Consider the following 57,671-nt stretch of genomic DNA (forward strand, 5'->3'; position numbering starts at 1 on the left):
TTTGGGAATCCTGACCCATTTCCCGGATCTTGCGATTTTCAGAACACTCCCCTCGACTTGTTTAAGCCTCAAGGTGCTGTCGTTTAATAATTGGATCTTTGCCTTGAGGTCTTCGCTCCCAACATCATTAATCATGGATACATCGGCCTCTTTGTTGTTGATAATTTTAGCATCGCTGATGAGCCACTTTCTACCATCTAACTTGTCGCCGAGGAAACCAGGCAATTTACCAAAGATTTCCTGTCCTGGTACAGTTAGGTTGTTGTCATAGAAGTTAAACTTCAGGTAAACCTTATATTCTTCATTCTCATAATAACCTTTAAACGGCCTATTTTCTTGCGCGAAGGAATAGGAGGCTAAGGTTATGAGTCCTATTGATAATACTATTTTCTTCATCCTGTTTTGCGTATTTTCAACAAAGATAAAGTTTTAAATCAATAAAACATAGGATTTGAGTAAAATATCGCGTCATATCATTGTGATTTTGCTTTTTTTATCGTAACTTTGCAGGGTTGTACAATAAAGTTTTATGGCAAAAGGAATGTTATTTCCTGACTATATTCTAGAGTCTAGTTGGGAAGTATGTAACAAGGTTGGTGGAATATATACCGTTCTTTCTTCGAGGGCGAAGACATTACAGAATATTATAAGTGATCGGATAATATTTATTGGTCCGGATTGTTGGGATAATACGAATGTCTGCCCGTATTTCAAAGAAGACGAATCGTTATTTGCGGAATGGAAGTCCATAGCACGGCACGAAGGTATTCATGTAAGGCTTGGTCGCTGGGACATCCCTGGCCGCCCAATAGCAATCCTTGTTGATTTCAAATCTTATTTTGAACTCAAGAATGACATATATGCCAGCTTTTGGGAGAATTTCCAAGTAGACAGCCTCCATGCCTATGGCGATTATGATGAAGCGTCGATGTTCTCGTATGCCGCAGGTAAGGTTGTTGAGAGTTTCTATCATCATGTAATCGGGAAAGGCAAACTGGTGGTCTATCAGGGAAATGAGTGGATGACTGGCTTGGGTTTGCTTTATGTGAGAAAGTATGTGCCAGAAATCGGCACAATCTTTACAACTCACGCGACAAGTATCGGCAGAAGCATTGCAGGAAATAATAAGCCGCTCTATGATTATCTTTTTGCTTATAATGGTGATCAAATGGCCGGTGAATTGAATATGCAGAGCAAGCATTCCATAGAGAAACAGACCGCTAAATATGCGGATTGCTTTACTACTGTGAGCGATATTACCGCCAATGAGTGCAAGGAATTGTTAGACAAGCCTGTAGATTTTGTTCTTCCCAATGGTTTTGACAACACCTTTGTGCCGAGGGGCGCGTCGTTCGTAAAGAAGAGAAGAGTGGCCCGTAAGCGCCTTCTTGAAGTTGCAAATGCATTGACGGGATCGGATTTTGATGATGAAACACTAATCGTTTCTACCAGCGGTCGATATGAATTCCGTAATAAGGGGATTGATGTCTTTATAGAGGCCATGCACCAACTGAATAACGATTCAAGCCAGAAGAAAAATGTCGTTGCCTTTATAGAAGTGCCAGGATGGTCGGGTGTTGCCCGTCAAGACTTGGTAGAGAGGCTCAATCGTGGGTGCAGATACGATACTCCACTTAATAATCCCGTAGTTACGCATTGGCTTCATGACCCTGCGCGCGACAAGGTCCAGAACATGTTGGACTATCTTTGGATGCGCAATGACAAGGATAGCCGGGTGAAAGTGATCTTCATTCCCTGTTATCTCACCGGCAGCGACGGCATCCTGAATCTTCCATATTATGATGTGGTGTTAGGTAACGACTTGTGTGTCTATCCGTCATATTATGAGCCATGGGGATATACTCCTCTTGAATCCATTGCCTTTAAGGTGCCTTGCATCACGACCGACTTGGCAGGCTTTGGCCTTTGGGCTAATCACATCAAGGGAAGTTACAGTGAAATAGAGGATGGCGTGAAGGTCATTCATCGCACGGACTATAATTATCAGGAGGTGGCAGAGCGGATAAAGGATACGGTAATGGCTTATTCAACATTTACGGAAGAGCAGGTCAAGGCAGCTCGGGACCATGCCGACAAACTCTCCAAGAAAGCCCTTTGGAGCAAGTTTATCAAGTATTACGAGCAGGCTTACGACATGGCATTGCGAAAAGCATCAGAAAGAGAATAACGAAATAATAATACAAATTATACAAAAGAAGATGAAAATTAAGTCAGATTACTCAAACGAACCCCAATGGAAGAACTTGACAATCAAATCAAGGCTTCCTGAAGAGTTGAAGTGCTTGGACGAGTTGGCTCATAATATGTGGTGGGCTTGGAATTACGATGCCCGCAATATGTTTAAGAGCCTTGACGATAAGCTTTATGAGGAGGTGGGACATAATCCGGTTTTGCTTCTTGAGCGACTGAACTACGACCGCAAGGAGGCAATTGTAAAGAATCGTACCATCATGAAAAAGATCAACGATGTTTACAATAGATTCCGTGCCTATATGGATGTTAAGCCTGATGCCAAGCGTCCTTCGGTGGCTTACTTCAGTATGGAGTATGGCCTTAACCAGGTATTGAAGATTTATTCTGGAGGCCTGGGTATGCTGGCCGGCGACTATTTGAAGGAGGCTTCTGATAGTAATGTGGACATGTGTGCCGTAGGTTTCCTGTACCGTTTCGGTTACTTTACGCAGACTCTGAACATGGAGGGACAGCAGGTGGCTCAGTACGAGGCACAGAACTTCAACTCTCTTCCTATCGAGCGGCAGCTTGATGAGGAAGGAAACCCCGTGGTTGTGGATGTCCCCTATATGAACTATCAGGTGCATGCCTATGTATGGCGCGTGAATGTAGGCCGTATCAAGCTTTATCTGCTGGACACGGATAACGAGATGAATTCCGACTTCGACAGGCCTATCACCCATTCTCTCTATGGTGGCGACTGGGAGAACCGGCTGAAGCAGGAGATCCTGCTGGGCATTGGCGGCATCCTTACTCTTAAGAAACTGGGTATCCAGAAGGAAATCTATCATTGCAACGAGGGCCATGCCGCTCTCTGCAACTTGCAGCGTCTTTGCGACTATGTGGCCCAGGGCCTCACCTTCAATCAGGCCATGGAGCTGGTGTGCGCGTCGTCCCTCTACACCGTGCACACCCCCGTTCCTGCCGGCCACGACTACTTCGACGAACAGCTCTTCGGCAAGTATATGGGCGGATATCCCCAGATGCTGGGCATCACTTGGGATGAGTTCATCGGCATGGGACGCATGAATCCGGAAGACAAGGGCGAGAAGTTCTGCATGTCCACCTTTGCCTGCAACACCTGTCAGGAGGTGAACGGCGTAAGCAAGCTTCATGGTTGGGTATCTCAGAAGATGTTTGCCGACTATTGGAAGGGCTACTATCCCGAAGAGAACCATGTGGGCTATGTTACCAATGGCGTGCATTTCCCCTCATGGGCAGCGACAGGATGGCGTAAGCTCTACGACAAGTATTTCGATTCCTCGTTCATGGCCGACCAGAGCAATGAGGAGATTTGGCATGCCATCTACGATGTTCCGGATGCGGAAATATGGAGCACTCGTATGGCTTTGAAGAAAAAACTCATCGACTATATCCGTGAGAAGTTCACGGAGACATGGCTTCGCAATCAGGGAGACCCTGCCCGCGTGGTATCGCTTTTGGAGCGTATCAACCCCAATGCGTTGATGATCGGCTTCTGCCGCCGTTTCGCCACTTACAAGCGCGCGCATCTGCTCTTCACCGATTTGGAGCGCCTCTCCAAGATCGTGAACGACCCCGAACACCCCGTATTGTTCTTCTTCTCGGGTAAGGCACATCCTGCCGACGGTGCCGGGCAGGGGCTGATAAAGCGCATCTATGAGATAAGTCAGCGCCCGGAGTTCCTCGGCAAGATTATCTTCCTTGAGGATTACGACATGCAATTGGCACGCCGACTGGTGTCGGGAGTGGACATTTGGATGAACACTCCGACCCGTCCGCTGGAGGCGTCGGGCACATCGGGCGAGAAGGCCGAGATGAACGGTGTCGTAAACCTTTCCGTCCTCGACGGCTGGTGGGTGGAGGGCTACCGCAAGGGAGCCGGCTGGGCTCTTAAGCAGGAGCGCACCTATCAGAATCAGGAGTGGCAAGATAAGCTCGACGCAGCCACCATCTACGGTCTGCTCGAGAACGAAATCATCCCTCTTTATTATAATAAGGGCAAGAAGGCGTATAGTGAGAACTGGGTGAAAGTAATCAAGAACAGCATTGCGACCATAGCTCCTCACTATACGATGAAGCGCCAGTTGGACGACTATTACGATAAGTTCTATGTCAAGGAGGCTGCCCGTTTCAGGAAACTGAGGGAGAATGACAATCGCTTGGCTAAGGAAATCGCCTTGTGGAAGGAGACCGTTGCCGAGCGTTGGGATGCCATCCGAGTTGTGTCGAAAGACGACAAGGTTCTCACGGAGGGCGGAGAGACCGGCGTCAAGTTTAAGATACGGTATGTGATCGACGAGCAGGGGCTTGATAATGCGATAGGTCTTGAGCTGGTGATGCTGAAGCCGGAACAGGATACCAGCGACCGCAAGGTCTACAGCGTGTATCCTTTCAAGATGATAGGACATGAGGGCAATCATTACACCTTTGAGGTGGTTGTGGAACCGGATATAGCCGGGTCTTACCGGTCTTGCGTCCGTATGTACCCCAAGAATGCGAATCTGCCCCATCGTCAAGACTTCTGTTATGTGAAGTGGCTTGACTGAAAGCAGGAATGAATAAGATTGGAGAAAGGCACCGGAGTGATTCCCGGTGCCTTTCTTTGTTTCTGTGAGAGAGGGGAGCGGTGGCCGGCGCATAGCCGGAAGGCCGTTATCAGGATGACGAAATCGGCGAGATTGAAGGACAAAATCGGCGATTTCGTCCCACGATTTCGGCGATTTCGTCAGTCTTCCCGCGGCCATGTAAACAAAGGAGTGGCATCCACGATCGTTGCCGCGGATGCCACTCCCTGTATTTCAGGTTTCCGATGGCTATACCAGATACTGCGAGGAGATGCTCTCGTTGAGTACCACGCGGCGGATGGTCTCGGCAAACATGTCTTTCACGGAGAGCTGTTTCACCTTCGAGCAGCGGTTGGTGTAGGGGATGGAGTCGGTGAACACGATTTCCTCAATCGACGAGTTTTGGACGCGCTCGCTGGCCGGGCCGCTCATCACGCAGTGGGATGCGCAGGCTCTCACGCTCAATGCCCCGGCCGACATCATGATGTCGGCGGCCTTCGTAATGGTTCCCGCGGTGTCTACCATGTCGTCTACGATGATGACATTCTTGCCCTTCACCTCACCTATAATCTGCATGCTCTCCACCACATTGGCCCGGGCTCGGGTCTTGTTGCAGAGCACCAGCGGGCATCCCAGATATTTGGCATAGGTGTTGGCACGCTTGCTGCCGCCCACATCGGGCGACGCGATGACCATGTCTTTCAGTTTTAGCCCCTGAAGGTAGGGGAGGATCACCCCCGAGGCGTAAAGGTGATCGACGGGAACATTGAAGAATCCCTGAATCTGGTCGGCGTGAAGATCCATGGTGATGACGCGGTCGATGCCCGCTACGGCCAGCATGTCGGCCACGAGTTTGGCGCCGATGCTCACTCTGGGCTTGTCTTTTCGGTCTTGCCGTGCCCATCCGAAATAGGGTATCACGGCGATGATGTGGCGGGCTGAGGCGCGTTTCGCCGCGTCAATCATCAGCAGAAGCTCCATCAGGTTGTCAGAGTTGGGGAATGTGCTCTGCACCAGGAATACATCCCGGCCTCGTATGGACTCTTCATAGGAAACGGAGAATTCGCCGTCGGAAAACCTCGTAACGAGGAGATTTCCCAGTGGACAACCTAAGCTTTGGCAGATTTTCTCTGCGAGGTATCTCGTGTTCGTTCCCGAGAAAACCAAAAAGGAGTTTTGTTCACTCATGTTCTTAGCGTTTATTTTATTTGTAGAAGTGTTTTCGATTTCTTTGTCAGTTGGCAGCTTTACGCAGTTTCTCGAAGTGCTGGATGACTTCTTTAAAGTCGGTCTGGCTTTGTATGTCGAACTTGTTCCATAAGTCATCGCGGATAACGACGCCTCCGAATCCCAGTTCCTTTGCCGTGCGGACATTCTCAAGGTTTATTCCTCCGAGGGCATACACATGGCGGTCGAAGAGTCCGTCCTTGGCAGCTTCTTCCAGCTGGGGAAAGGTGAAGGTGGGCTCGCCGTCCCCGGAGTCGAAGCTCCCGAATACATTCTTGAGGAATACATATTCTGATTTCTTGCGCGTCTCCTTAAGTCTGGACAGGTCGGTGCATGTCCTGGAGACGCGCCCTTTATATCCGGCAGGGACGGGCGTGTCGGGATTGTCAAGATGAATGCCTGCCAGGTTATACTCGTTTTTCAGATAGAAATGGTCGTGAACCGTAATTTTCCGATAGTATTCTTCGGACAGAAGGGTGAGCAGTCGTTCCGAATAGAGGGGAGAGGAGCCAGGCTTGTACAAAAGCAAGTTATCCATTCCCTCATCAAAGAGCGTGGCAAGTATTTTGTCCTCTTCCACAAAGAATGTGGATTTAGTCATGATTACTAACTTCATGCTTCTTTCTGTAATTTCCTTGCAAATGTATGAAATTTATGCGAGACTTGCAATTATATCTGAAATAAAAAGTTAACTTTGCAGAAGTTTTTCACGATTATCTGGCAAAGAAGTAATGAAAGTCAATCCGAATACATTCAAGGAGCTGAGCACACCTTATTATATATTAGAGGAGGAGAGGCTTCGCGCCAATCTGGAATTAATCAGCCGGGTGGCCCGAGAGGCCGGTGTGGAGATCGTCCTGGCCTTCAAGGCCTATGCCCTTTGGCGCACATTCCCTATTTTCAGGGAGTATATCGCCGCCACCACGGCAAGCTCTCTCTACGAGGCACGGCTTGGATACGAGGAGTTTGGTTCAAGAACCCATACCTTTACGCCTGCCCTGACATCGCACGAGGCAGCCGGGATTGCCCGCTGTTCCAGCCACCTGAGCTTCAATTCGCTGACGCAGTTTGAGCGATTCAAGGATGTCGTGAGGAGGGAGAATCCGAAAATAAGCCTCGGACTGCGTGTCAACCCGGAGTATTCAGAAGTGGGAACGGAGCTTTATAACCCTTGCGCGCGCGGCACGCGGTTTGGCATCACGGCGGAAAAACTGCCAGACAGGCTGCCCGATGGCCTTGACGGCTTTCATTGTCATTGCCATTGCGAGAGCGGGGCAGATGTCTTTGAGCGCACCTTGGCGCATATCGAGGAGCGCTTTTCGCGCTGGTTTCCACAGCTCAAGTGGATTAATTTCGGTGGCGGGCACTTGATGACGCGGGGTGATTATGATGTGAACCTCCTGATAGAAACGCTGAACGACTTCCGCCGCTGCTATCCAAACCTCATGGTTATCCTTGAGCCGGGGAGCGCTTTTGGCTGGCAAACAGGCCCTTTGGTGTCGCAAGTCATGGATGTGGTGGCCGATCATGGCATCCGCACGGCCATTTTGAATGTCAGCTTTACATGCCATATGCCCGACTGCCTGGAAATGCCTTATCAGCCGGCGGTTCGCAATGCGCGTTCACTGCCCTTGTCGGCGGCGGACGGATGTGCCGTCTCCGAGCACATCTACAGGCTCGGGGGCAACTCTTGTCTTTCGGGCGATTTCATGGGCTCGTGGCAGTTCGGTCATGAATTGGAGGTCGGCGAGAATGTCATTTTTGAGGATATGCTGCACTATACGACCGTAAAAACCACTATGTTTAACGGCATAACGCATCCTTCGATCGGCCTGCTCCATTGCGACGGAGACCTGGAAACGCTGCGAGAGTTCAGCTATGAAGATTATAAAAGCCGTATGGATTAGCAGTCTCCGTAATCTTTTTTTGAAAAAAAACATAGGAAAAGTTTGCTAAGTCGGAAAAAAGCGTTACCTTTGCAACCGCATTTAGGGAAATGCGCCCTGTGAAAACAAGGGTTAAAATGCGGCAATAGCTCAGTTGGTAGAGCACGACCTTGCCAAGGTCGGGGTCGCGAGTTCGAGTCTCGTTTGCCGCTCCATATTCTGGATAAAGCCAATAGGAGAGGTTTCCTCTGCATGCCCAGGTGGCGGAATTGGTAGACGCGCACGTTTCAGGTGCGTGTGTTTCACGACGTGCAGGTTCGAGTCCTGTTCTGGGCACAAGGGCTCTTATCCAGAATGAATTTGTCGGAGAGGTGGCGGAATTGGTAGACGCGCTACTTTGAGGGGGTAGTGTCAATTGCGACGTGGGAGTTCGAGTCTCCTCCTCTTCACAAATGTTTTTTCCGTTGCGGCAATAGCTCAGTTGGTAGAGCACGACCTTGCCAAGGTCGGGGTCGCGAGTTCGAGTCTCGTTTGCCGCTCTTTCTTACATTCTTAGAGAAACATATTTCGCCAATGAATTTATATTTAAGATATTTTGATAAGGAAGCATTAGTGCATAATGTGGATGAGGCTATCGAGTTTCTCTGCGGTATTCCGGAAATCGGGATGAATGCAGAGATGGAGGCAGACATCCGCGACTATGCGGCAAGTGAGATTTTCTATCCCAAGCGTTACAAGGTGCGGCCGCGCGTATATTTTATCATTATTAAGACCACAGCCGACACCATGCTCGACTTCAAGCAGAAGAAAGCGATCCATCCCGTGATCAATTCTGCCCCTGACCGCCGTGATTCAGTCTCTTCTGTGGTGGCTCGCCTTCCGGAACAACGCCCTGGATGGTATGAAGGGATATTGGATTTTAAGCGTGTGGTAACGATTCCGGCAACAGGCAAACATGAGTATCGTGATACTCATTTTGAAGTTTGTTGCAAGGCAAACTCTGGTCAGGACTGCTACAACCGCATCGTGGAACACCTTCGCGGGCGAGTGGATAGCAGGAGCCAATTCCCCTCTGCGAGGGGCAAGAACTTCCAGTTCAGGTATCTTGGAATGTGGAAATAAGGAGGAAAGTATGAATAAAATAATGCTCATCGGCAATGTAGGTGCCGATCCGGAGGTCCGGTATTACGAGGCCGACCAGGCCGTTGCGCAGGTAAGGCTTGCCACTACGGAGCGGGGCTATACATTGCAGAACGGGACGCAGGTGCCTGATCACACCGACTGGCACAACCTCGTGATGTATCGCAGGCTAGCCAAGGTTGTTGAGAAATATGTCCATAAGGGCGACAAACTCTATGTGGAGGGCAGAATCCGCTATCGTTCATACGACGATCAGAGGGGAGTCCGTAAGTTTGTTACAGAAATCTTAGTCGACAATATGGAGATGCTCTCGCCTAAGGCAGCCGCAAACGCTACGGGTGCGAATGCTCCGGAGTCTGCCCCACAGCCGGTGCAGCCGAGACCGGGAGAGAAGTCTGACGACGAGGTTCTCCCATTCTAAAGACGATTATAGCTTTGGATATATCAACCTTGACAGAGTCCTTCTCGGATGTTTACTTGCAAGCGCCTACATTAGGTGTGGTGATAGCAGCTGTTCTGGCTGCTATACTGCTTTTTGTATCAGGATTTGCGAGCGGATCGGAAATTGCGTTTTTCAGCCTTTCCCCTACAGATTTGGCCGACCTGAACCCTGAGAAAAACCAAGGAGACAAGCGCATTCAGATGCTTCGGGACGATAGTGAGCGCACTTTGGCAACCATTCTGATTCTCAACAACTTTGTGAATGTTACCATTATCATGCTCTGTAATTACATCTTCGGGCAGCTGGTCCACTTTGGCGAAAAGGCCTATTGGCTGGAATTCTTGTGCCTCACGGTGCTCCTGACATTTCTCTTGCTTCTCTTCGGAGAGATCATGCCGAAGGTCTACAGCCGTCAGAACCCCTTGAAATTCTGTCGGATGAGCGTGAATGGCGTCATGATGTTCCGCAAGGTTTTCTGGCCTTTGGAGACCGTTCTCATACGGAGTGGGATGCTGGCGGAAAAGGTTATGCAGAAGGAGAACCATGTCTTGAGTGTCGACGATCTGGAGCAAGCCCTTGAATTGACCGATAAGGAGGACATCAAGGACGAACAGAGCATGCTCAAGGGAATCATCCGTTTCGGCGACGAGACCGCCAAGGAAGTGATGACGAGCCGTCAGGACATCGTGGATATAGATATTCGGAGTTCGTTTGCCGAGGTCTTGAAGTGCATCGTTGACAACAACTATAGCCGTATTCCAGTATATCAGGACAGCGAGGACAATATTCGCGGCATCCTTTACATCAAGGATCTGCTCCCTCATCTGTCAAAGGCTTCCAACTTCAGGTGGCAAAGTCTGATTCGTCCTCCTTACTTCGTGCCCGAAACAAAGAAGATAGACGACCTGCTCAGAGAGTTCCAGGAGAACAAGGTTCATATCGCCATCGTGGTCGACGAGTTTGGAGGAACGAGCGGTCTGGTAACCCTTGAGGATATTCTCGAGGAGATAGTGGGCGAGATTAACGATGAGTATGACGAGGAAGAAAAGACCTATTCCAAGCTCAATTATAATACTTATATCTTTGAGGGGAAGACTCTTCTGAGTGATTTCTGTAAGATTCTGAATGTAAGCGATGAAGAATTCTCGGAAGTAGAGGGAGATGCCGACACCCTGGCAGGCCTGCTCCTTGAGCTCAAGGGCGATTTCCCGACCCTTCAGGAGCGTATAGACTATAAGAACTACACCTTTGAAGTCATGGAGATAGAGGAGCGCCGGATTAGCAAGGTGAAGATCGTCGTGCACAATCCGGCCTATCATACACCTGCCTAATGCCACTCATCAGTATTGAGAATCTTGAGGAAGATGTGCGGCTCGGCCTTTGGAAGATGGAGGAAACGCCAGAGGAGATGCTGCTGCGGGACGCCTCGCTGAAGGCTGTCTGCGACACGGCGTCTTCCTGCCATTCAGAAGTCAGGAAGACGGAGCGCCTTTGCATCCACGAGCTTCTTTATCAGATGACGGGGCTGAAGGGCACGGTGATAGACCATGATCCCTCTTCCAAGCCCTTGCTGAGGGGTTTTAATCTCAGCATCAGCCATACACGGGGTTATGCGGCACTCATTCTTTCGCCGCGCAGAAATGTCGCCGTCGACATCGAGTATATGAGCGAAAGGGTAAACCGGATTGCGGGGAAGTTCATCCGCGACGACGAGATTGCTCCCGACACGGTGTCCCGCCTGGTAAACTGGAGCGCCAAGGAAACCATCTACAAGCTCTTCTCGGACGAAGACTTGCGGTATTTTGAAATGAGGATTCTGCCTTTTCTCCCTGAAAATCACGGCACCCTGCTGGTGGAAGACCTGAAGATAGCGAAACAGGAGAGGGTCTTCTATCGGATAAACGAGGAGTATGTCTTGAGTTACTCTTACCAGCCTTTGGAATAGGATATCGTGATGAAGTTTTCTGATGATGGGCTCCCGCAGCGTGATCGGTATCCTCTTCGTCGACAAAATCGCCGAAATCGTGGGACGAAATCGCCGATTTTGTCCTTCAATATCGCCGAGATTGTCCCTCGTTAGGCCGTCTATTACAAAGTAAGTAAAAACCAATGAGAATGAAACGAGTCGTTTACCATACATTCTGCCTCTTTCTTTTGGCAGCCCCCCTGCAAGCCCGGAGAGACTCTGTGGTCGTCGTTCACGCCCATGAGCAGAAGGTTTTTCAAAGGCAGGTGCCAGCTGGCAACTATAGCGGAATCACTCATTTGGAAGGAAACGAATATGCCGTGGTCAACGATAAGTCGGCAACTGACGGCTTCAATGTCTTTGCGATAGACATAGATTCCATTACCGGCGAGATCCTGAATGTGCAAGACAGGGGATTCAGGAGTGCTGAGGCCGCCAACAGGGATGGTGAGGGGATCGCCTATCTGCCGTCGACAAAGACGATTCTGATCAGCGGCGAAGCCGACGGGAAGATTCTTGAATATGGGCTGGATGGGCACCGGACAATTCGTGAGGCTGCCGTTCCTGAAATCTTCAGCAAGATGAGGAGCAATTTAGGCTTTGAGGCCTTGACCTATTCGGCAGCTACCCGTCTGGTTTGGACTTGCAACGAGTCTACGCTCCAAGGCGACGGAGAGGCGTCATCCCCGACAAACGGAGTCGCCAATGTGGTCAGGCTCCAGTGTTTCGACGAGGCTTTGCGGCCTCTTCGGCAGTATGCCTACCGGATGGACGCCCCTATGGCTTCGGCTTCGGCGGAACTTTACGCCATGGGGGTGCCGGAATTGGTGGCACTGGAGGATGGTTCTTTGCTGGTTTTGGAACGGGAATTCTATGTTCCCTCGTCAAAACTGGGAGCCTTCGTGAACTGCAGGCTTTATCAGGCATGGCCTTCTGTTGAGATTGATAAGGAGAAACCCATCGGCGAGGAAACGGTTTTCGCGGACAAGAATCTTGTCTATGAGTGGAAGACAAGCCTGGGCCTTTTCAGTCATGAGATTGCGAATTATGAGGGAATGTGCCTGGGGCCGCTCTTGCGGGATGGCTCCCGAGCCCTGATTCTGGTGTCGGACTCGCAGAATCAATACGGCGGAGTGCTGAAAGACTGGTTTAAGACGATTGTGCTCAGGTGAGAAATCTGACATAGGCGCGGTCATCAAAAGAGACATTGCCTTTCATAAGCCCCTTTGTTGCCTTGAAGGAATTGATGCACAACGGGTCATTCTTTAGCTGTTCATGTAATAGTTTTTCGCTTTCGTCCAGTGTGCTCGCGAGTAGGGGATAGCCGTCGCTGGCCAGTACGACTTCCCTTCCTGCCCGGAGTATTTTTACCTTGTCTGTGGGAATCTCGAAACCGTCTATGACAGCATAGCTTATGTTCTGTTCGTTACAAGAGGCCTTCAAGGCGGGAAGTATATATTCTCTTCCTTTGTCAATAACCTGAAAATCAATCAGTTTTCTTTTCTTTCTCAAGTCCTTGTTGATGTATTCCGAGCGCTTGCTTGCCAGGATTTCTTCTGCCGGTTTCCTGTTCGTGTAGAGCTTTCCGTCAATTAGGCATTGGCAGTCTCCTATCATCCAGATTTCCTTTCGGTAGCGGCTATAGATGATGGCGCTTGCCGTCAGCCTTTCTGTAGGATATTTTTCAAGCCTTTTCAAATCAACTTTTTTCTCCCTATAGATATTCAGAATAGATTCAGAAGCCTTTTTGCAAAAATCTTTACAGCTGATTTTGGCATCTGTTTTTTGGATGAGGTCGGCCACTAAGAGCATGGCATAACGCCCGTTATGCATATCCGGAAGAATCTGGACGGGGCTTTTGCTGGTGCTCCCGTCTATCACCGCAATGAAGTCGTTGCTGCTTGCGATTCCGTCTTCGCATGTCTCCTGACTGTGCTTTCCTATGATCAGCTGTTCTATGATTTGCATGATGGAAGTTTGGGTTATAGCTCTTGGTTCTCTTTTTCTCCGACTCCTTCCTCACTGGATGGGGCGCCGGCGTGCTCCCGACGGTCTTGGAATCGTATCTTGCCCTGCTTCTGTCTTCTTCTCTCGAAGGCATCCCTCGCGGCTGTACAGGACATTGCCTTCCTCAGAGAAGCCTCCGGCGATTTCGTTTTCTTTGCTTGGAGAGACGGTTTGGGGAACATTCCGGGATGTCCTTGATGTCTTTTCCTGCCTACGGTTTCTTGCGAAGTTGGAGTATGGGGTTCTCGCCCATGCCGTAGACGACGAGGTCTGCGCCCGAATCACGCAAGATGCATTTCGGGATTACATCAAGTCGGTCTTACTCTCTGAGCCCACATTCTTTCCTGGTTCTCGGAAGAAAATCAGTCAGTTTGTATTCTCTCAAGTTCCCATATCCTTAGTCTTCAGTTCCTTTTTCCGGTATTTTGCCGCTCTGTTTCTGCTTCCAGTCAATGTAGAGCAATACCAGTTGGTGAAGTCCGAAGGCCTTCATATTGCTGTTGTAGATTATATCGAGGCACAGGTCGAGGAGCTCTTTGTCTTTTCCGGCTTCTGATTCGAGCATGGAGCGGACATTGAATTTCAGCTTGTCGAGTACGGTCTCGTCGATAAAACCATTGCTATCCACGAGATTTTTCAGCAGAGCATACTTGTGGAGGGTACTGAGGTGCTGTTCTGATACCTCTATACTTCTGGTGCCTGATTGGTTTGCTTGAATTTTATACATAGTCCTCAATTTTATGTTATTTCATTAGAAAGTTCATGATTCCTTGCATGATCAGTTCCCTTTGGCTCTTAGACTTGATACATTCAAAGGGAAATCCCATCACGAAAGTCCGGCTTTTGTCGCCCTCACAGGCAACTGCCGCGGAATTGCCATCAGCATATTGCATGGCACAATAGGATGTCCCGACCGGGTTTAAGATTTCCGGATGAGCGGCCGAGTAATGGTATTTATTGAATTCCCGATAGATGTCGAAGCTTGTACCCAGGCCTTTTACGGAAGGCTCTGTCGTCAGACTGTCGCTGGCTGTATATTTCACATTCAAGACGCTACCGAGAAATCCCTGCTCGCCTGCGGTCTGCATGTCGGATCCTATATAGGAACCGCTTACGAGCAGGTTGCCGCCGGCAGCCGTATAAGCGCGCAGTGCGCTCTGTATTTGCGTGGGAAAGGTCTTGTAGCTCACGAGTGCCGTGGGGGAATATTTCTCCAATCCTAATATCAAGTCAACACATGGATATTGCCGCATGCTGACTTTTCCGCTTTCTACAGCTTTGCTGGAGCAGCTCGCAATGTTGTATTTCTTTCCGCTGGCGATGGCCTCTGTGTGCGAAACTACATAGTTGAAGTCGTTCCCGGCAATAAAGTGTCCGGCCAGTTCGTTGCCTCCGTAGCCCAATCCTCCCGGCCCTTCAATCCCCATCTTGCTTTTCTTGAAGTCGGTCTGGCGGCCGTTCCATCCGGCTGTCAGTCCGTATGAAACCCCGAGGTCGCGGTCTAAATCAAATCCCTGAAGGGTGTCGTTGTCTATGACCGACGGGGCGGAGAGCCGGTGGAATCCGTTTACGACCAGTATGGTCTGTGTAGCCCCGGGATGATATACTGCCGACAGGACTTCCGTCGGGAAGCTCTCGCCCCCGGAGTTGACCGCAGTAACCTTGAAGTTATATTGCCGGTCAGGAGCCAACTGTAGCTCGCATGCGGTAGACGCGGTGTTGATTCCATTATTGAAACCTTCTTCTCCACTCGCCGTATAGATATTATAGGAGGTCGGGCGGGCGGTTTCTTCCTGTGGGTCTTCTTGCGGATCCCAGCTCAGTCTGACCTTATTGGGCGCGCCCTTGACGAACTCGATGGAGAAGTTAGTAGGCCGCAGGGGCTCCACGACATAGCTGACCCCGTGCTGTAAGGCCTCAAACTTGAGAAGGGACTTATATATAGACCTTGCCATCGTGAACTTGAAATTAGGATCCTGAGCCTTGATCATGTCGGGAAAATTCTGGTGTGAGAGCATCTCCAATATGGCAGAAGGCACCTCCGGGTTCCTTGTCTCAGAGTAATTTCTATCCCATAGATATCTTTTGGGCCATTTCCCAAACTTATATCCTATGTCTTCCGTGAGGTTTTCCAGCAATGTCTGTGCCAATGTCTTCGATGCCTGTCGGGAAATTCCGGCGTTTAATTTACCGTCGTTAAAGTCTGTCGTGCAAATAGAAAGCGATCCCACGAGGTCCTTGCCGTTAGGAGCGAATCCCGCATCACTATGTAGCGCCAGGGATAAATCCAAGGGAACGCCCAGCCCTTCAGCAGCGGGAACATACACGCTGCCGCCCGCGAGCCAGTTGGTCATGTATGGCCGCGCGTTGATGTCATCACCATAATCGTTCATTCCGCCCTTGCTCCCATAGACGGAATAGGGCGCTCCCGACCATTGGGCGAAGTATCTTGCGCCCTCCAGAGCCCGTGGAACTCTACTGATGTTTCCTCCGCGTTGTATATTTCCCATGCCTCCGCCAAAGCGAACGGCGTCAGCGGTTACCACGCCTTTTCCCGAAGAGTGGTTGGTAAGGATGACGCGATTGAGGTCGTTAATGCCTTTGGCAAATTCAAAAGTTCCCAGATAGACCCAAGTCCCGCTGCCCATTTGCTGGTTGACCCTAAAGTGCGTCTCCAGTCCTTTGTGGTATACGATGTATTCTGCGTCGTCTACACTCTTAGGAAGGGTCTGGTAACTTACATAGACTGCGTATCTGCCTTCTTCCGGGAAGTTGGGTTTATAGGATATAAAGCTTGTCTTCGCGGGCTTCTTGGTGGCCTTGATTTGTCGGGCGGAACCGGCATTAAAGGGATTTTCATTATCCAGATAAGCACCATAATGAAAGCGGAAGCCTTTGCCTTTGGTGGTTTTCCAAGAACCGGAATATGTATATTCCTGATAGGAAGAGCCAGCCGGGGTGCCATCGTTGTCTACTATGATTTCGTTAGTTTGCCAGTCTCTTTCCCGGGGGGTGTAGACAACAGCTCCGGCATTTTCCAGCATCGGAATGAGGTAGGGCACTACGATGGTCTGGGTGAACAGATCTTCCGTCGTGCCGAAAAGAGTAGGGCGTTGCCATTTCCAGATGCCTTTGTCTGGGTCGTAGTAACAGCCGTGAGACGCATAGACTGTCATGTGGCGGTTTTGAAGTCCTTGGGTAACTTGGTGAGGTTTGTCCATATTCTCTACCCAAGGCTTGCCTTTGTATTCAATTTTCCCCCAGACTTGTCGGACGGCATCGTAAATTGGTGATTGCCTGACAATGAGTTGGTCGATGGTCATCCCGTTCGTAACCACCTTGATGCGATAGTCTCTATAGGGAGGAGGAAGTTCCTTTCGGATTTTCTTGTATATTTTCTTTACGAGTTTTTCGTCAAAATTCTGATTGGCAAAGTGCTCGTTGGTATGAATCGTTATGATTTGGGACCTGTTGTCAATGTTATATTTGATCATGCGAGCCTGTCGCGACGGGGCATAATCCTTAAAATGATAGTTCAGAAAATAGTGGTTCAGCTTTCTTTCTGTCTTCTCGTCCAATGTGTTAGTTTGCGAGAAAGTCGCAAGAGAGCTGAATAATAGCAGGTTTATTATCGTAAAAACAATCTTTTCGCGCATTCTTATTTAGTGTCTCCTATGATAAAGTTCTTGGGAATCTTTCCCCTGAAGTCTTTGTAATAAAGCTTTATCTCTTTCATTTCCTTATCGAAATCTCCTGTAGGAATAAGGCTTCGGGTACACTGGATGCATTTTTTCTCATAGTCGACCCCGTAGAGGAGTATGGGAATCTTTGCTTTCAGGGCGATGTAATAGAAGCCTTTCTTCCAGTCGGCATTTGGCGACCGGGTCCCTTCTGGCGTGATGCACAGTCGGAAGGCGTCGCTCTTAATGGCCTCGTTGGCAAGATTGTCGGTCATGCTCGTGTGTTTGTCCCGCCATACGGGGATGCCTCCCATGGACTTGAATAGGGCTCCTAATGGCCAGAAAAACCATTCTCGTTTCATCAGGAAGTTGATTCTGATACCTTCAGAGCGGGTATATAACTGCCCGATGAGAAAGTCCCAGTTACTGGTGTGGGGAGCAAGACTGATTATAAATTTATTGGGAAGGGGTACTGTTACTTCCTTGCGCCATCCCATTTGGGTATATAGTATCCAGCTGCAGAGCTTTCTTAGCATATCAAAATTATTGCATTGCATTGATTTGATCAATCACTTCGCTGACATCCTTGTTGAAGTTCTTGATGAGATCCTGAAAGTAAAGTTTCTTTTTCATTCCCGGTTCAGGATGGGATACGCGGCAGATGTAATTTGTATGGATGTTGAGAATCGAGGCAAGCAAGGCTTTTACATTTTCCTGATCGGGCTTTCCGGAATAGAGGGAAGCCGCCACGCATTCTGCAAACAAATCACTGCAGATGTAGTTGATGGTCCGTTTTAAATCTCTTTTATTATTCATGATATGTGAAATAGTAATTTTTTCCAAAGTTAGGAAAAAATTGGGAAAAACAATACTTACATCGAAAAAAATGTTTGAAAACTTTGTTTTCTCTTGCAATTCTTTCCCCATATCACGGAAAATGAGTATCTTTGCGAAGATTTTATAAGGCTTAGTGGTAGAAGGTAAGTTATATATAACAAAATAAATTAAGGTAAAAATGAAAAAAAGTCTTTTGCAGAGAGAGAGAGCTGCGTATCAGCCAAAACTGCCAAAGGGTCTTCAGGGTGCTGTAAAAGTGCACGAAGGCACTCCCACTCAGAGTGTAGGCGACCAGGAGGAAATCAAGAAGTTGTTCCCTAACACTTATGGAATGCCTCTCGTGGAGTTCGTCCCGGGCGAGGAGGAACACTCACAGAAGTTGAATGTCGGTATCATCCTTTCAGGCGGCCAGGCTCCTGGCGGCCATAATGTAATCAGCGGAATCTTCGACGCTGTTAAGAAATTGGATCCGGAAAACAAGCTCTATGGTTTCCTCATGGGGCCCGGCGGCTTGGTAGACCACGACTATATAGAGCTCACATCAGGGATTATCGACGAGTATCGGAACACGGGCGGGTTCGACATGATTGGCTCCGGGCGTACCAAACTTGAGACGGAAAGCCAGTTTGAGAAAGGCCTGGAGATTATCCGCAGGCTTGATATCAAGGCCATCGTCATCATCGGTGGCGACGACTCGAACACGAATGCCTGCGTATTGGCCGAATATTATGCCGCCAAGAACTATGGCGTTCAGGTAATTGGAGCGCCTAAGACCATCGACGGCGACCTGAAGAATGACCAGATAGAGGCTTCTTTCGGTTTCGATACGGCCACCAAGACCTATTCCGAGGTCATCGGCAACATCGAGCGTGATGCCAACTCTGCCCGCAAATATTGGCACTTCATCAAGTTGATGGGGCGTTCCGCTTCACACATCGCCTTGGAGTGCGCTCTTCAGACACAGCCCAACATCTGCCTGATTTCGGAGGAAATCGAGAAGAACGACTTGACTTTGAATCAGATCGTGGAGCAGATTGCCACGGCCGTTGCCCAGCGTGCCGCCGACGGCAACAACTTCGGCGTCGTTCTCATACCAGAGGGGCTTATCGAGTTTATTCCTTCCATCGGTCGTCTTATCGATGAATTGAACGATCTTCTGGCCGCCCATGGCGACGATTACAAGAATCTTGAGCCCGAAGAACAGAAGAAATACATCGTCGCGCATCTCTCCAAGGAGAATGCGGAGACATTCGAGACGCTGCCGGCAGATGTGGCCCGCCAGCTTTCACTCGACCGCGACCCTCACGGAAATGTGCAGGTGTCGCTCATAGAGACGGAGAAGCTGATCTCAGACATGGTTGCCGACAAGCTTGCCCTGTGGAAGAAAGAGGGCAGGTTTGTGGGAACTTTCGCGGCTTTGCATCATTTCTTCGGCTATGAGGGCCGTTGTGCGGCTCCGTCGAACTTCGATGCCGACTACTGCTATGCCCTCGGCGTGAGCGCCGTCCAGCTGATTGCCAACGGCAAGACAGGCTATATGGCTATCGTGAAGAACCTCAGTGAGCCTACGGACGAGTGGCGTGCAGGAGGCGTGCCCATTACCATGATGATGAATATGGAGCGTCGCAATGGCGAGATGAAGCCGGTTATCCGCAAGGCCCTGGTCGACCTCGAGGGCGCGCCTTTCCAGAAATTTGCCTTGAAGCGTACGCAGTGGGCAAAGGAAACCTGCTATGTCTATCCCGGTCCTATCCAGTATTGGGGGCCTGCCTCCGTATCAGACCGCACCACCCGCACGCTTGCGCTGGAGCAGGGTAAGAAGTAATTATAATAACAGGTGCTGCCCTTCTTCGGAACGGGCATGGCTTTACCTATGAACATTTATGAGCGTGACTACTCGCAAGACGAACAAAGGCAAGAAGGGTTCTTCATCGACCAGAAGGCATCATCGGGCGAATAGTCATGCTCATGTTCATCTTCCCAAGTTTTTCACCAGATATCCTCGCTGGGCATATGTAGTGGGCGCTGTGGCCATTGTCGTCCTTTATATCTGGGCTTTTTATTATTTTTTCGTCGGGCCTACGGGATTTCGCTGGCGGGCTCTTTATGGCGATGCCAATTATCCGGAAGGATATGAGATTCACGGAATCGACATCTCGCATTATCAAGGCACCATAGATTGGGAGGAATTGAAGTCCGCGCAGATTGACGGGTGCCCTCTCCGCTTCATTATCATTAAGAGCACGGAGGGCAGTTCGAGCGTAGACGAGAACTTCAATGATAACTTTTATCAGGCTCGCGAATACGGATTTTTGCGTGGGGCGTATCATTTCTGGAGCAATAAGTCCACCGCCCGTGAGCAGGCTTATTACTTCCTGAAGCAGGTGCACCTGGAAGAGGGCGATCTTCCGCCGGTTCTCGACATCGAGCATGCACCTAAGAATGTGGATATAGAGGACTTCCAGCGCAATGTGCTTTCGTGGCTGCACATCGTGGAAGACAGGTATCATGTGAAGCCCATCCTCTATACCTATCACACTTTCAAGCAGAAGTATCTCTCGGCTCCGGTATTCGACGACTATCCTTACTGGATTGCCCACTATTATGTGCCGAAAGTTACCTATAAGGGAGCGTGGAAATTCTGGCAGCATACTGATGCCGGGCGGTTGCCGGGCATAAAAGGATATGTGGACTTCAACATCTACAACGGTTCTTTCTATGATCTGAAGAGGTTGACAATCGGGTCGGAGGAAGAAGAAAAATAGCCTTTCCCGACCTTGCGAAACCTCCTGTTTTCAGCGTGAAAATTATATCCAGTTTTCTGAATGAAACTGTATAATTATTCAGAAAGATGTTCTTGAAAGAGCAAAAAGCGGCTTTTCACCCTCCTTTTTGCCGTTAGAAGCCTTGCCGGAGACGGCCTTTTACATGCCTTTTTGCCGCAAAAAGCCGAATGAAAAGCGGTTGATAGCCCGGTTTGGCGCTGTTTTCCGGGATTCTAAGGGCCGCCTTGAATGTTAACGAATGTTAAATACGCCCCTGGGGCGGGCCATATTCGATTTTCGGGGAGCGGGCCTGCCAGAGTGAGGGCGGCCGGTCGAAAGAGCCTCAAGGGCGATCTGAATAAATATTCGTTTTTGTGAATATCCGGCACAGGGGAAAACAGTCAGAGTTTTCTGTTTTGCAGGAGCAGGCACGCCCAGTCCCCGTCGGTCTTCTTTCCCGTTTCTTCGAGTCCTAACGAAGAGGCCTTTTCGGTCAGGAGCGGGATGTCCTCTTCATAGAATCCGCTAAGGATAAGGGTGGCGGACGAGCTCATCACCTCCTTGAGTTTCTCCATGTCGGCCAGCAGGATATTGCGGTTGATGTTTGCCATTACGATGTCGAAGACCCCGTTGATGTGCGATATGACACGCCCGTCGCCGTGGAATACCGACAGGTTGGCAACCTGGTTGATCTCGGCGTTGTGCTTGGTGTTTTCCACACTCCACTCGTCGATGTCGTAGGCAATACACTCCTTGGCCCCGAGCTTTGAGGCTGCGAGGGAGAGGATGCCCGTTCCGCATCCGCAGTCGAGCACCCGCTTGCCTTCCATGTCAAGCTCCAGAAGTGCCGAGACAATCATCCGGGTGGTCTGATGGGTGCCGGTTCCGAAGGCCAGCCTTGCATCGATGGCGATGGGAAGGGTTGATTTCCGGATGTGGAAGCTTCCCAAAGGCTGCTTGGCATCGAAGATGAGCACCTTGTCCTGTATGTTGATAGGCTCGAACCCGCCTTCCTCCCATGCGGCATTCCAGTCTTTGTCTTCCACATTTTCTAATGTATAGCTGATCTCCACCTGTTCGATGGGGAAGTCCTTTATGGCCTCGTCTAATGCGTGTCGATAGAAAAGGTCTTTCTGCGCATAACCTTTCAGATGATTGCTTCCGGTCTCCTCGAACGACTCGAAGCCGGCATTGCCGGCCATGTCAGCGAGCAGGTCCTTGCAGGTCTGCAGCAAGTTGGCATCGCAGCGAATATCAAAATCAGCAACTATATATTTCATGACGGTAATTTTTGCTTGTTCGACCTAAAGTTAAAAAAACACTGCAAATATACAAAAAATAGGGAAAAACCTATCACGCTTTAGGGTTTTTCCGTATATTTGTATTGGTTTTGGTGCTATTTTTGTATCGTAAATAAGTAGATATAATAATAAGGAGTAGTGAAAATGAAAAAAACGATTCTTCTCTCAGTCCTCGTTGGAGCGATGCCATTATCGCTGATGGCTCAGGACGACGACCTTTACTTCACACCGAAGAAGATGGCCGAGACAGTCAGCTCCAGTCAAGATAAGGTTGCGGACAAGCCTGCTTATTATGTGGGCAGCAGCCGCGATGTCGACGAATATAATCGTCGGGGTAAGTATTGGAGCCATTATCAGAAAATCGGAACCGACGCAAAGGGCAACGATATTATTGAGTTTAAGAAGGGGCAGGGTGTTTATCCGGACTCTGTCTATGTCGATACTACTTTCGTCGGGAAGTATTATGACACGCTCATAGACGGCGATGATTACGCTTGTTCCCGCTACATGAATCGCTGGGACGGCTTCTATGACCCATGGCTCTACAGTTACCGCTGGGGCTTCGGCCCTTATTGGCGCCATGGTTGGTATGATCCGTGGTATTACGGCTATGCCGGTTGGTACGATCCTTGGTATGATCCATGGTACTACGGCTATGGTTATTATGGCTGGGGGCGTCCTTACTATGGCTATTATGGCTGGGGCTACCCATACTATGGAGGCTATTACGGCTGGGGATATCCCGGTTATTGGGGAGGCGGCTACATCGTCCATCATTACACGGGGGCAGAAGGCTACACCGGGGCGCGTACCTGGAAGGGGCCCGGAAAGAATTTCGACCATGGTAATAGTGGGACCTATGTCGGAAGAACCAATACCTATAGCGGGCGCAGCGACAGAAATCGTTCGTTCGGCGGGCGGGTGGAAGCTCCCTCCCGAAGCGCCGGCAACTCTTCCGATCGCTCTTTTGGCGGCACCCGTTCCTATACCCCGTCAAGTCCGGGCAGCGTCCCGTCCTATAGCGGCAGTCGCTCCGGCGGCAGCTTCGGCGGAGGTTTTTCCAGTGGAAGCTTCGGTGGTGGTAGTCGCTCCGGCGGCAGCTTCGGCGGCGGTCATTTTGGCGGCGGTCGCAGATAATAGACAATGTTGTGTACTTTAGAAACTTACAAGACAAATGAAAACTAAATATTTATTGATTGCGGCATTGGTGTTCCCAGTTATGCCAATGGCTGCCCAAGAGACTTATCAGGATACCAAACTTATTGGTAATGAATTGAATGGAACGGCTCGTTATGTGGGTATGGGCGGAGCTATGGAAGGTCTTGGGGCAGACCTCTCGACCATGAGCACGAATCCGGCCGGCATCGGTCTTTTCCGCTCCAACCAGATCAGTCTCTCCGCCGGGCTTGTTGCCCAGACCGGCGAAAGCACCAATATATCGGGAAACGGCATCAATGCGAAGATCAAAGGGGATAAAGTCAATGCCAGTTTTGACCAGATCGGCTTTGTCTGGGTTAACCGTACGGGGTACAAATCATTCCTGAATCTGGGATTCAATTACCATAAGAGTCGTAACTTCGACCAGATTCTCACGACCACGGGAGCATTGCAGAACGCGTCTCAGAACAAACTTTCGGCAATTAAATACTCGATGGTTGGTAAAGGGGCGTGGAACGGCGTGGATGCCAACTACGAGAAGATACTGACAAAGGAGGGGGCTGGCGGCAAGAAATATATGGATTATTATGATGCCACGGCCTATGCCTTTGGGCAGTATCAGAAAGGTTATATCGGAGAATATGACTTTACGGTCAGCGGGAACATCAAGGATCGCTGGTATCTGGGACTTACCTTCGGGCTGCATGATGTGAATTATCGCAGCAACAGCTACTACACGGAGAATCTCGCGGAGGTTCCCGGATCTCCCGTACAACCGAAGACTTCTGAGGCTTGGGAGGATCTGAAGATTACCGGTACGGGCTTCGATGTCAAGGCCGGGGTCATTTTTCGTCCCGTGGAAGAGTCTCCGTTCCGTATCGGTCTGTATGTCAATACTCCGGTGTTCTATGACTTGAGTATGAAAGGCTATAGCGATGTTACGATGACGGATGAGCAAGGGCATATAGATCAGGGTAATTCCGCGACTTATGACTATAAGGTGTATACTCCTTGGAAGTTTGGTTTTGGCCTCGGGCATACGGTCGGAAGTTACCTTGCCCTTGGTGCTACTTATGAGTATTCAGACTATAGCACCATCGATAACCGTATCAACGACGGCGGCTATTATGATGCTTGGTACGGCTCATATTATGAAGAAAGCAGCAGCGACGGCAACATGAACGCCCACACGAAGGCAACCCTTAAGGGAGTTCATACCCTGAAACTCGGCCTGGAATACAAGCCCATCCAGCCCTTGTCGCTCCGTTTGGGTTACAATTTCGTGTCTGCGGTATTCAAGGAGGATGGTTTCCGTGACGGTTCAATCGTATCACCGGGTACTGCTTACGCGACTTCTACCGACTATACGAACTGGAAGTCTACCAACCGCTTCACGCTGGGTATAGGCTATCAGATTAAGAAGTTCAGCATCGACCTGGCCTATCAGTATAGCCAGACGGATGGGGAATTCTTCCCATTCATGAGCTATTATGCACAAAATGCCAGCGAGAGCAATGTGGTAAAGAAGTCGGATGTGAGTTTCAAGCGCAATCAATTGTTGCTGACTTTTGGCTATAGATTCTAAGGTAACACTCTTTTAGATGTATTTTGTCTGGCTGATTCTCATAGAAGAATCAGCCAGATTTTCTTATAATTTCATCTTTCTGTGGATAAAAAAGTTTCAAAAAGCTTTGTTTCTTGAGACATTTGTTGTATATTTGCATTGTTATGTTAACAACATGCTATAACTTTCAATAAGATTAGTTTTTTTTAGTGGTTAACTTAGTTTTAGTAAAATAAATGGGATTTGTCGTGAGACAAGCCCCATTTGGGTTATTGCGATTGGCTCAACGCCTGACCATTTTCTTTCCGTTCTGGATGTAGACTCCTTGCGGCAGGCGGCTCCAGTTGCCGTCAGTCTTGATGCCCTGCAGGGTGTAGACAGACAAATCGCCTTGGGGCTGATCCCTCCGCAAGCCTTGAATATCCAGGGTCTCTCCGTCAATTTGCAGCAAGGCCAGCTTGCTCCCGTTGCCTTGGCCGCAGGTCAGATACCACTTATAGGGCTCTACGGTCATCGATTTGAGGTTCGTGCAGGCATAGAATCCTTTCTGATAGAGTATGAAGGCTCTGCTTCCGCCCACCTTCCGGAGCTTGTAGATGCCGTGGATGGTGATAGGTCCGAGGGTTGTTTCAACGACTGAGTCGGCTTCTTGATGTCGGAAATCTATGTTGTAGAAAGTATAGGGAGCCCCCGAGAAGGTGCCATGTATTAAATAAGGTGTATTGGCTTTCAAGCTTTCGTTCATGCCCATCTTTGTGAAAGTAACCGTGCTGTCTGTGGATGAGGAGGGCTTGTAGCAGGTGGTGCCGGGGCCGAAGGCATCCTGGGGATGGCTGACATCGAACGGCAGAAAGAGCGTGTTGTAATATCCGCTCTCGAAAACGCGTTCGAATTTCACGGTCCCGACGAAGTCTTGGTTGCCTAATTCCCGGTCCTGGCTTAAAGTCAAGGCCTCTGCAGGCTTGCTTCCCGATATGCAGTAGAGTTCCGCATAGGTCATGGTGGTATTGCCTTTGGCCATCAGCCGGAAGCTCTCGGCATCCATATTGTATCTCAGGCTCTTGCCGCCTATCAGAATCTGAGTGCCTTTTTTGTTCTTCTCAAGGCCAATGAAAAACTTGCTGTCGGCATTCTTGCCGTGCAGGAAGAGGTTCATGTATTGCTGCTGCTGGATAACCGTGGCATTGACCTCGCCTACGAATCGCTCGTTTTCCGTGTTCCGCAAGAGCCAGTGTCCGTCCTTTCGGATCATCCTGAAGAGCAGGGTGTGCTCCTTCAGCTCCGGCAGCGAGGCATAGGCGGCGGTGCTCTCGAACATGAGGATGCTGTCTATCCGATTGTTCGGATAGCGTTGGCATTTCAGATTCCGGTATCCCGTGTCGTCCTTGCAGGTGATTAGATAGACCGCGCTATCCGTGAGCTGGCTCTCGGAAGTGATTCTCACAAACTCGTCTTCAGCTGCTGATGCGAGATTCGGAATCAGTAGGAAGAAGAAGTATACGAGTGTCTTCAGCTGTTTCATGATGCCTGTTTTGTTTTTTCAAAGTTATAAATAATTTCGCGAACCCTGTCGATTTTCACTAAAAAAAGTTACCTTTGTATCTAAAACGAGTGAAGATGGACGAATTCTCTCCGGATGTTTTGCACGAAAAGGCGCCGGCCGTTCCTGATTGGGGAGGCAGGGTGGAGGAAGACGGCAAGAACTGGTATGCCGCCCGCCTCTTCACGACCCGCCAGCATGAGCTTGTCGATTTGTTGACAGCGAAAGGCCTTTCCTGTTTTGTCCCGATGGAATATCGTGATGTCATGAGGGCGGGGAAGCTCGTGAGGCATGTGCTGATGCCTGTGGTGAGGAATCTGCTCTTCATCCGGAAAGACTATTCCGAGCAGGAAACTTGCAGAATCCTGGCAGATGTTCCCTATAAGTTGAGCATCCTGCGCAAGGCGAAGGATAACCCCGGATACTATGAGATTCCTCACCGCCAGATGTTGGAGTTCCAGTTGATGTGTAATCCGGAGCTTGAGATGCGCAAGTATCTTTCCGGAGAAGAGGCCAGGCTGAAGGTCGGAACGCCGGTTTCGGTAGAGCACGGCCCGCTGAAAGGTCTCTCCGGAAAGCTCGTGCGATCGAGCAAGAAGTATTATCTCTTGAAGGAAGTGCCCGGGATGGCTGTCATGATTAAGGTGTCCCGCTGGTGCTGCAAGCCGCTTGTGGCAAAACAGGGAGCGATCTCCTGTGATTCCCCGTGCGGTCAGTCGGATTCAGAAAGATAGCCTATGCCCTGACAAAATCGCCGAGATTGTCAGACAATCTCGGCGATTTCGTCGCACAATCTCGGCGATTTTGTCGCGCGGGAGACAGCCTCCCGTATTTAGGGAGATTGTCAGAACTCGCTCGTGAAGTGGAACCTGATGTGCTTGAAGTCCTGCTGCGCCATGCTCAGCATATAGCCGCTGTCGGCCAAGAACACATCACGGCCTTCCAGATCCTTGGCCATATACTGATATTTGCGCTTTTTGAAGTTCTCGTATTCGGCAGGGTCATCGCTCTCAATCCAGCACGCCTTGTAGAGATGTACCGGCTCCCAGCGGCACTTGGCGTTGTATTCGTTCTCCAAGCGATATTGTATCACCTCAAACTGGAGCTGCCCCACGGTTCCCACGATGCGGCGGTTGTTGAACTGGTTGACGAAGAGCTGGGCTACGCCCTCGTTCATCAGCTGCTCGATACCCTTGCTGAACTGCTTGGATTTCATCGGGTCGTCGTTCTCGATATACTTGAATAACTCGGGCGAGAAGCTGGGAAGCCCGCGGAAATGAAGGGTCTCACCTTCGGTAAGCGTATCTCCGATCTTGAAGATTCCGTTGTCGGGAAGGCCCACGATGTCGCCTGGGTAAGCCTCGTCTATCGTCGATTTGCGCTGCGCCATGAACTGGGTAGGACTGCTGAACCTCACCGTCTTGCCCAATCGGATGTGCTGATAGGGCTGGTTGCGCTGGAATTTTCCGGAGCAGACCTTGCAGAATGCGATACAGGAACGATGGTTGGGGTCGATGTTGGCGGTAATCTTGAAGATGAAGCCGGTGAACTTTTCCTCCGTCGGAGCCACCATGCGCTCCTCTGCCTTGGTGGGTTTCGGACTTGGAGCAATCTCCACGAAGCAGTCGAGCAGTTCCTGCACGCCGAAGTTGTTGAGGGCACTGCCAAAGAAGACGGGCGCTACTTCGGCCGTCCGATAGGTGTCGACATCAAATTCGGGATAGACGCCGTTCACCAGCTCAAGGTCTTCCCGCAGTTGCTGGGCTTCCCTTTCGCCTACATGCCGGTCGAGTTCCTTCGACCGGACATCCACGGCAACCTTCTCCGTAACCCGTTGCTTGTTCGGGGTAAACAGGTTCAGCTGTTGCTCATAGATGTTATATACACCCTTAAACCTCATTCCCTGCCCGATCGGCCATGAGAGAGGACGGACATGGATGTTGAGTTCTTGCTCCAGTTCATCCAGCAAGTCGAGCGGATCGCGGCCTTCGCGGTCCATCTTGTTGACGAATATGATGACGGGCGTGTTCCTCATCCGGCACACCTCCATCAGCTTCCGGGTCTGGGTCTCGACGCCTTTGGCGGAGTCGACGACGATGATGGCCGAGTCTACGGCCGTCAATGTGCGGTAGGTGTCCTCGGCAAAGTCCTGATGGCCAGGGGTGTCGAGGATGTTCACCTTGTAGTCGTGATAGTCGAATTCCATGACGGAGGTCGACACGGAGATACCGCGCTGTTTCTCAATATCCATCCAGTCGGAGGTCGCCGTCTTGCGAATCTTGTTGCTCTTGACGGCTCCGGCCACCTGTATTTGTCCTCCGAAGAGCAGGAACTTCTCGGTGAGGGTGGTCTTGCCGGCGTCCGGGTGCGAGATGATGGCAAAGGTTCTTCTTCTTTCTATTTCGTTCATGAGGTTACTTTATATTGGAGATGCACTTTTTCAGCGAGTCTGTCCAGTAGGGAATCTTGATGCCGAAGGTGTTCTTCACCTTGGTCTTGTCGAGCACGCTGTATGCCGGCCGGGTAACCGGCGAGGGGTATTCGCTGCTGTGGCAGGGCTGGATGTCGCATGCGGTGTGCCCCGCAATCTCGGCAATCTGCTTCGTGAAGTCGTACCAACTGCACACGCCCTCGTTCGAATAGTGGTAAATGCCACTGTTCCCGGCGAACTTCCGGTTATCTATAATATCTAAGATGGCCTCGGCGAGGTCGCCCGCATAGGTGGGGGTGCCCGTCTGGTCGAAGACCACTCTTAGCTGGGGTTTCGTGGAAGTGAGGTTCAGCATGGTCTTCAGGAAGTTGTGCCCGAACTCGCTATACAGCCATGCGGTGCGGAAAATGAGGTAATCTGCGCCCGTGGCGATGATTTTCCGCTCTCCGTGAAGCTTTGTCTGGCCGTACACTCCTGTGGGATTTCCCTGCTGTTCTTCGTTGCAAGGCGTGTTATAGGGGTCTGCTCCGAAGACATAGTCCGTGGAGATATGCACCAGGAGGCCGCCCGCTTCCTTCATGGCCTTGGCCAGATTCTCCGGTGCCGTGGCGTTCAGTGTCTCCACAATGTCGCCGGCGGTCTCGGCCTTGTCGACATTTGTCCATGCCGCACAGTTGATGATGCACTTGATGTCGTTGTCCCTGACTTCCTTGCGGATGGCCTCAAGGTCGGTGATATCAAGCTTCCGATACCCGTCGCAGACATCCGTGAAGATATAGTTGTCTCTTGAGTTCTTGCTGGCCAGTTGCATCTCGTTCCCGAGCTGTCCGTTGGCACCTGTAACTAAAATGTTCATATTCAGTCGTCCTCGAATTTTAAGCCTTCATCCCTGTCCTTTATATAATAGTCGGAAAGCAGGCCGATGAAGGTGGAGATCTCGTTGACGGCACGCTCCGTCTCGGCCGTTATCTCCTTCTTTTGCAGCCGCAGCAGCATCACGCCGTAAAGGGCGTCGAGGCAGGTCTCTATCTCGTCGACCTCCTTGTCTCCCTTGTTGCGCAGCTCGACAATGAAAGGTAGCACCTTGTAGTATGCTGCGTTGTAGAATGGAAACTTGCTTGATTGCAGGAGCTTGCGGTGCAGATCGATGACATCCTTAAGGAGCACTTCGTTGATCTGCAGATGCCCATACTCGCGCTTGCCCTCCTCGTTCATCATGCGGATGAGGTTTCCATACCAGTCTCTCAGTTCCTCCTTCCGCTCTTCGTCGTAGTCGAACCGGCTGATGTATTCCCGGTTGAGCACGACCAGCGAGCATCCGTAGGCACGGATGATATCTTCAGTCTGCCACATGTAGAGCAGGTATTCGGCAATGCTTTTCTTGCGTAGTTCCTGAGCGATAAACATTAGTAGGATGTTAATGAGTAAAGATTGAATACCGTGCCGACGAGTATGATCAGGGAGACCAATATCACGACACAGCCTATCACCTTATTAATAATGAGTATACCGTTGTTGTCAAATTTTCCCCTTATTTTGTCTACGAGCCAAGTAAGCCCGAACCACCACAGAAGGGCACCGCCGACGATGCTCAGATAGCTCAGGGTCATCTCTATAGGTCTATGGGGGATCACAAAGGTGAGCTGGGCGAAGACCGCTATGAATAGGAATATAATCAACGGATTGGAGAAAGTGATCAGGAAAGCGGTAATTCCGTTGTGCCAGAGTGTGCCCTTGTTCTTGCTGCTTGCATGTATCTTGCGGGTGGGATTGCTGCGATAGCAGTAAACGCCGAAGGCCAACAGCACGACGCTTCCAATGATCTTGAGCCAGAAAAGATTGGTAGGATCGCTGATAAGATTCATCACGAAGCTCATTCCGAGACCGGTGAACAGCGCGTAGATGATGTCGCTGACAGTCGCTCCGACGCCCGTAACGAACCCATACCAGCGGCCTTTGTTCAAGGTGCGCTGTATGCAAAGCACCCCTACAGGCCCCATCGGGGCAGAGGCGATAATACCAATCAAGATCCCTTTGAATATGAGATCCAAGATGTCTATTTGAAACGGGAACGGCATATCGGGTGCAAAAATACAAATTATTATTGAAAAAAGAAAGGCGGAGAACGAAAAAACCACCTCCTCGGATAAAATAATCCTGAATATTCTTTGTTTAGTCTGGCTTTTTCTTTACCTTTGCGTATGAGGAAACGAATAACTAAAAGACAGACAAAATATTAGAAATGGAAGCTAACAATGAATTAAAACCGTATGTAATCGGTTTGGATCTGGGTGGTACGAACTCAGTATTCGGCATCGTAGACAGCCGTGGCGACATCAAGGCCACTACTGTTATCAAGACTCAGGCTTATGAGAATGTGGAGGATTATGTGGCTGCTTCGGTAGAGGCTGTTCATGTAATCGTAGATCAGGTGGGAGGCATTGACAATATCAAGGCGATGGGTATCGGTGCTCCTAACGGCAATTACTATACGGGAACCATAGAGTTTGCCCCCAATCTGAAGTGGGGCCACACGGGTGTTGTTCCCTTGGCCGACCTCTTCTCGAAGGCTCTGGGCATTCCGGTCGCCCTTACCAATGATGCCAACGCGGCCGCCATTGGCGAAATGACCTATGGTATAGCCCGCGGAATGAAGAACTTCATCGTGCTCACCCTTGGCACCGGTGTGGGCTCGGGCATAGTGATCAACGGGCAGGTGGTTTATGGTTGCGACGGCTTTGCCGGCGAACTGGGCCATGTCATCATGCGTCGTGAGAACGGGCGGCCGTGTGGCTGTGGCCGTAACGGCTGTCTGGAGGCATATTGCTCGGCAACAGGGGTTGCGCGTACGGCAAGGGAATTTCTCGCCACGCGCGATGACGCGTCCCTGCTGCGAGAGTATAAGCCGGAGGACATCACCTCTCTCGAGGTGTCGATAGCTGCCGGCGAGGGGGATGCCTTGGCAAAGGAAGTATATGAGTTTACCGGCGGGATGCTGGGCGAGGCTTGTGCCGATTTCGCGGCATTCTCGTCTCCGGAGGCGTTTATTTTCTTCGGCGGACTGACGAAGGCCGGCGACCTGCTGATGGAGCCGCTTGTAAAGAGCTATAAGGAACACTCGCTGACCATCTTCCGCGACAAGCCGAAGTTTCCTGATCAGCGTGCTGGACGGATCGTCGGCAGCGGTGCTCGGTGCGAGTGCCGTGGGCTGGGACATCAATCCGGACTAATATCTGTGAGGAGCGGATGATTCCTGAAGGCCTGATGCTTGTAGCGTCGGGCCTTCTTTTATGTGGCGATTCGGAAACCGGATGACGGCAAATCAGGATGTTACACGCTGCGTGGAATGTGATTACACACTGCGTGTAACACCCTTACAAACAGCGTGTAATCCTCTTGTTTATACTATTCGGCCGAGAAGTCGGCCACGAGCTTGCGGTACATCGAATACATGCGGGCGCGGGAAATGTAGCCTACGAGGATCTTGTTGATGTCTACGACGGGCAGATAATTGGCATTCGTGGTGTCGAATTTCTTCATTACCTCCTCCATGGGGTCGTTCATTCCGAGAGTGGCAGGAGCTTTGGTCATCAGTTGTCCTACCGTCATGCGGTTGTAAAGTTCAGTGCGGAAGACGATGTGGCGAATCTTCGTAATGTCTATCTCTCCCAGCAGGGTGCCCGCCTTGTCGACGACGGGAAGGAATTCGGAGTCGTTTTCGCTGATGACTCTTACCAACTTCGACAAGGGGAGGTCGGGATTTACGGAGGTAAAGTCTTTCTCGATGACGCTGTCCAGGTTCATCAATATGAGTATCGACTTGTCGATATGGTGGGTGAGCAGCTTTCCCTCCCGGGCCAGTCGCATGGCATAGATGCTGTGGGGTTCGAAGATGTTGATTGTGAGGACGGAGACCACGCACACGATAATCAGTGGCATGAAAAGCTGGTAGCCGCCCGTGATTTCCGCGATCAGGAAGATTCCCGTGAGGGGCGCATGCATCACTCCGGCTATGAGGCCGGCCATGCCCATAAGGGTGAGATTCTTCTCGGGGATGTAGACCCCCACCTGATACATGTTCCAGAGGCGCGAGAAGAAGAAGCCGGCGAAGGCTCCGATGAACAGCGATGGCGCGAAGGTTCCGCCGCAGCCGCCACTCCCGTTGGTAGCACTCGTGGCAAACACCTTGGTGAGCAATACTAGTCCGATGTAGAGCACGAGCAAGTTGCCGTGGCCATAGAAGAGCGAGTTGTTCATGATGTTCATCCAGTCGCCTTCGCTGTTGCCGTTCAGCAACACTTCGACGGCTGCATAACCCTCGCCATACAGCGACGGAAAGAGGAAAATGAGGGAACTTAGGATGAGACCGCCGAAGATGAGCCTGGTGTAAGGATGTTCTTTCATCTTGGCGAACACATTCTCGCAGGCCGTCATAGTCCGCATGAAGTAGAGGCTCACCAGCCCACAGAATAGTCCGAAGAGGGTGTAAGCAGGGAGGCGTCCCAGTGTCCATGCGTTGTCAAGGTGGAAATTGAAAAGGGCGGTGTCGCCTACGAAGATATAGGAGAAGCAGGTTGCCGTGACGCAAGATATCAGAATGGGCAGCAGCGAGGCCATGCTCAGGTCGACCATGAGCACCTCGAGCGTGAAGACCAGTCCTGCTATCGGCGCCTTGAAGATGCCGGCAATGGCAGCGGAAGCCCCGCAGCCCACCAGCAGCATCAGGTTTTTCTTCTCCAGGTGGAACAGTTGGCCGAGATTGCTGCCGATGGCCGATCCGGTAAGTACTATCGGTGCCTCGGCTCCTACGGAACCTCCGAATCCGATGGTGATGGCCGACGCGATGACCGACGACCAGCAGTTGTGCCGTTTCAGATGGCTGTTTTTCGTGGAAATGGCGTAGAGCACCCGGGTGATGCCATGCGATATGTTGTCCTTCACCACATATTTTATGAACATCGAGGTAATCCAGATGCCGATGATGGGGAACAGGAGGTAGAGCCAGTTGTAGCTGGTGATGGTGAATCCCGTCGTGAGCAGTATCTGTATCTGCCGGATAATCCAATGCAGGAAAAGGGCGGCGACGGAGGCAAAGAAGCCGACGAAGAAAGAGAGTATGAGCGTCATCTGGCGATCAGGTATGTGCTGATTCCGCCAATTGACGATCCTCTCCATCGGGGTTTCTTTCTTTTCTATCGCTGCTTCCATGTGATGACTATTCCCTTATGATTCTTATTTCGCCGCCCTGACCGATTTTTACGATGCTCGAAGGCGTGTGGAGCTTGTGCTCCTGCCTGCGGGAAGTGCAGACATAGTCTACGGCTTCCAGAAGTTCCGGCGATATATCGCTATAGTTCTGGGCCGCTGGCTCTCCGCTGATGTTGGCGCTTGTGCTTACGATCGCTTTCTGAAATCTGTAGCACAGTTCCTTGGAGAAAGGCTCCCGGGTGATGCGGAGTGCGATGGAACCGTCTTCTGCTATGAGGTTCGGGGCAAGGTTGATGGCATTGTCCAATATCACCGTCATCGGTTTTTCTGCCACATCCAGCAACTGCCATGCGATGTCAGGCACATTGCGGACATATCTTTGGAGTCTTCCGTCTGAGTCGACAAGGCATATCAAGGCCTTGGAGTCATCCCGGCGCTTTATCTCATACACCTTGGCCACAGCCTCTGCATTGGTGGCATCACAGCCAATGCCCCATACAGTGTCTGTGGGATAGAGGATTACACCTCCTCTTCTTAGCACCTCGACGGCATTCCTGATATCTTCTGCTTGTGTCATTTGTTTTGTAATCTTTATCGTCCGACCCTGAATATATCTATATCACGCATTCCATTCAGGAAGTCCCTTGCCGGTAGGCGCTTCTTTCCGGAGGCCTGTAATTCTTCTATCTGGAGCCAGAAGTCGGTGCAGGCGATATAAAGTTTCCTGTTTTCTGTCTTTATGGTGCCGGCTTCCATGCCGGCGGGCTGCTCTGTCTTCTTTGCGTGGAGAATCTTGAGCACCGACCTCCCGTTTCCGTCGTTGACGACTGGATACATGGTTGTCCATGCCCCCGGATAAGGGCTCAGGCCGCGAATGAAGTCATAGACTTTCTTGGCTGGTTGGTTCCAGTTAATCTGGCAAGTCTCCTTGAAAATCTTCGGGGCAACCTTTAAATCGATGGAATCTTCTTGCGGAATGCTTGGCACTTGGCCGTCGGTTGCGATCACCTTGTCTACTGTCTCGACGCACAGCTGCGCGCCCAGGCGCATCAGGCCGTCGTAAACATATTCTACATTTGCGTCGTCGGGAATCTCGAATGTCTTTCTGTCGATAATGCGGCCCGTGTCGATGTCCTTATCAAGGAAGAAGGTGGTAACTCCAGTCTGCGTCTCGCCGTTGATGACGGCCCAGTTGATGGGCGCGGCGCCACGATATTGAGGCAGTAAGGCGGCGTGAACATTGAAAGTTCCATACCGTGGCATGGCCCAGACGGCCTCGGGAAGCATGCGGAAGGCTACGACGACCTGCAGGTCGGCATGGTAACTTCTCAGCTCCTCGATGAAGGCCTCGTCCTTCATCTTGGCCGGCTGCAATACGGGAAGCCCCTGCGACAAGGCATATTTCTTGACTTCCGAGGGTTGTAGGGTTTCTTGGTGTCTGCCAACAGGCTTGTCGGGCTGTGTTACGACGGCAACCACATGATAGCCTCCCTCGACAAGTTGTCGCAGCGACTCTACCGCAAACTCGGGGGTCCCCATGAAAATGACTCTTAAATCTTTCTTTTCCATTCTCACTGTTTAGTATGGCCTGGCTCTGGAATTACTGACACTTGCGATCGGGGCAATGCCAAATGATCTTTCGTGCTGCCCGCATCCGAGACGCTAAAGGCGGTAAAAGTATCAGGGCTGCCGCGTTATCACCTATTTGACTACATATTTCTTATGCTGATAGATATAGACTCCTTTCGGTAGACTGGAGAAGTCTGTTCCCACATATCGCCCGTCAAGGGTGTATATCTTTTCGCCCTTGGTCTTGCCCGCGGCTTCAATGTTTGCTATTCCTGTGGGCGTAGGTTCTTTCAAGAAGCTGAATGAGATGGTGCCGTCAGTGCTTTCCGTAATCTCATAGATTGGCTTTTCGATGGTTCCCCCATTTACGGCGACTCTCTCAATCCGGGTTACATTTGATGTGCCGGGATAGGGATCGCCCCGATGGCTGTTGTTGTATTCTTCCTTGCTGTACGGCTTTGTTGCGGTAGGTCCCGTCTTTGGGTCATATACTCGGTAAGAAGTTATAAGCAGCTTATCGGCCGGAACGATGGTCAGCCCGGGCTTGCCCAGCGTGTTGTTGGGGTAATCGCCAATGTTGATGCTTCCTTTTTGGTAGTCTACTCGATACACGAGCATCCCCTTTCCTAACAGTTTTGACCACCAGCCATTATTCTGGATGTTCTGTAAGATTAAGTATTCAGAGTTGTTCTCAATGCCACTTGCAATTTTGTAGGCCTTATGCTCTTCGTCAAAAGGCCGCAGCGAGTACTCCCCGGAGTCGCTCAACTCCGTAAGATTCATCCATCCCATGGCCTCCATTTCCCATGGAGTATAGGGGGTGGGAGTATATCCGTTGTCCACATATTCCCCTCCGTCCATCAGGTCCCAGTACTCTAAAGCCTGGTTGTCTACCTGTGCGGAGGGATCGATCGGATAGAAATCGGGGAGCCCCATGGTGTGAGAGAACTCGTGGCAAAACAGCCCGATGCCGTTGATTCGATATCGCGGGTTTTCTTTAGGCACATAGCTTGCCCGAAAGTTTAGTTCATTATTGATGCCGAAGCGCGAGACTTCCACCCCGTCGTAGGTTCCGAATGAACCGGCGCCAGACTTTGGCCAGAGGTCGTCCTCATCTCCTGAGACGCTTGCTCCGTAACCAGCATAGATGATATAGACCAAGTCTGCCAGTCCGTCATGGTTCTGGTCATACTGCGAGAAGTCAACTCCTGCGGCGGCGGCCTGTACGCATGCTTTGGTAATCATCTCTTGATAGTGTTGATCGTTGCGCCCTTTGCCATAATAGACGGAGGTCTCCGGCATGGTGAATACTCCCTTCACATCAAACTGGGGAGTATACTTTCCTTGGCTCATCTCATGGAAGTATTGCCTTACACTTCCGTAAAGCCGGCTTTGGTTGATGTCGTTGTTGGCGGGGACGGGGTCTCCCGGCTTCGCATTCAGATAGTAGTCGAATGTCGCAATGGGGTCGGAAGTCGTGAACTTCACATCTTGGAACTGCACGAGCAGCACCAAGGCCCTGGGGCTTCCTGTATGAGGAAAGTAGGGCGTGGCAGGTGTTCCGATAGGGATTGCTCGGGTTCTTGCTTTGTTTTTGTTTCTTTCGACATTTTTATTAAAAAGATTTTTGTCTTGAGAATTTATCAATTCTTGCTCTGCGCTTTGGCGTGCGCCTGCCTCGTGGGCAAGCTGTGAGGTGGCCGCCAAGGTTCCATCCTTTGCGACGGAGGCAATGTAATAGTCTTTTCCGACCTGCACCAGTAATACATCATCTGATGTTGTTACCCAATTGAAGTGCTCGTCTCCATGAAGGAAAATTGTCAATTGGGTTCCGTCTGTCTGCAGAACCGGAATCGGGGTGCTTATAGCCTTTGCGCCCCAGCCGCTTACCGTTGTCAGGAGGAATGCAAGGATCAGGAGTAATTTGTTTTTCAGTCTCATCTTGTTTATATTGTTATTTTTTGTGATTCTTTACCTATGGTTTCGTCCGAAGAAGTATTGGCCTTTCTTCCGGGTTCTGTTTCCGTATTCTATGGCATGGTGCGGACAGTGGTGGTAACAGGTGAAGCAGCTCAGGCAGGTCCCGTTATGTTTCCACATGGGCTCTTTCCCCAATCCTCCGATGATATCATGCACCGGACAGACATCCGCGCAGATTCCGCACTTCACGCATTTCTTCCTCTCCACATGGAAAGGTTTGTCCGTGATGAGGTGCCTCACGAAGAAGCCTCCGACAGGTCCGCTGAAGAATGACGGGATAGGTCCTTTGACGGTTCGGACGACTCCCTTCTTTCTTTCTTCTATGTCTTTGATGAAGCCAGACAGGTCTTTTTCGGCCTTCTGCCTTTTTGCGATTTCCTTTTCTTGCGGGTCAACATCCATGAATGGTAAGCCTACATACGACTCGGGCATAATAAGGGAGAAAGCGGAATGCAGTTCAATCTCTCTCTTCCGCAGGTCGCCGCTCAGGATTTCAGTAGCCTTTCCTATAGAGTCTCCTGCCGTCCAAAGCACATAGGTGTAATCCATGGCTCCCTCGATGACAAGTTTCTGGATAAACTTCCTTACTATCTGGGGAGGACGCCAGCCGTGGACAGGCAGTACGAAGCCGAGCCTTTCGCCTTTCTCAAGGATGAAACGACAATCTCTTTCTGTCATCTCGGGGATGTATATTAATTGTTCGTCAAGCCTGTCAGCCAAGCGCTGTGCGGCCCATCGAGTATTTCCCGTACCAGAAAAATAGAATATCATAATGCAAAGATACATATTTTTAGATACAATTCAAACAAATCCTCATAAAATCATGAAAAATATCTAACGGCAGGCTCTATGGTTTCCCGAAAAGATTTGTACCTTTGCGTCTGTGGAGGTGAATGGCAAGATACAGCTCTACCCGATGACGCGAATTGCAGTCGCGCTCATTCTGGGGATTCTGATTGGCGACCGATGGGGCGGTAGTCTGCCGTCTGTGGCATGGCTGGGTGTGATGATAGCCTTGCTGGTTGCTGTGAACATAGCCCGCGAGAGGCCCGTTTTCCAAAGTGTCGCCCTGCTGCTTTCAACGATGATGTTTGGCGTTTGGTCGTTAACGGAGGTGAGAAATGCCCGGGAAATCCAGCTTCCCGAGCACGAGATCGGCTACGAGGCGGTGGTTGTCAGCGAACCGCAGGTCAGAGGCAAGGTTCTTCGCTGCGACCTGTTGATCACTTCTATGCGAGAGCCCATCAAGGTGAAGGCTTCTATATTGCGAGATACTTTGACAAATGCGTGGACAAGACTGAAGGTCGGAGACGGAATCGCAGCCAAGTCGAAGTTAGAGGAGCCCTCCTATTCCTTTTCCAATTCGAGCTTTGATTATGCGCGATGGTTGAAGGTGCATGGGTTTCAGGCACAGACTTTTATCTATCATGACAGTTGGGCTCGCCGCCAGATTTCGCTTGCGCGGCTATCTAATTTCCAGCGCGTGAGGATTGCTGCCTTGAAGTTCAGGCACAAGTTGACAGACAAACTTCGGCAATTGAACATAGAGGAAGAGAACCTTGCCCTGATATCTGCTATGGCTCTTGGTGATAAGTCTATGATATCCAATCAGGTTAGAGACGATTATTCAATTTCCGGAGGAAGCCATATCCTTGCTTTGAGCGGTCTTCATCTGGGCATTATATATGCAGTCTTGGTATTATTGATAACAAGTGTGGTCAAGCTGGTTCGCAAACCGACGGAGATCTATCAGCGATGGCCGGATGTGGTGGTACAACTGGTCTCGTTGGCGGCCATATGGAGCTATGTGGTTTTGGTCGGCATGTCGGCAAGTGTACTGCGGTCGGCAACGATGCTAACCATTTATGGCTTGATGAGTCTCCTCAATCGCGACAGGATGTCGCTGAACGCCTTGGCTACGGCGGCAATCATTATGCTTGTCATAAATCCTTACACTTTGTGGGATGTGGGGTTCCAGATGTCCTTCATGGCCGTTTTGGGTATCCTGCTCATCTATCCTCGGCGGCACCTGAACTGGCTTGTTGGTCTGGTAATCGTGTCTGTCGCTGCCCAGGTAGGGGTCGCACCGCTCATCATGCTCTATTTCGGGCGGTTTTCGTGCTATTTTCTTCTCACCAACCTCATTGTCATTCCCTGTGCCACTTGCATCCTGTATGGCGTGGTCTTGCTGCTGATAGCGAGCCCGATTTCCCTTGCTCAGGCTTTCATAGCGCGGGGACTGTCGGTTGTGGCAGGCTGGATGAACGCCGGGGTGGGGTGGATAGCCTCATTGCCGGGAGCCTCGATAGAGGATATCCGCATCAACGGGCTGCAGGCATTGCTGATTTATGTGATGATGTTTTGCGCATATCGGATAATTTGTATAAATTTGCAGCGGAAATGATGCAACGCTATTTTATTTATCTCTGTTACGATGGCACTCGGTATCATGGGTGGCAGATTCAGCCGAACGGGATTTCCGTGCAGGAAGAACTCCAGTCGTGCCTGTCTGTTCTGCTGCGGAAGCCGGTGGAGATAACGGGTGCCGGTCGGACCGATGCCGGTGTGCATGCCCGGCTGATGGTGGCTCATTTCGATGTCGAGGATGTCTCTGACGAGGCCCAGCTTACCTATAGGCTCAATCGGATGCTGCCCCGGGATATAGCGGTGAGCAGGATAGAGAAAGTGGCTGGCGACCTCCATGCCCGTTTCTCAGCCACTTCGCGCACTTATCATTATTTCATTCATATCGGTCGCGACCCCTTCCTGAGACACTATTCGCTGGAGATGCCCTATCAGCTGGATTTCAACCGGATGAACGAGGCGGCCCGGCTGCTGCTCGAGGTGAAGGATTTCGAAGCCTTCTGCAAGGCCGGGACTGATGCGAAGACTACGCTTTGCGATGTAACTCAGGCCCGGTGGGAGTTGATGGAAGACGGAGATGTGAAGCGATGGAGGTTCGTGATTACGGCTAACCGGTTTCTCCGCAACATGGTGAGGGCCGTCGTGGGCACCCTTGTGGATGTGGGCCGTGGGAAGATTTCAATGGAGGAATTCCGGCAGGTCATAGCTTCCGGCAATCGTTCGAACGCGGGAGAGAGCATGCCGGGGAATGCCTTGTTCCTCTGGGATATTCAATATTGAGGATAACGAATATGTGGCTGGCTTTAGCTTTTGTCTCCGCGGCTTTGTTGGGTCTCTATGATGCCTGCAAGAAGAAATCTCTTAAGGGGAATGATGTGGTTGCGGTTTTGTTTCTGAACACGCTTTTCTCGTCGTTGATATTCCTGCCTTTCATCCTGCTGTCTGCCAATACAGGCGTGCTTGACCACACGATTTTTCATGTGGGAGGCGGTGGATGGGAGCTGCACAAGTATATTCTTCTGAAAAGCTGCATCGTGTTGAGTTCGTGGACTTTCGGATATTTTGCCCTGAAGCATTTGCCGTTGACCATTGCGGGGCCTATCAATGCTACCCGCCCGGTGATGACCCTGGTGGGAGCCTTGCTGATTTTTGGCGAGGAGCTAAATGTCTGGCAATGGATAGGAGTCGTGCTTGCCATCCTCTCCTTCTACCTTCTAAGCCGCAGCGGGAAGAAGGAGGGCATTGACTTTAAACACGATGTATGGGTGTATTTCTTGCTGGCGGCGGCAGTCCTGGGGGCTTTGAGCGGGCTATACGACAAATATCTGATGGCTTCGCCGGCCGACGGCGGGGTGGGGGTAGACCGCATGGCGGTGCAAAGCTGGTATAACATTTATCAGATGGCGATGATGGGAGTAGTGCTGGTTGTCAGTCATAGGGGCCTCAGGCGGAAGTCTTCGCGGGCTCATCAGCCACAGGACGGATTTCATTGGGACTGGGCAATCGTGCTGATCAGCCTCTTTCTGAGTGCGGCCGACTTTGTTTATTTCTATGCGTTGAGCGTTCCCGGCGCGATGATTTCCGTCGTCTCAATGGTGAGGAGATCGTCGGTGGTGGTCAGTTTCCTGATGGGGGCTCTTTTCTTTCACGAGAAGAATCTGCGCTCCAAGGCCTCCGACCTGGCCCTGGTGTTGCTCAGTATGCTCTTTCTCTGGATGGGAACCCGCTGAAAATAGATTTTATTAAATAATGTAGAAGTCTTGGAAGTCTTTCGAAAAATTTATATCTTTGCATGCAGAGACTGACAGAACGACTTTTACGCAAGCATCACGATTATGGCATATCATATTTTTAAGGGACTTGGGATAGCGCTCGTTACGCCTTTTACGCCGGAGGGAGAGGTGGACTATGCAGCCTTGAAGCAACTCGTGGAGTATCAGATTGACAATGGGGCCGACTTCTTCTGCATCCTTGCCACTACAGGTGAGGTGCCGTGCCTGACGCGTGAAGAGAAGGACAAGATAACGAAGCTGGTTCTCGAAATCAACCAGGGGCGCCTTCCTGTCCTGAAGTATTGTGGCGGAAACGATACCCGCGCGGTTGTTGAGGAGATTCTGAATACCGACTGGACGGGCATTGACGGCATCCTGAGCATCTGCCCTTATTACAACAAGCCTTCCCAGGAGGGGCTCTATCAGCATTTTAAGACCATAGCCGAAATAAGTCCGCTTCCTCTCGTTCTCTATAATGTGCCGGGCAGGACGGGAGTGAACATGAAACCCCAGACCCTTATCCACCTTGCCAACGATTGTCCGAACATAGTAGGAGTGAAGGAAGCCTCCGGCTCTCTGGAGCAGGTGGATGAGATCATCAAGGGAAAGCCCGACCGCTTTGATGTCATCAGCGGCGATGACGCGCTGACCTTTTCCATGGTGGCGAGCGGGGCCGTAGGCGTGATTTCAGTTATCGGAAATGCCCTTCCCAAGGAATTCTCACGCATGATCCGGCTGGAATTTAAGGGAGAATACGAGCCTGCCCGCAAGATTCATCACATGTTCACGGAGCTCTATAAGCTGCTGTTCGTCGACGGGAATCCTGCCGGCGTGAAGGCGCTGCTCAACGATATGGGCTATATAGAGAATGTGCTCCGCTTGCCATTGGTACCCACCCGGATAGAGACCAAGGACAAGATGGCCCGGATACTCAAGGATCTGCGCATATAGACAGCGACCGGAGATTTGCCGATCTCTCAGGGAAGGGAAATAAGAAACTTGCGGATCCTCGTCCTGACCGATAGGCATGATCTTCGCCCTCTTACCTCATTTTCAGTATGGAGAATACCATCGGAGATTGCGCCGAGAGCATTCAGCGATAGAAACAGCGGTGTCTCATTTTACAAAATCGGCGATTTCGTCCCACGATTTCGCCGATTTCGTCCCACAATCTCGCCGATTTCGTCAGCCTGTTTGCCGCTTTCTGCCCGACAAGACACGAATGCCCGTCTTCCTCCCATTCTTTCTGGGGCACCTTACTAAGAAGTTCTGCCGTTTATAAAGAGAGCCCGCGCGATCTGGGGCAGACAATAAAAAGGGCGGAACCAGAAGTTCCGCCCTAAGTCTATGGCCGTGAAATGATTAATAGTTTTCTGCCCGGAGCTCGAAGAAACTTTGCGGGTGGAGGCATACAGGGCAAACTTTTGGTGCCTTGGGGCCTACTACGATGTGTCCGCAGTTGCGGCAAATCCATATCCTGTCGCCGTCGCGGGAGAACACAACGCCGTCCTCGATGTTTTTCAAAAGCTTGCGATAGCGTTCCTCGTGATGCTTCTCGATGGCACCCACGGCACGGAACTTGATAGCAATCTCCTTGAAGCCTTCCTCCTCGGCCTCCTTGGCCATGCGATCGTACATGTCGGTCCACTCGTAGTTCTCACCGTTGGCGGCAGCCTCGAGATTGCTCATCGTATCCTTGATTTCACCGCCTTCAAGATATTTGAACCACAGCTTGGCATGCTCTTTCTCATTGTTGGCTGTCTCTTCGAAGAGAGCCGCTATCTGCTCGTAGCCGTCTTTTCTGGCCTTGCTTGCGAAAAATGTGTACTTGTTTCGTGCCTGACTCTCACCGGCAAAAGCCTCCTGGAGGTTCTTCTCGGTCTTTGTTCCTTTTAAATCTTTCATAATGTTGTTTGTTTGTATTTATATTTAATATGGCACAAAGTTATAAAGATTTTGTAAAAAATCCAAATATTTCATTGTAATAATTACAGAACAGGGCTAAATTGTGATTTCTCCCGCCAGCGACATGGTCATCATCTTGCGGATGATGGCATAGTCGTCGTATCTTGCCTGCAGGTGCATCAGCTTGGCAATGGCGGCCTCTACGGTGCTGTCAAGCCCCGAGACGACCCCCGCGTCCTGAAGTTGATAGCCCGTATCGTATCTCGACATCTCGACACTTCCCGATATACACTGGCTGATATTGACGATGCAGACGCCGCTGGCGCTTGCCTCTTTCAGCAGTTTGGTCATCCACGGGGCGTGGGGCGCATTGCCGCTGCCATAGGTTCTCATCACGATGCTCCGCAGTCCCGGTGCCTCAAGCACATGTTTCACGGCGGGCTCCTGAATGCCGGGAAACAAGGAGAACACAATGATGTTGCAGTCCATTTCAAGGTGGGGGGTCATCGGTTTTGAGAAATCCGGTTTCAGAATGTTGTGCCTGTGGAAGGTGAAATTGACGCCGGAATCACACAGATGCGGGTAGTTGAAGGAGTCGAAGGCATCGAAGCCGTCGGCATTCTGCTTGGTAGAACGGTTCCCCCGGAGGAGCGCGCCGTTAAAGTAGATGCTCACTTCCGGGGCAATGGGAGTTCCGTCGGGGTTGTGCTGGGAGGCCAGTTCAATGCTGGTCAGGAGGTTTTCCTTGCCATCCGTGCGCAACTGCCCTAACGGGAGTTGGCTCCCGGTGAGGATAACAGGCTTTGTCAAGTTCTCCAACATGAATGAGAGAGCTGATGCCGTGTAGGCCATCGTGTCGGTTCCGTGGAGAATCACGAATCCGTCGTAAAGCTCATATCGCTCCGAAATGATTCGTACGAGCTGGGCCCACAGTTCCGGATTCATATCGCTTGAGTCGATGATGGGCTCAAACTGATAGACATCTACACCTGTCCTGATGTAGTGAAATTCTGGTAGAAGATTCACCAAATGGGTGAGATCCAATGGCTCTAATGCGCCGGTTTCAGGATTGCGCCCCATGCCGATGGTACCTCCTGTGTATATCAGAAGGACTTTTTCGGTTCTTTTCATATTCGCCTTTGTGTCGTATTTTACCGCAAATATAGGTCAAAAAACTCACAAATCCAAAATTTTTAGTATATTTGCACATGAAAACACTTAAAAGGTCAAATACATCATGAAGCAATTTATGGATAAAGACTTCCTGTTGGACACGGAGACCGCCCAGGATCTCTTTCATCAGCATGCGGCAAAAATGCCCATCATCGACTACCATTGCCATCTGGATCCTCGGATGGTAGCTAAGGATCATCGGTTTAAGAATATCACGGAACTTTGGCTTGGGGGCGATCATTATAAGTGGAGAGCCATGCGGAGTAATGGTGTTGACGAAAGATATATAACGGGGGAGGCCTCGGACTGGGAGAAATTTGAGAAATGGGCAGAGACTGTACCTTATTTATATAGGAACCCCCTGTATCATTGGACGCACCTTGAGCTGCGCACCGCGTTTGGCATTCAGAAGTTATTGACACCAGAAACCGCCCGTGAAATCTATGATGAATGTAACGAGAAACTGCTGCTGCCGGAATTCTCGGCACGGGGATTGATGCGGAAATATAATGTGAAATGCGTCTGTACGACTGACGATCCCGTAGATGACCTTCGTTGGCACAGGGCAATCCGGGACAGTGGATTTGAAATCAAGGTGTTGCCGGCATGGCGTCCTGACAAGGCGATGGATATAGACAAGATGGGATTCAATGACTATATCAACAAATTAGCAGAAGTTTCTGATACCAATATTGTTACATTTAAAGACCTGATGGATGCCCTGCAGAAGAGACACGACTTCTTCGGAGAAAATGGGTGCAGGCTCTCGGACCATGGTATAGAGAAGTTTTACGATGAGTTTTATTCCGATTCCCAGATAGAGACGATTTTCTCCAAAGCCATGCGGGGCATGCAGTTGAGTGTCCAGGAGATACACCAATACAAGAAGAGTTTCCTTGCCTTGAACGCGGAAATGGATGCCGATGCGGATTGGACACAACAGTTTCACTATGGGCCGATGCGGAATAATAACCAAAGGATGTTCAAACAGATAGGTCCAGACACGGGTTTTGACTCGATAGGAGAATGCGACACGGCCTTGGCGATGAGCCATTTTTTCAATTACCTGAATTCAGAAAGCAAACTGACCAGGACCATCATTTACACCCTGAACCCCAGTGCCAATGAAATGGTGGCCTCCATGATAGGTAATTTCCAGGACGGAAGTGAACCCGGGAAGATGCAGTTTGGAGCGGGGTGGTGGTTTAATGACAATCTGGATGGCATGCGCAGGCAGATGGAGGCGCTCTCCAATCTTGGGCTATTGTCTCGCTTTGTCGGAATGCTTACCGACTCCCGCTCGTTCTTAAGCTATCCCCGCCATGAGTATTTCAGAAGATTGTTGTGCAATATCCTGGGGAGTGAGGTGGAAAATGGGCTGTTGCCCGCAGACGGCGAGCCGCTTTGTCGCATGGTTGAAGACATTAGTTATAACAACGCCTATCGCTATTTCAGATTCTTTGATTTCTGAGAATTTTGTTAATTAATTCGCTAAATCTTTGCAACTTTCAAAAAATAGTATTAAATTTGCTTGATTTTTATGGGCAACACGAAATTTTATAATATGAAAAAAAACCTGATTCCATTCATCGCATTGCTGATGATTGTGCTTGTCGGAAGTTGTGCAGGCAGCAAGAAAGTGGCTTATTTCCAGAATATTGATTCTGTTAGTCTCGCGGCTTCAAGAGGCCTGTATGATGCAAAGATCATGCCCAAGGACATGCTTACCATCACCGTAAACACTCTGACTCCGGAAGCTGCGCTGCCATTTAACCTGGCTATATCTAACAGTATTGGTTCCAAAGGCCAACTGAACGGAGGTTCTGGCTCTCTTCAGGGTTATCTGGTTGATAACGATGGTTATATTAATTTCCCGGTTGTGGGGAAATTGCATGTTGCCGGTCTGACTAAGAATGAGTGCCAGGATTTGGTTACAAGCAAGATAGCGCCTTATCTTTCAAAGACCGAGATTCCGATTGTTACGGTTCGTATGTCAAGTTATCATGTTACGGTCATGGGTGAGGTTGCCTCCCCTAAGGTTGTTCAGGTTGAGACAGAGAAAATGAGTGTTCTCGAAGCTCTTGCCCAAGCAGGCGACTTGACCATCTATGGCAAGCGTAACAATATCATCTTGATTCGCGAGGACGCTAATGGCGAGAAGAGAGCGCACCGCTTGAACTTGAATGATGCGCACATCATAAATTCTCCCTATTATTATTTACAGCAGAATGATGTAATCTATGTAGAACCCAATAAGGTTAAAGCCAAAAACTCGGGAATCGGCCAATCGACGACCATCTGGTTCTCGCTCGTGAGTATCGTAACCTCGGTGGCCGCCTTAGTCGTAAACATAGTGAGAAACTAAGAAATATGAAAAATGAAGAATGACAATGACCCAAGACATTACATTCTTCATTTTTCTTTTGAAAGAAAGTCAAAAAAGTTCGTAGTTTGTTAGTTGAAATAAAGGGCATATAAATTGGAATCACTAAAACATGAATGTGGAATAGCACTTATTAGACTGCTAAAGCCATTGGAATATTACCATCAGAAGTATGGTACATGGATGTATGCACTCAATAAACTCTATCTCATGATGGAGAAAGAACATAATCGCGGCCAGGAGGGAGCAGGTATAGCCTGTGTTAAGTTAAAGGCGCAGCCTGGTAATGAATATATGTTTCGAGAGCGCGCAGAAGGGAAAGACGCCATACAGAATATATTTTCCAATATTTATTCCCAGCATAAAGATTTTTCCCAGGAACAATTGAATGATGTGGAATATGTCAAGGAAAACCTGACTTTTGCCGGAGAACTGTATATGGGGCACTTGAGATATTCTACGACGGGAAAGAAAGGCATACGCTTTGTTCATCCTTTTCTTCGTAGAAATAACTGGAGAGCCAAGAATCTCTGCCTCTGCGGCAACTTCAATATGACTAATATTGAAGAGATTTTTGAGAGACTTACCCGACAAGGGCAATTCCCTCGCATCTATAGCGACAGCTATATTATGCTCGAATTAATGGGGCACAGGCTTGACAGGGAAGTGGAGAGAAACTTCGTTGAGGCTCAAGAGAGAGGCCTGGAGGATACAGATATCACGCATTATATTGAAGACCATGTAGAAATGAGTAATATGCTCAAGACATCTATGGAAAACTTTGATGGAGGATATGTGGTGTGTGGCCTTACCGGCTCGGGCGAGATGTTTTCCATGCGGGATCCATGGGCTATTCGCCCGGCCTATTACTATAGGAATGATGAAATTGTAGTTGTCGCTTCTGAACGCCCGGTATTACAGACTACATTCGAACTGGAATGTGAGGACATACAAGAACTTCCTCCCGGCTGTGCTTTATTGGTGAAGCGTAGCGGAGAATGTGAGGTGAAACGGATTCTTGACCAGAAGGGGGATTCTGCATGCTCCTTTGAAAGAATTTATTTTTCTCGAGGTTCAGACAAAGATATTTATTTGGAGCGCAAAAAATTAGGCGAGCAACTTACCCAGCCGGTCTTGGCGGCCGTGGACAATGATACTGAGCACACGGTTTTCTCCTTTATTCCCAATACGGCAGAGGTTGCCCTCTATGGACTTTTAGAGGGATTCCGTAAGTTTGTGCATGAAAAGAAAATCCATGCGATTTTAAATTTAGGACATACCCCTACGCATGAGGAATTGGATAGGATACTAAGCCCCTTTGTGAGAAGTGAAAAGGTTGCCTGGAAAGACATTAAGCTTCGCACTTTTATCACGGAAGGTAATTCAAGAAATGATCTGGCCTCGCATGTGTATGACATAACATATGGAAGCATAGAGCCTTATGTGGACAAGCTTGTAATCATAGATGACAGCGTCGTTCGTGGTACTACATTGAAAGAGAGTATTATCCGTATTCTTGACAGGTTGCATCCTAAGAAAATTGTAGTGGTTAGCAGTGCTCCTCAGATTCGATATCCTGATTATTATGGCATTGATATGCCTCGGTTAGAGGAGTTTTGTGCATTCAGGGCAGCCATGGAATTATTAAAGGACAGAGGGCTGTATCAGCTGATAGATGATACCTACCATAATTGTCAGCAAGAGCTTTTGAAGCCAAAGGGCGAGATGCGCAATTGCGTTCGGGATGTTTATAATCTATTTAGCGTGGAAGACATAAGTAAGGAAATTGTGGAGATGTTGCGCCCCGTTGGCGTAACGACGCCGATAGAATTGGTCTTTCAATCTATTGAGGGCTTACATAAGGCAATACCCGAACATAAGGGGGATTGGTATTTCACAGGGAAATATCCAACCCCTGGAGGAACGAAGCTTTGTAATCAAGCTTTTGTTAATTATATAGAGAGAGTTTATCAATACGAACAAAAATTCTGATTATAATGAGAAATGTAACTTTAATCTTATCAGATGGTACAAAATTTCATGGGACATCATTTGGATACGAAGCTCCAGTAGCCGGTGAGGTCGTATTTAATACGGCAATGATGGGATACCCTGAAAGCCTTACTGATCCATCGTATGCAGGTCAGTTGCTGGCACTGACATTCCCATTAGTGGGTAATTATGGAGTGCCCCCTTTCACGACGGAATCGAGTGGGCTCCCATCTTTTATGGAAAGTGATAAGATTTATGCATCGGCTCTCATTGTTTCAGATTATAGTGAGCAGTATTCTCATTGGAATGCGGTAGAGAGTCTTGCGGACTGGTTGAGGCGTGAGCATGTGCCAGGTATTATGGGCATAGACACGCGGGAGCTTACCAAGGTTCTTCGTGAACATGGTGTGATGATGGGACGGATTCTTTTTGACGACGAGCCGGATAGTTTCCCGGAAGCTAATTATGAAGGTGTTAATTTTGTTGATAGGGTAAGTTGCAAAACTATCATTAGATATAATGAAGGTGCAGGGAAAAAAGTTGTATTGGTAGATTGTGGTGTCAAGGCAAATATAATTCGTGAACTGGTTAATCGGAATATGGAAGTAATCAGGGTGCCTTGGAACTATGACTACACAGGGATGGACTTTGACGGTCTTTTTCTGGCCAATGGACCTGGCAATCCTGATACCTGTGAGGATGCGGTGAAGATTATACGAAAGCAGATGGGGATTTCCCGAAAGCCTATTTGTGGCATTTGTATGGGCAACCAGTTGTTGGGAAAGGCATCGGGGGCTGTCATCTATAAGTTGAGATATGGTCATCGCTCTCACAATCAGCCTGTCCGTTTAGTCGGAACAGAAAAGTGTTATATAACTTCTCAGAACCACGGTTATGCCTTGGATGCTACTACCCTGGGCCGGGACTGGCAAGAACTTTTTGTCAACATGAATGACGGCAGCAACGAGGGCATCCGCCATAAGGAAAATCCGTGGTTTTCCAGCCAGTTTCATCCGGAGGCATGTTCTGGCCCATTAGATACGGAGTTTATGTTTGACAAATTTGTGGAAGCATTAAAGTAAAATATCATGAAGGACGAAAATATAAAGAAGGTATTATTGCTTGGTTCGGGAGCATTGAAGATTGGGGAAGCTGGAGAGTTCGATTATTCTGGCTCACAGGCTTTGAAAGCTTTGAGAGAAGAAGGCGTGGTTACCGTACTCATTAATCCGAACATTGCTACTGTGCAGACTTCCGAAGGTGTTGCCGACCAGATATATTTCTTGCCGGTACAGCCATATTTCGTTGAAAAGGTTATCGAGAAGGAAAGGCCGGATGGGATATTGCTTAGTTTTGGAGGGCAGACAGCTCTTAATTGTGGAGTGGAACTCTATAAGAGCGGTGTACTCCAGAAATATAATGTACAAGTTCTGGGTACTCCTGTTCAAGCCATAATAGATACAGAAGACCGAGAGCTTTTCATAAAAAGACTGGATGAGATAGAGGTGAAAACCATCAGCAGTGAGGCTTGTGAGAGCATTGAGCAAACTCGTAAGGCGGCCTCAGATTTGGGTTATCCTGTTATTATCCGTGCCGCTTATGCCTTGGGTGGACTTGGTAGTGGATTTGCGGACAATGAAGACGACCTCAATAAGCTTGCCGAGAAAGCATTTTCATTCTCACCGCAAGTTCTTGTGGAGAAAAGCCTAAAGGGTTGGAAAGAGATCGAATATGAGGTTGTGCGGGATAGATATGACAATTGTATTACGGTATGTAATATGGAAAATTTCGATCCGCTTGGCATTCATACAGGCGAGTCGATAGTCGTAGCTCCGTCTCAGACGCTAAGCAACAGTGAATATCATAAGCTGCGTGCGTTGTCTATCAAGATTATCCGCCACATTGGGATTGTAGGCGAATGCAATGTGCAGTATGCTTTTGACCCCAAGAGTGAGGATTACCGTGTCATAGAGGTGAATGCCCGTCTGAGTCGTTCTTCTGCATTGGCATCGAAAGCCACGGGTTATCCATTGGCTTTTGTGGCGGCAAAGCTTGGCATGGGGTATGGCCTTTTTGAATTGAAGAATTCCGTAACAAAGACAACGAGCGCATTCTTTGAACCAGCTCTCGATTATGTTGTGTGCAAGATTCCGCGGTGGGATCTTTCCAAGTTTCGCGGCGTAGACAAGGAGTTGGGCTCAAGCATGAAATCCGTGGGAGAAGTGATGGCTATTGGTCGCACTTTTGAGGAGGCCATACAGAAGGGGCTCCGTATGATAGGACAGGGCATGCATGGCTTCGTTGAGAACAAGGAACTTGAAATAGATGATATCGATGCAGCCTTACAAGAACCTACGGATAAGCGTGTCTTCGTGATTTCCAAGGCAATGCATAGAGGTTATACGGTTGACCAGATACATGATTTGACCAAGATAGACAAGTGGTTTCTTGAAAAGCTGAAGCGAATAATCGATATCGATGAGACCTTGAAGAGGTGTAATATCAATACGCTTGGCAAGGAACTGTTGTGCAAAGCAAAGGTTTATGGGTTCACGGATTTCCAGATAGCTCGTGCCGTAGGGTTGGAACATGAGATCGGAAACATGCACAAGGCAGCTTTGGTTGTTCGTAATTTGCGCAAGAACTATGCTATTTTGCCAGTCGTAAAGCAGATTGATACACTTGCCGCGGAGTATCCTGCACAGACCAACTATCTCTATGTTACCTATTCTGGCGTGCTCTCAGACTTAGAGTTTTATAATGACAAACGCTCGGTCATCGTTTTGGGATCGGGAGCTTATCGCATCGGGAGTTCTGTTGAGTTTGATTGGTGTGGAGTTCAGGCTTTGAGTACGATACGCAAAGAAGGTTATCGCTCTATCATGATCAACTATAATCCCGAGACGGTATCTACTGATTATGATATGTGCGACCGTCTCTATTTCGACGAACTCACCTTCGAGCGTGTCATGGATATTATTGAATTGGAGATTCCGCATGGTGTAATTATATCTACAGGGGGGCAGATTCCTAACAATCTGGCATTGTGGCTTGATGCTGCAAATGTTCCTATTTTGGGTACGGCCGCCAGGGATATAGACAAGGCAGAAGACCGGGCAAAGTTCTCTGCCATGCTTACCGATCGTGGAATCAATCAACCGGAGTGGAGTGCCTTGATGAACATGGAAGATATTGATAAGTTTGTCCATCGGGTGGGCTTCCCGGTTTTGGTGCGCCCGTCCTATGTACTCTCGGGCGCGGCTATGAATGTTTGCTCCAATGAAGATGAACTGCATCGTTTCTTGCAGCTTGCAGCTAATGTAAGTGAAGATCATCCCGTCGTGGTGTCGAAGTTTATCGAGAATGCGAAGGAAATAGAAATGGATGCCGTTGCGCGGAATGGAGAAGTCCTTGCGTATGCAATTAGCGAGCATATTGAGTTTGCGGGAGTGCATTCAGGCGATGCGACGATTCAGTTTCCACCGCAGAAGATCTATGTGGAAACAGTAAGGCGCATCAAGCGAGTGAGTCGTGAGATAGCTTCCGCCCTCCATATCAACGGACCTTTTAATATTCAGTTTATGGCCCGTGAGAATGATATCCTGGTGATAGAGTGTAACTTGCGAGCGTCTCGTTCATTCCCGTTTGTGAGCAAAGTGCTCAAGCTGAACCTCATTGAGCTTGCCACAAAGGTGATGTTAGGGATTCCTGTAGCGAAGCCAAACAAGAATCTTTTCGACCTCGATTATGTGGGAATCAAGGCAAGCCAGTTCTCTTTTAACCGCTTACAGAAGGCGGATCCGGTCTTAGGAGTAGACATGAGTTCTACAGGTGAGGTCGGATGTCTTGGTGATGATACGAATCAAGCGTTGTTGAAGGCTATGTTGAGTGTAGGACATCGCATACCTAAGCACACAATACTTCTCTCTACGGGTGGGGCAAAGCAAAAGGCAGAGATGCTGGATGCCGCACGCAGGCTTAAGGGCCAAGGATATGAACTTTATGCTACGGGAGGAACATCAAAGTATCTTGCTGAGAATGGAGTGGAGAATACCCGTGTTTATTGGCCTTCCGACGAAGGTTTAGAGCCGCAGGCACTAATCTTGATGCATGAGCATAAGATTGATATGGTGGTAAATATACCGAAGGACCTTACGCCGCATGAGTTGACCAATGGTTACAAGATTCGTCGTGCGGCCATAGATTTGAATATTCCATTGATTACCAATAGCCGTCTGGCTGGTGCTTTTATCAATGCCTTTTGTACTTTGAGACCTGAAGACATTGATATCAAGGCTTGGGGAGAATACTAAAGATTTTGTGGCTTCATACCCAATACCCCTTGAATGAGCTGCTCATTCAAGGGGTATTGGGTTTGCGAATGTTGGATAGTGGCAAACGAAAAACCGCTCAAGGCTTAGCCCCGAGCGGTCGTTTCTCTCATTTTTCAGTTCGAGTTTACTCTGCAACGGCTGCGGTATCAACAGCTGCGCTATCAGCAACAGTTGTATCAACTACTGCGGTATCAGAATCAGCTGTCTCAGTAGGAGCAGCAGTTTTGTTACCACAAGATGCGAAAGAGATAGCTGCGATAGCTACGAACATTAAAACCAATTTCTTCATTTTCTTTGCTTTTTAATCTGTAAAACAACTATTATGTTTATTAAAACGATGCAAAGGTAATTATTTTTTTTATACGGCGTTCATTTTTTTGCGACTTTTTTCTCGGCTCTTTGTAACTTTTTTGTAACTAATTGATTATCAAAAGATTCAAAACTGCTAACAAAAGTTAAACTTTCTGCGCTCGTAAACAAAAGCTTGAATTTCCTAAAAATCTACTCCCTGCATGTTGGCATATCTAATCTTTTTACTACCTTTGCATCTATAATTAAATAAGGTATGATAGACTCGTCTGCGTTTCAAGGAAAAACGGCAGCTTACTATACATTGGGATGCAAGCTCAATTTCTCGGAGACATCCACATTTGGCAAAATGCTCTCGGATATGGGGGTGCATGCGGTTGGCAAAGGGGAAAGGGCAGATATATGCTTGATCAACACATGCTCGGTAACAGAAGTTGCTGATCGCAAGTGCCGGCAGGCCATCCGGCGGATGGTCAAGGAAAATCCGGGAGCATTTGTTGTCGTAACAGGGTGCTATGCGCAGTTGGAATCAGGCAAGCTTGCCGCAATCGATGGTGTAGATCTGGTCCTTGGAAGTAATGAGAAGGCAAACCTGATACAGTATCTTTCCGATGCCTGGACTTCGGGAAAGCGCGACAATGGGCATCTTCATCGTTTTCACTCCGTGAAGACCAAGGACATCCAGACTTTTCAGCCCTCTTGCTCTCGTGGAAACAGAACCCGTTATTTCCTGAAGGTTCAGGATGGGTGCAGTTATTTCTGTACTTACTGCACGATACCCTATGCGCGGGGTTTCTCGCGAAATCCATCTATCGCGTCTTTGGTGGAGCAGACTGAACAGGCCGCCCGGGAGGGTGGAAAGGAAGTGGTTCTTACGGGTGTGAACATCGGCGACTTCGGCAAGACCACGCATGAAAGCTTTGTAGATCTCGTAAAAGCGTTGGACAAGGTTGAGGGCATCGAGCGTTTTCGTATCTCCAGTTTGGAACCAGACCTGCTGGACGACGAGTTGATAGACTACTGTGCCCATAGCCGTGCTTTCATGCCGCACTTTCATATACCCTTGCAGAGTGGGTCGAACCATGTCCTGAAGCTCATGCATCGCCGTTATGACGCGGCGTTGTTTGCGCATAAGATTCACTTGATCAGACAGCTGATGCCCGACGCTTTCATAGGAGTCGATGTCATGGTAGGATGCAGGGGTGAGCATCAGGAGCACTTCGAGGAGTGTTATGAGTTTCTGAAAGGATTGGATGTAACCCAGTTGCATGTGTTTCCATATTCTGAGCGGCCGGGCACATCGGCCCTCTCCATCCCCTATGTGGTCAGTGATCAAGACAAGAAAATGCGCTCACATCGCCTTCTCGAATTGAGCGATGAGAAAACGCATGCTTTCTATGCCGCCCATATCGGCCAGGAGGCGGAGGTGCTTTTTGAGAAAGCGTCAAGAGGAAAAGCCATGCACGGTTTTACGAAAAACTATATCCGCGTGGAACTGCCACCGCGAGAAGCTCGTGGGGAATTCGATAATCAGTTGGTTACGGTGCGTCTTGGGGACTTCAATCACGACAGGACGGCCTTGAAAGTGCTATTGCAATGAAAGTGGCAATCGTTATATTGAATTGGAACGGGCAGAAGATGCTGGCCGGATATCTTGCCACCGTGCTCGAGTATTCTCGTGATGAGGCCACGGTTATCGTGGCGGACAATGCTTCTACAGACGGTTCCATGAATTTCTTGAGGGAGCATTTCCCCGAAGTGCCGACGATTCAGCTTGATCAAAACTATGGTTTTGCCGAGGGTTATAACAAGGCGCTCGCCCAAGTGGAGGCAGAGTATTATCTGCTTCTGAATTCAGATATAGAGGTTACCCACCATTGGCTGACCCCACTTCTGGAGTTTATGGACAGCCATCCCGAGGTTGCCGCATGCCAGCCCAAGCTTCTCTCCATGGACGACAGAGATCGTTTTGAGTATGCCGGAGCAAGCGGAGGGTTCCTTGACAGGCTGGGCTATCCGTTCTGTCGAGGCCGTGTTTTCGATACCGTAGAACCTGATGATGGGCAATATAATTATTGCACGGAGATCATGTGGGCCACCGGAGCCTGTCTGCTGATTCGCGGCAAGGATTACTGGAGTGTCGGGGGACTGGACGGAAGATTCTTCGCCCATAACGAGGAGATAGATCTCTGTTGGCGTCTGCGCCTTTTGGGCCGGAAGATTTATTGCGTTCCGGAGAGTGAGGTTTACCATGTCGGAGGGGGAACATTGCCTAAGGGAAACCCGATGAAGACATTCCTGAACTTTCGCAACAATCTTACGATGCTTTACAAGAACCTTCCCGATGCAGACCTTCACCCCGTGATGCGCTGGCGCTGGTTCCTGGATTATCTGGCAGCCTTCGAGACGCTTGTCGTGAATCGTAATTTCTCTGACTTCAAGGCCATATTCAAGGCAAGGCGGGCGTTCAAGAGATGGTTGCCCGACTTTAAGGCTGACAGGGAGCGCATTCAGCAAACCAAGGTGTCGGGAGATATTCAGGACCGAAAGCCTTACAGCATTCTCTGGCAATATTATTGGAAGAAACACAGGAGGTTTTCTGATTTGGATACCCAATGAAGCCTGATTTCCGGGTGGTCTATGCAATATTCCCGGACGGGAACGGTTATATATGAGTAATTAAATTCAATTAAGACAGACAAATGAAAAAAGTGATTTTATTCGCAGTAGCTTGTGCATTGCTCGCTGCGTGTGGAAATGGAAAGACCGCGGGAAATGCGGAGGGTGTTGATTCTTTGGACTCTGTGGCCGCAGATTCGGCTGTTTATACAGGTGTGCTTCCTGCCGCTGATGTTTTCGGCATCCGCTATCGCCTTGCCGTAGCACAGGATTCGACAAATGGATTCAGCCTTGCGGAAGAATATCTGAAGTCTGAAAACGAGGTCGGCGCGACCTTTTCCTACACGGGAACGGCCGAAATTTTGAAGGGTAAGGGCGAGCCGGGGAAAACCTACTATATGCTGAAGACAGGAGACAAGGACAATGTTTACAACTTCCTCGTGCTCAACGATTCCACCTTGCGCATGGTTTCTGACGACCTGAAGGAGGCTGCTGGCACTGCCTTGAACTATGATTTGAAACTCCAGAAGTAAGTTTGGAGATACAGGCCCATTATCGCCTGAGGCATGGATAATTGCCCGGAAGAATGGCGATAACCCATGCCTGTCGGGAAGAAAGCGGCAAAGAGAATGACAAAATCGGCGAGATTGTGGGACGAAATCGCCGAAATTGAGCGACGAATTCGCCGATTTTGTCATTCTCTTTGCTGTCATTTATCCCGCCTGCGGTCATCCGCGTTCGTTTGTATGGCAGGTGGAATCCAATGGATTTAGTATTCATGAAGAAGATTGCGTTCCTACTTTTCATTCTTGTCGGTTGTTCTGAACCCCACGGGACGATTCGGCCGCACGACCTCTATGGCGACTGGCAGAGCGTGAGCCGTCGCCCGCTGAACATGTCGGCGACGCTTTCCTTTACCGATTCCGATGCCTGTTACGACCCGGCCATAGGCGACACGATCCTGTGCTTTCAGTCTTTCAAGGTCGTAGGCGATACCCTCGTGCTCGACTATCAGGGCGTCCGCACCTATCGTTGCCTCCTCCGGGAGCTGCACGACAGCGTTCTGGTGATTCAGGGACTTCCCTGGCGTGAGCGTCCTGAGAAGTTTATCCGTGTGCCAGTCCATTCTCCCATGGATTGACCGCACGGCCTCTTCTATGGCGATAAAGGCTGAAAGCCTGACAATATACAGACGGAGGTGGAGCGAAGCGGAACCTCCGTGAAAGAAACCAACAGGATAGGAACTCTGAAAGAGTGGAATTTTTATCTCCTGAATATGACAAACAGCCATGGCCGGCACGCTAACTAAAATCGACATCC

General features: G+C 49.6%; 50 protein-coding genes, 4 tRNA genes and 1 pseudogene (2 of these 55 cut by a window edge). 32 read left to right on the forward strand and 23 right to left on the reverse strand.

The genetic code is table 11. The features are described 5' to 3' along the window. A protein-coding gene (locus C7120_RS08045) for a hypothetical protein (protein ID WP_107621102.1) crosses the window boundary here: on the reverse strand, positions 1 to 396 show its 5' portion. Its footprint begins 27 nt before the window's first position; 396 of the gene's 423 nt are visible here — the first part of the coding sequence; the start codon lies at positions 394 to 396; the stop codon falls past the left edge of the window. Positions 397 to 529: 133 nt separating this feature from the next. Here C7120_RS08045 and C7120_RS08050 point away from each other — a divergent pair, with 133 nt between their 5' ends. Together C7120_RS08050 and glgP are read left to right on the forward strand one after the other, a co-directional pair. Then, entirely contained in the window at positions 530 to 2,188 is a 1,659-nt protein-coding gene (locus C7120_RS08050) for a glycosyltransferase (RefSeq protein WP_107621103.1), read from the forward strand. Between the two features lie 31 nt (positions 2,189 to 2,219). Further along, entirely contained in the window at positions 2,220 to 4,781 is a 2,562-nt protein-coding gene (glgP, locus tag C7120_RS08055; RefSeq protein ID WP_107621104.1) for an alpha-glucan family phosphorylase, read from the forward strand. 267 nt (positions 4,782 to 5,048) lie between these two features. Here glgP and C7120_RS08060 read toward each other — a convergent pair whose 3' ends face one another. Continuing rightward, positions 5,049 to 5,987 carry a ribose-phosphate pyrophosphokinase gene (locus tag C7120_RS08060; RefSeq protein WP_107621105.1) on the reverse strand — a complete coding sequence of 313 codons (939 nt, stop codon included), beginning with the start codon at positions 5,985 to 5,987 and terminating at the stop codon, positions 5,049 to 5,051. A gap of 46 nt (positions 5,988 to 6,033) precedes the next feature. Further along, a complete protein-coding gene (locus C7120_RS08065) occupies positions 6,034 to 6,642 on the reverse strand; it encodes a thiamine phosphate synthase (RefSeq protein ID WP_107621106.1) in 609 nt (202 codons plus the stop codon). Positions 6,643 to 6,757: 115 nt separating this feature from the next. Here C7120_RS08065 and nspC point away from each other — a divergent pair, with 115 nt between their 5' ends. From nspC to C7120_RS08115, 10 genes are all read left to right on the forward strand, one after another. Beyond that, positions 6,758 to 7,933: a carboxynorspermidine decarboxylase gene (nspC, locus tag C7120_RS08070; RefSeq protein ID WP_107621107.1), complete on the forward strand. Its 1,176-nt coding sequence runs from the start codon at positions 6,758 to 6,760 to the stop codon at positions 7,931 to 7,933. 118 nt (positions 7,934 to 8,051) lie between these two features. Beyond that, a tRNA-Gly gene (locus C7120_RS08075) sits at positions 8,052 to 8,127 on the forward strand. Positions 8,128 to 8,166: 39 nt separating this feature from the next. Continuing rightward, positions 8,167 to 8,248 (forward strand) — tRNA-Leu (locus tag C7120_RS08080). Between the two features lie 29 nt (positions 8,249 to 8,277). Next, a tRNA-Leu gene (locus tag C7120_RS08085) sits at positions 8,278 to 8,361 on the forward strand. 17 nt (positions 8,362 to 8,378) lie between these two features. Then, a tRNA-Gly gene (locus C7120_RS08090) sits at positions 8,379 to 8,451 on the forward strand. Between the two features lie 34 nt (positions 8,452 to 8,485). Then, positions 8,486 to 9,034 (forward strand): hypothetical protein, encoded by a 549-nt coding sequence (locus C7120_RS08095; protein ID WP_107621108.1) that lies wholly within the window; start codon positions 8,486 to 8,488, stop codon positions 9,032 to 9,034. Between the two features lie 10 nt (positions 9,035 to 9,044). Further along, complete coding sequence (locus tag C7120_RS08100) at positions 9,045 to 9,473, forward strand: single-stranded DNA-binding protein (protein ID WP_107621442.1); 429 nt, start codon at positions 9,045 to 9,047, stop codon at positions 9,471 to 9,473. 14 nt (positions 9,474 to 9,487) lie between these two features. After that, entirely contained in the window at positions 9,488 to 10,825 is a 1,338-nt protein-coding gene (gene gldE, locus C7120_RS08105) for a gliding motility-associated protein GldE (protein ID WP_107621109.1), read from the forward strand. Further along, a complete protein-coding gene (locus C7120_RS08110) occupies positions 10,825 to 11,439 on the forward strand; it encodes a 4'-phosphopantetheinyl transferase superfamily protein (protein WP_107621110.1) in 615 nt (204 codons plus the stop codon). The genes gldE and C7120_RS08110 overlap by 1 nt, the downstream gene beginning before the upstream one ends. 164 nt (positions 11,440 to 11,603) lie before the next feature. After that, positions 11,604 to 12,632 (forward strand): esterase-like activity of phytase family protein, encoded by a 1,029-nt coding sequence (locus C7120_RS08115; RefSeq protein WP_233247047.1) that lies wholly within the window; start codon positions 11,604 to 11,606, stop codon positions 12,630 to 12,632. Here C7120_RS08115 and C7120_RS08120 read toward each other — a convergent pair. The 6 genes from C7120_RS08120 to C7120_RS08150 form a co-directional block, all read right to left on the reverse strand. Further along, complete coding sequence (locus C7120_RS08120) at positions 12,625 to 13,428, reverse strand: hypothetical protein (RefSeq protein WP_107621112.1); 804 nt, start codon at positions 13,426 to 13,428, stop codon at positions 12,625 to 12,627. The genes C7120_RS08115 and C7120_RS08120 overlap by 8 nt on opposite strands. Positions 13,429 to 13,678: 250 nt before the next feature. Next, complete coding sequence (locus C7120_RS08130; RefSeq protein WP_107621443.1) at positions 13,679 to 13,771, reverse strand: hypothetical protein; 93 nt, start codon at positions 13,769 to 13,771, stop codon at positions 13,679 to 13,681. Between the two features lie 93 nt (positions 13,772 to 13,864). Next, positions 13,865 to 14,194, reverse strand: a complete 330-nt coding sequence (locus C7120_RS08135; protein WP_107621114.1) for a hypothetical protein — start codon at positions 14,192 to 14,194, stop codon at positions 13,865 to 13,867. 16 nt (positions 14,195 to 14,210) lie between these two features. Continuing rightward, positions 14,211 to 17,123 (reverse strand): fibronectin type III domain-containing protein, encoded by a 2,913-nt coding sequence (locus C7120_RS08140; RefSeq protein ID WP_107621115.1) that lies wholly within the window; start codon positions 17,121 to 17,123, stop codon positions 14,211 to 14,213. A gap of 2 nt (positions 17,124 to 17,125) precedes the next feature. After that, positions 17,126 to 17,683 carry a 1-acyl-sn-glycerol-3-phosphate acyltransferase gene (locus C7120_RS08145; RefSeq protein WP_107621116.1) on the reverse strand — a complete coding sequence of 186 codons (558 nt, stop codon included), beginning with the start codon at positions 17,681 to 17,683 and terminating at the stop codon, positions 17,126 to 17,128. 7 nt (positions 17,684 to 17,690) lie between these two features. Next, a complete protein-coding gene (locus C7120_RS08150) occupies positions 17,691 to 17,963 on the reverse strand; it encodes a hypothetical protein (protein ID WP_107621444.1) in 273 nt (90 codons plus the stop codon). 199 nt (positions 17,964 to 18,162) lie between these two features. Between C7120_RS08150 and C7120_RS08155 the strand changes: the two genes are divergently transcribed. After that, positions 18,163 to 19,809, forward strand: coding sequence for a diphosphate--fructose-6-phosphate 1-phosphotransferase (locus C7120_RS08155; RefSeq protein WP_107621117.1), 1,647 nt, complete (start codon positions 18,163 to 18,165; stop codon positions 19,807 to 19,809). Between the two features lie 58 nt (positions 19,810 to 19,867). Beyond that, complete coding sequence (locus C7120_RS08160; protein WP_107621118.1) at positions 19,868 to 20,749, forward strand: glycoside hydrolase family 25 protein; 882 nt, start codon at positions 19,868 to 19,870, stop codon at positions 20,747 to 20,749. A gap of 401 nt (positions 20,750 to 21,150) precedes the next feature. Here C7120_RS08160 and prmA read toward each other — a convergent pair whose 3' ends face one another. Further along, positions 21,151 to 22,029: a 50S ribosomal protein L11 methyltransferase gene (prmA, locus tag C7120_RS08165; protein WP_107621119.1), complete on the reverse strand. Its 879-nt coding sequence runs from the start codon at positions 22,027 to 22,029 to the stop codon at positions 21,151 to 21,153. A gap of 165 nt (positions 22,030 to 22,194) precedes the next feature. Between prmA and C7120_RS08170 the strand changes: the two genes are divergently transcribed. Beyond that, positions 22,195 to 23,187 (forward strand): hypothetical protein, encoded by a 993-nt coding sequence (locus C7120_RS08170; protein WP_107621445.1) that lies wholly within the window; start codon positions 22,195 to 22,197, stop codon positions 23,185 to 23,187. 37 nt (positions 23,188 to 23,224) lie between these two features. After that, the gene (locus C7120_RS08175) at positions 23,225 to 24,793 is read left to right on the forward strand and encodes an OmpP1/FadL family transporter (RefSeq protein ID WP_107621120.1); all 1,569 of its coding nucleotides are present in this window, start codon (positions 23,225 to 23,227) and stop codon (positions 24,791 to 24,793) included. A 262-nt stretch (positions 24,794 to 25,055) separates the two neighbouring features. Here the strand turns inward: C7120_RS08175 and C7120_RS08180 are convergent, their stop codons facing one another. Then, entirely contained in the window at positions 25,056 to 26,294 is a 1,239-nt protein-coding gene (locus tag C7120_RS08180; RefSeq protein WP_107621121.1) for a hypothetical protein, read from the reverse strand. Positions 26,295 to 26,389: 95 nt separating this feature from the next. Between C7120_RS08180 and C7120_RS08185 the strand changes: the two genes are divergently transcribed. Further along, positions 26,390 to 27,046, forward strand: a complete 657-nt coding sequence (locus tag C7120_RS08185) for a UpxY family transcription antiterminator (RefSeq protein ID WP_107621122.1) — start codon at positions 26,390 to 26,392, stop codon at positions 27,044 to 27,046. Between the two features lie 110 nt (positions 27,047 to 27,156). Here C7120_RS08185 and C7120_RS08190 read toward each other — a convergent pair whose 3' ends face one another. From C7120_RS08190 to C7120_RS08205, 4 genes are read right to left on the reverse strand one after another with little or no spacing between them, the layout of a single operon-like run. Then, positions 27,157 to 28,722: a peptide chain release factor 3 gene (locus C7120_RS08190; protein WP_107621123.1), complete on the reverse strand. Its 1,566-nt coding sequence runs from the start codon at positions 28,720 to 28,722 to the stop codon at positions 27,157 to 27,159. Between the two features lie 4 nt (positions 28,723 to 28,726). Then, positions 28,727 to 29,599 (reverse strand): dTDP-4-dehydrorhamnose reductase, encoded by an 873-nt coding sequence (gene rfbD / locus C7120_RS08195; protein WP_107621124.1) that lies wholly within the window; start codon positions 29,597 to 29,599, stop codon positions 28,727 to 28,729. Positions 29,600 to 29,601: 2 nt separating this feature from the next. Continuing rightward, positions 29,602 to 30,150, reverse strand: a complete 549-nt coding sequence (locus C7120_RS08200; RefSeq protein ID WP_107621125.1) for a DUF4924 family protein — start codon at positions 30,148 to 30,150, stop codon at positions 29,602 to 29,604. Then, entirely contained in the window at positions 30,150 to 30,821 is a 672-nt protein-coding gene (locus tag C7120_RS08205; protein ID WP_107621126.1) for a LysE family translocator, read from the reverse strand. The genes C7120_RS08200 and C7120_RS08205 overlap by 1 nt, the downstream gene beginning before the upstream one ends. A 164-nt stretch (positions 30,822 to 30,985) precedes the next feature. On the opposite strand from C7120_RS08205, the pseudogene C7120_RS08210 reads away from it, so the two are divergent. Continuing rightward, positions 30,986 to 31,973, forward strand: a pseudogene (locus C7120_RS08210) (ROK family protein). A gap of 175 nt (positions 31,974 to 32,148) precedes the next feature. Here the strand turns inward: C7120_RS08210 and C7120_RS08215 are convergent. The 5 genes from C7120_RS08215 to C7120_RS08235 all read right to left on the reverse strand — a co-directional run bounded on the left by C7120_RS08215 (position 32,149) and on the right by C7120_RS08235 (position 38,271). After that, a complete protein-coding gene (locus tag C7120_RS08215) occupies positions 32,149 to 33,951 on the reverse strand; it encodes a chloride channel protein (RefSeq protein WP_107621127.1) in 1,803 nt (600 codons plus the stop codon). Positions 33,952 to 33,958: 7 nt separating this feature from the next. Further along, on the reverse strand, positions 33,959 to 34,528 hold the full coding sequence (locus tag C7120_RS08220) for an L-threonylcarbamoyladenylate synthase (RefSeq protein ID WP_107621128.1): 570 nt from the start codon (positions 34,526 to 34,528) through the stop codon (positions 33,959 to 33,961). Positions 34,529 to 34,542: 14 nt separating this feature from the next. Further along, on the reverse strand, positions 34,543 to 35,520 hold the full coding sequence (fmt, locus tag C7120_RS08225) for a methionyl-tRNA formyltransferase (protein WP_107621129.1): 978 nt from the start codon (positions 35,518 to 35,520) through the stop codon (positions 34,543 to 34,545). Positions 35,521 to 35,652: 132 nt separating this feature from the next. Then, the gene (locus C7120_RS08230) at positions 35,653 to 37,461 is read right to left on the reverse strand and encodes a M6 family metalloprotease domain-containing protein (protein WP_107621130.1); all 1,809 of its coding nucleotides are present in this window, start codon (positions 37,459 to 37,461) and stop codon (positions 35,653 to 35,655) included. Positions 37,462 to 37,491: 30 nt separating this feature from the next. Further along, a complete protein-coding gene (locus C7120_RS08235; protein ID WP_107621131.1) occupies positions 37,492 to 38,271 on the reverse strand; it encodes an EFR1 family ferrodoxin in 780 nt (259 codons plus the stop codon). A gap of 145 nt (positions 38,272 to 38,416) precedes the next feature. Between C7120_RS08235 and C7120_RS08240 the strand changes: the two genes are divergently transcribed. From C7120_RS08240 to dapA, 4 genes are all read left to right on the forward strand, one after another. Then, a complete protein-coding gene (locus C7120_RS08240) occupies positions 38,417 to 39,904 on the forward strand; it encodes a ComEC/Rec2 family competence protein (protein ID WP_146154225.1) in 1,488 nt (495 codons plus the stop codon). Continuing rightward, complete coding sequence (gene truA, locus C7120_RS08245) at positions 39,904 to 40,644, forward strand: tRNA pseudouridine(38-40) synthase TruA (RefSeq protein ID WP_107621446.1); 741 nt, start codon at positions 39,904 to 39,906, stop codon at positions 40,642 to 40,644. The genes C7120_RS08240 and truA overlap by 1 nt, the downstream gene beginning before the upstream one ends. Before the next feature lie 11 nt (positions 40,645 to 40,655). After that, positions 40,656 to 41,594, forward strand: coding sequence for a DMT family transporter (locus C7120_RS08250; protein ID WP_107621133.1), 939 nt, complete (start codon positions 40,656 to 40,658; stop codon positions 41,592 to 41,594). A gap of 105 nt (positions 41,595 to 41,699) precedes the next feature. After that, positions 41,700 to 42,587, forward strand: coding sequence for a 4-hydroxy-tetrahydrodipicolinate synthase (gene dapA, locus C7120_RS08255; RefSeq protein WP_107621134.1), 888 nt, complete (start codon positions 41,700 to 41,702; stop codon positions 42,585 to 42,587). A gap of 411 nt (positions 42,588 to 42,998) precedes the next feature. Here the strand turns inward: dapA and rbr are convergent, their stop codons facing one another. Beyond that, complete coding sequence (gene rbr / locus C7120_RS08260) at positions 42,999 to 43,541, reverse strand: rubrerythrin (protein WP_107621135.1); 543 nt, start codon at positions 43,539 to 43,541, stop codon at positions 42,999 to 43,001. Between the two features lie 96 nt (positions 43,542 to 43,637). Beyond that, a complete protein-coding gene (locus C7120_RS08265) occupies positions 43,638 to 44,672 on the reverse strand; it encodes a type I asparaginase (protein WP_107621136.1) in 1,035 nt (344 codons plus the stop codon). A gap of 106 nt (positions 44,673 to 44,778) precedes the next feature. Here C7120_RS08265 and uxaC point away from each other — a divergent pair, with 106 nt between their 5' ends. The 5 genes from uxaC to carB all read left to right on the forward strand — a co-directional run bounded on the left by uxaC (position 44,779) and on the right by carB (position 53,402). Beyond that, positions 44,779 to 46,185 carry a glucuronate isomerase gene (gene uxaC / locus C7120_RS08270; protein ID WP_107621137.1) on the forward strand — a complete coding sequence of 469 codons (1,407 nt, stop codon included), beginning with the start codon at positions 44,779 to 44,781 and terminating at the stop codon, positions 46,183 to 46,185. Between the two features lie 93 nt (positions 46,186 to 46,278). Continuing rightward, complete coding sequence (locus tag C7120_RS08275; RefSeq protein WP_107621447.1) at positions 46,279 to 47,079, forward strand: polysaccharide biosynthesis/export family protein; 801 nt, start codon at positions 46,279 to 46,281, stop codon at positions 47,077 to 47,079. A 114-nt stretch (positions 47,080 to 47,193) separates the two neighbouring features. Beyond that, a complete protein-coding gene (locus tag C7120_RS08280; protein WP_107621138.1) occupies positions 47,194 to 49,089 on the forward strand; it encodes an amidophosphoribosyltransferase in 1,896 nt (631 codons plus the stop codon). A 5-nt stretch (positions 49,090 to 49,094) separates the two neighbouring features. Further along, positions 49,095 to 50,171, forward strand: a complete 1,077-nt coding sequence (carA, locus tag C7120_RS08285; RefSeq protein WP_107621139.1) for a glutamine-hydrolyzing carbamoyl-phosphate synthase small subunit — start codon at positions 49,095 to 49,097, stop codon at positions 50,169 to 50,171. A 6-nt stretch (positions 50,172 to 50,177) separates the two neighbouring features. Beyond that, complete coding sequence (gene carB / locus C7120_RS08290) at positions 50,178 to 53,402, forward strand: carbamoyl-phosphate synthase (glutamine-hydrolyzing) large subunit (RefSeq protein ID WP_107621140.1); 3,225 nt, start codon at positions 50,178 to 50,180, stop codon at positions 53,400 to 53,402. Between the two features lie 145 nt (positions 53,403 to 53,547). Here the strand turns inward: carB and C7120_RS14035 are convergent, their stop codons facing one another. Continuing rightward, complete coding sequence (locus C7120_RS14035) at positions 53,548 to 53,712, reverse strand: hypothetical protein (RefSeq protein ID WP_199220676.1); 165 nt, start codon at positions 53,710 to 53,712, stop codon at positions 53,548 to 53,550. A 276-nt stretch (positions 53,713 to 53,988) separates the two neighbouring features. Here C7120_RS14035 and mtaB point away from each other — a divergent pair, with 276 nt between their 5' ends. From mtaB to C7120_RS08315, 5 genes are all read left to right on the forward strand, one after another. Then, a complete protein-coding gene (gene mtaB, locus C7120_RS08295) occupies positions 53,989 to 55,332 on the forward strand; it encodes a tRNA (N(6)-L-threonylcarbamoyladenosine(37)-C(2))-methylthiotransferase MtaB (RefSeq protein ID WP_107621141.1) in 1,344 nt (447 codons plus the stop codon). Further along, positions 55,329 to 56,351: a glycosyltransferase family 2 protein gene (locus C7120_RS08300; protein ID WP_107621142.1), complete on the forward strand. Its 1,023-nt coding sequence runs from the start codon at positions 55,329 to 55,331 to the stop codon at positions 56,349 to 56,351. The genes mtaB and C7120_RS08300 overlap by 4 nt, the downstream gene beginning before the upstream one ends. 83 nt (positions 56,352 to 56,434) lie before the next feature. Next, positions 56,435 to 56,884, forward strand: a complete 450-nt coding sequence (locus C7120_RS08305) for a copper resistance protein NlpE N-terminal domain-containing protein (protein WP_107621143.1) — start codon at positions 56,435 to 56,437, stop codon at positions 56,882 to 56,884. Between the two features lie 230 nt (positions 56,885 to 57,114). After that, positions 57,115 to 57,492: a hypothetical protein gene (locus C7120_RS13780; RefSeq protein ID WP_146154226.1), complete on the forward strand. Its 378-nt coding sequence runs from the start codon at positions 57,115 to 57,117 to the stop codon at positions 57,490 to 57,492. A gap of 148 nt (positions 57,493 to 57,640) precedes the next feature. Continuing rightward, positions 57,641 to 57,671 carry the beginning of a transposase gene (locus C7120_RS08315; RefSeq protein WP_107621145.1) on the forward strand. 425 nt of this gene lie beyond the right edge of the window, so the window shows 31 of its 456 coding nt (coding positions 1-31); it begins with the start codon at positions 57,641 to 57,643; its stop codon lies off the right edge, out of view.

Source organism: Prevotella sp. oral taxon 376 (assembly GCF_003043945.1).
GTDB lineage: Bacteria > Bacteroidota > Bacteroidia > Bacteroidales > Bacteroidaceae > Prevotella.

What these genes read in the sequence shown, in the direction of transcription:
- C7120_RS14035 (WP_199220676.1), bottom strand. Translation starts at nt 53,712, where the DNA reads ATGAAGAAATTGGTTTTAATGTTCGTAGCTATCGCAGCTATCTCTTTC.
- C7120_RS08185 (WP_107621122.1), top strand. Translation starts at nt 26,390, where the DNA reads ATGGACGAATTCTCTCCGGATGTTTTGCACGAAAAGGCGCCGGCCGTT.
- C7120_RS08065 (WP_107621106.1), bottom strand. Translation starts at nt 6,642, where the DNA reads ATGAAGTTAGTAATCATGACTAAATCCACATTCTTTGTGGAAGAGGAC.
- C7120_RS13780 (WP_146154226.1), top strand. Translation starts at nt 57,115, where the DNA reads ATGGATTTAGTATTCATGAAGAAGATTGCGTTCCTACTTTTCATTCTT.
- mtaB (WP_107621141.1), top strand. Translation starts at nt 53,989, where the DNA reads ATGATAGACTCGTCTGCGTTTCAAGGAAAAACGGCAGCTTACTATACA.
- C7120_RS08135 (WP_107621114.1), bottom strand. Translation starts at nt 14,194, where the DNA reads ATGTATAAAATTCAAGCAAACCAATCAGGCACCAGAAGTATAGAGGTA.
- C7120_RS08215 (WP_107621127.1), bottom strand. Translation starts at nt 33,951, where the DNA reads ATGGAAGCAGCGATAGAAAAGAAAGAAACCCCGATGGAGAGGATCGTC.
- C7120_RS08230 (WP_107621130.1), bottom strand. Translation starts at nt 37,461, where the DNA reads ATGAGACTGAAAAACAAATTACTCCTGATCCTTGCATTCCTCCTGACA.
- C7120_RS08235 (WP_107621131.1), bottom strand. Translation starts at nt 38,271, where the DNA reads ATGATATTCTATTTTTCTGGTACGGGAAATACTCGATGGGCCGCACAG.
- C7120_RS08115 (WP_233247047.1), top strand. Translation starts at nt 11,604, where the DNA reads ATGAGAATGAAACGAGTCGTTTACCATACATTCTGCCTCTTTCTTTTG.
- carA (WP_107621139.1), top strand. Translation starts at nt 49,095, where the DNA reads ATGAGAAATGTAACTTTAATCTTATCAGATGGTACAAAATTTCATGGG.
- C7120_RS08110 (WP_107621110.1), top strand. Translation starts at nt 10,825, where the DNA reads ATGCCACTCATCAGTATTGAGAATCTTGAGGAAGATGTGCGGCTCGGC.
- C7120_RS08205 (WP_107621126.1), bottom strand. Translation starts at nt 30,821, where the DNA reads ATGCCGTTCCCGTTTCAAATAGACATCTTGGATCTCATATTCAAAGGG.
- nspC (WP_107621107.1), top strand. Translation starts at nt 6,758, where the DNA reads ATGAAAGTCAATCCGAATACATTCAAGGAGCTGAGCACACCTTATTAT.
- carB (WP_107621140.1), top strand. Translation starts at nt 50,178, where the DNA reads ATGAAGGACGAAAATATAAAGAAGGTATTATTGCTTGGTTCGGGAGCA.
- C7120_RS08220 (WP_107621128.1), bottom strand. Translation starts at nt 34,528, where the DNA reads ATGACACAAGCAGAAGATATCAGGAATGCCGTCGAGGTGCTAAGAAGA.
- C7120_RS08160 (WP_107621118.1), top strand. Translation starts at nt 19,868, where the DNA reads ATGAGCGTGACTACTCGCAAGACGAACAAAGGCAAGAAGGGTTCTTCA.
- truA (WP_107621446.1), top strand. Translation starts at nt 39,904, where the DNA reads ATGCAACGCTATTTTATTTATCTCTGTTACGATGGCACTCGGTATCAT.
- C7120_RS08265 (WP_107621136.1), bottom strand. Translation starts at nt 44,672, where the DNA reads ATGAAAAGAACCGAAAAAGTCCTTCTGATATACACAGGAGGTACCATC.
- C7120_RS08305 (WP_107621143.1), top strand. Translation starts at nt 56,435, where the DNA reads ATGAAAAAAGTGATTTTATTCGCAGTAGCTTGTGCATTGCTCGCTGCG.
- C7120_RS08120 (WP_107621112.1), bottom strand. Translation starts at nt 13,428, where the DNA reads ATGCAAATCATAGAACAGCTGATCATAGGAAAGCACAGTCAGGAGACA.
- C7120_RS08275 (WP_107621447.1), top strand. Translation starts at nt 46,279, where the DNA reads ATGAAAAAAAACCTGATTCCATTCATCGCATTGCTGATGATTGTGCTT.
- C7120_RS08095 (WP_107621108.1), top strand. Translation starts at nt 8,486, where the DNA reads ATGAATTTATATTTAAGATATTTTGATAAGGAAGCATTAGTGCATAAT.
- fmt (WP_107621129.1), bottom strand. Translation starts at nt 35,520, where the DNA reads ATGGAAAAGAAAGATTTAAGAGTCATTTTCATGGGGACCCCCGAGTTT.
- C7120_RS08250 (WP_107621133.1), top strand. Translation starts at nt 40,656, where the DNA reads ATGTGGCTGGCTTTAGCTTTTGTCTCCGCGGCTTTGTTGGGTCTCTAT.
- C7120_RS08200 (WP_107621125.1), bottom strand. Translation starts at nt 30,150, where the DNA reads ATGTTTATCGCTCAGGAACTACGCAAGAAAAGCATTGCCGAATACCTG.
- dapA (WP_107621134.1), top strand. Translation starts at nt 41,700, where the DNA reads ATGGCATATCATATTTTTAAGGGACTTGGGATAGCGCTCGTTACGCCT.
- C7120_RS08060 (WP_107621105.1), bottom strand. Translation starts at nt 5,987, where the DNA reads ATGAGTGAACAAAACTCCTTTTTGGTTTTCTCGGGAACGAACACGAGA.
- C7120_RS08155 (WP_107621117.1), top strand. Translation starts at nt 18,163, where the DNA reads ATGAAAAAAAGTCTTTTGCAGAGAGAGAGAGCTGCGTATCAGCCAAAA.
- C7120_RS08180 (WP_107621121.1), bottom strand. Translation starts at nt 26,294, where the DNA reads ATGAAACAGCTGAAGACACTCGTATACTTCTTCTTCCTACTGATTCCG.
- C7120_RS08175 (WP_107621120.1), top strand. Translation starts at nt 23,225, where the DNA reads ATGAAAACTAAATATTTATTGATTGCGGCATTGGTGTTCCCAGTTATG.
- C7120_RS08170 (WP_107621445.1), top strand. Translation starts at nt 22,195, where the DNA reads ATGAAAAAAACGATTCTTCTCTCAGTCCTCGTTGGAGCGATGCCATTA.
- C7120_RS08145 (WP_107621116.1), bottom strand. Translation starts at nt 17,683, where the DNA reads ATGCTAAGAAAGCTCTGCAGCTGGATACTATATACCCAAATGGGATGG.
- rfbD (WP_107621124.1), bottom strand. Translation starts at nt 29,599, where the DNA reads ATGAACATTTTAGTTACAGGTGCCAACGGACAGCTCGGGAACGAGATG.
- C7120_RS08300 (WP_107621142.1), top strand. Translation starts at nt 55,329, where the DNA reads ATGAAAGTGGCAATCGTTATATTGAATTGGAACGGGCAGAAGATGCTG.
- uxaC (WP_107621137.1), top strand. Translation starts at nt 44,779, where the DNA reads ATGAAGCAATTTATGGATAAAGACTTCCTGTTGGACACGGAGACCGCC.
- rbr (WP_107621135.1), bottom strand. Translation starts at nt 43,541, where the DNA reads ATGAAAGATTTAAAAGGAACAAAGACCGAGAAGAACCTCCAGGAGGCT.
- glgP (WP_107621104.1), top strand. Translation starts at nt 2,220, where the DNA reads ATGAAAATTAAGTCAGATTACTCAAACGAACCCCAATGGAAGAACTTG.
- C7120_RS08150 (WP_107621444.1), bottom strand. Translation starts at nt 17,963, where the DNA reads ATGAATAATAAAAGAGATTTAAAACGGACCATCAACTACATCTGCAGT.
- prmA (WP_107621119.1), bottom strand. Translation starts at nt 22,029, where the DNA reads ATGAAATATATAGTTGCTGATTTTGATATTCGCTGCGATGCCAACTTG.
- C7120_RS08140 (WP_107621115.1), bottom strand. Translation starts at nt 17,123, where the DNA reads ATGCGCGAAAAGATTGTTTTTACGATAATAAACCTGCTATTATTCAGC.
- C7120_RS08050 (WP_107621103.1), top strand. Translation starts at nt 530, where the DNA reads ATGGCAAAAGGAATGTTATTTCCTGACTATATTCTAGAGTCTAGTTGG.
- C7120_RS08190 (WP_107621123.1), bottom strand. Translation starts at nt 28,722, where the DNA reads ATGAACGAAATAGAAAGAAGAAGAACCTTTGCCATCATCTCGCACCCG.
- C7120_RS08240 (WP_146154225.1), top strand. Translation starts at nt 38,417, where the DNA reads ATGACGCGAATTGCAGTCGCGCTCATTCTGGGGATTCTGATTGGCGAC.
- C7120_RS08100 (WP_107621442.1), top strand. Translation starts at nt 9,045, where the DNA reads ATGAATAAAATAATGCTCATCGGCAATGTAGGTGCCGATCCGGAGGTC.